This window comes from Microseira wollei NIES-4236 (assembly GCF_020521235.1).
Classification (GTDB): domain Bacteria; phylum Cyanobacteriota; class Cyanobacteriia; order Cyanobacteriales; family Aerosakkonemataceae; genus Microseira; species Microseira wollei.
Genome location: NZ_BLAY01000093.1, coordinates 1 through 41,074, shown reverse-complemented (window position 1 = coordinate 41,074; position 41,074 = coordinate 1). Strand labels below are relative to the sequence as shown.

At 45.4% G+C, this 41,074-nt stretch carries 42 protein-coding genes, 1 tRNA gene and 1 pseudogene; 30 read left to right on the top strand and 14 right to left on the bottom strand.

What is annotated here, in order from left to right:
* The 3 genes from MiSe_RS27510 to MiSe_RS51225 form a co-directional block, all read left to right on the top strand.
* A partial coding sequence (locus tag MiSe_RS27510) for a tetratricopeptide repeat protein (RefSeq protein ID WP_226586482.1) occupies positions 1 to 266 on the top strand: 266 nt, incomplete at its 5' end.
* A 290-nt stretch (positions 267 to 556) separates the two neighbouring features.
* The gene (locus MiSe_RS27505; protein WP_226586480.1) at positions 557 to 802 is read left to right on the top strand and encodes a UPF0175 family protein; all 246 of its coding nucleotides are present in this window, start codon (positions 557 to 559) and stop codon (positions 800 to 802) included.
* Positions 799 to 921 (top strand): hypothetical protein, encoded by a 123-nt coding sequence (locus tag MiSe_RS51225; protein WP_264196709.1) that lies wholly within the window; start codon positions 799 to 801, stop codon positions 919 to 921. Before MiSe_RS27505 ends, MiSe_RS51225 begins: the two co-directional genes overlap by 4 nt.
* Before the next feature lie 45 nt (positions 922 to 966).
* On the opposite strand, the gene MiSe_RS27500 is transcribed toward MiSe_RS51225, so the two are convergent.
* The 4 genes from MiSe_RS27500 to MiSe_RS27485 form a co-directional block, all read right to left on the bottom strand.
* The gene (locus tag MiSe_RS27500) at positions 967 to 1,560 is read right to left on the bottom strand and encodes a Uma2 family endonuclease (protein ID WP_226586478.1); all 594 of its coding nucleotides are present in this window, start codon (positions 1,558 to 1,560) and stop codon (positions 967 to 969) included.
* 45 nt (positions 1,561 to 1,605) lie between these two features.
* Positions 1,606 to 2,268: a Uma2 family endonuclease gene (locus tag MiSe_RS27495; protein ID WP_226586476.1), complete on the bottom strand. Its 663-nt coding sequence runs from the start codon at positions 2,266 to 2,268 to the stop codon at positions 1,606 to 1,608.
* 146 nt (positions 2,269 to 2,414) lie between these two features.
* Positions 2,415 to 2,678, bottom strand: a complete 264-nt coding sequence (locus tag MiSe_RS27490; protein ID WP_226586469.1) for a hypothetical protein — start codon at positions 2,676 to 2,678, stop codon at positions 2,415 to 2,417.
* A gap of 460 nt (positions 2,679 to 3,138) precedes the next feature.
* On the bottom strand, positions 3,139 to 3,885 hold the full coding sequence (locus MiSe_RS27485; protein ID WP_226586466.1) for a class I SAM-dependent methyltransferase: 747 nt from the start codon (positions 3,883 to 3,885) through the stop codon (positions 3,139 to 3,141).
* Positions 3,886 to 4,090: 205 nt separating this feature from the next.
* Between MiSe_RS27485 and MiSe_RS27480 the strand changes: the two genes are divergently transcribed.
* The 5 genes from MiSe_RS27480 (at position 4,091) to MiSe_RS27460 (ending at position 10,679) form a co-directional block, all read left to right on the top strand.
* The gene (locus MiSe_RS27480; RefSeq protein WP_226586465.1) at positions 4,091 to 4,954 is read left to right on the top strand and encodes an isocitrate lyase/PEP mutase family protein; all 864 of its coding nucleotides are present in this window, start codon (positions 4,091 to 4,093) and stop codon (positions 4,952 to 4,954) included.
* Between the two features lie 333 nt (positions 4,955 to 5,287).
* Positions 5,288 to 6,445 (top strand): AbrB family transcriptional regulator, encoded by a 1,158-nt coding sequence (locus MiSe_RS27475; RefSeq protein ID WP_226586463.1) that lies wholly within the window; start codon positions 5,288 to 5,290, stop codon positions 6,443 to 6,445.
* Between the two features lie 257 nt (positions 6,446 to 6,702).
* Positions 6,703 to 7,509 (top strand): DUF1838 domain-containing protein, encoded by an 807-nt coding sequence (locus tag MiSe_RS27470; RefSeq protein ID WP_226586461.1) that lies wholly within the window; start codon positions 6,703 to 6,705, stop codon positions 7,507 to 7,509.
* A 1,249-nt stretch (positions 7,510 to 8,758) separates the two neighbouring features.
* Positions 8,759 to 8,920: a hypothetical protein gene (locus tag MiSe_RS27465; RefSeq protein WP_226586458.1), complete on the top strand. Its 162-nt coding sequence runs from the start codon at positions 8,759 to 8,761 to the stop codon at positions 8,918 to 8,920.
* Positions 8,921 to 9,107: 187 nt separating this feature from the next.
* Positions 9,108 to 10,679 carry a pentapeptide repeat-containing protein gene (locus tag MiSe_RS27460; protein ID WP_226586456.1) on the top strand — a complete coding sequence of 524 codons (1,572 nt, stop codon included), beginning with the start codon at positions 9,108 to 9,110 and terminating at the stop codon, positions 10,677 to 10,679.
* A 222-nt stretch (positions 10,680 to 10,901) separates the two neighbouring features.
* On the opposite strand, the gene MiSe_RS27455 is transcribed toward MiSe_RS27460, so the two are convergent.
* Positions 10,902 to 11,948, bottom strand: coding sequence for a hypothetical protein (locus tag MiSe_RS27455; RefSeq protein WP_226586454.1), 1,047 nt, complete (start codon positions 11,946 to 11,948; stop codon positions 10,902 to 10,904).
* A gap of 373 nt (positions 11,949 to 12,321) precedes the next feature.
* Between MiSe_RS27455 and MiSe_RS27450 the strand changes: the two genes are divergently transcribed.
* The 9 genes from MiSe_RS27450 to MiSe_RS27410 all read left to right on the top strand — a co-directional run bounded on the left by MiSe_RS27450 (position 12,322) and on the right by MiSe_RS27410 (position 19,924).
* Entirely contained in the window at positions 12,322 to 12,561 is a 240-nt protein-coding gene (locus MiSe_RS27450) for a hypothetical protein (protein ID WP_226586453.1), read from the top strand.
* 93 nt (positions 12,562 to 12,654) lie between these two features.
* Complete coding sequence (locus MiSe_RS27445) at positions 12,655 to 14,139, top strand: aldehyde dehydrogenase family protein (protein ID WP_226586450.1); 1,485 nt, start codon at positions 12,655 to 12,657, stop codon at positions 14,137 to 14,139.
* A gap of 179 nt (positions 14,140 to 14,318) precedes the next feature.
* A complete protein-coding gene (locus MiSe_RS27440) occupies positions 14,319 to 14,534 on the top strand; it encodes a hypothetical protein (RefSeq protein WP_226586449.1) in 216 nt (71 codons plus the stop codon).
* 5 nt (positions 14,535 to 14,539) lie between these two features.
* The gene (locus MiSe_RS27435; protein WP_226586447.1) at positions 14,540 to 14,953 is read left to right on the top strand and encodes a hypothetical protein; all 414 of its coding nucleotides are present in this window, start codon (positions 14,540 to 14,542) and stop codon (positions 14,951 to 14,953) included.
* Positions 14,954 to 14,991: 38 nt separating this feature from the next.
* Positions 14,992 to 15,600 carry a Uma2 family endonuclease gene (locus MiSe_RS27430; RefSeq protein WP_226586442.1) on the top strand — a complete coding sequence of 203 codons (609 nt, stop codon included), beginning with the start codon at positions 14,992 to 14,994 and terminating at the stop codon, positions 15,598 to 15,600.
* A gap of 2 nt (positions 15,601 to 15,602) precedes the next feature.
* On the top strand, positions 15,603 to 16,724 hold the full coding sequence (locus MiSe_RS27425; protein ID WP_226586441.1) for a hypothetical protein: 1,122 nt from the start codon (positions 15,603 to 15,605) through the stop codon (positions 16,722 to 16,724).
* Between the two features lie 112 nt (positions 16,725 to 16,836).
* The gene (locus MiSe_RS27420) at positions 16,837 to 18,141 is read left to right on the top strand and encodes an acetyl ornithine aminotransferase family protein (RefSeq protein WP_226586440.1); all 1,305 of its coding nucleotides are present in this window, start codon (positions 16,837 to 16,839) and stop codon (positions 18,139 to 18,141) included.
* A gap of 265 nt (positions 18,142 to 18,406) precedes the next feature.
* The gene (locus MiSe_RS27415; RefSeq protein WP_226586438.1) at positions 18,407 to 19,315 is read left to right on the top strand and encodes a DUF1338 domain-containing protein; all 909 of its coding nucleotides are present in this window, start codon (positions 18,407 to 18,409) and stop codon (positions 19,313 to 19,315) included.
* 423 nt (positions 19,316 to 19,738) lie between these two features.
* On the top strand, positions 19,739 to 19,924 hold the full coding sequence (locus MiSe_RS27410) for a hypothetical protein (RefSeq protein WP_226586436.1): 186 nt from the start codon (positions 19,739 to 19,741) through the stop codon (positions 19,922 to 19,924).
* Between the two features lie 211 nt (positions 19,925 to 20,135).
* Here the strand turns inward: MiSe_RS27410 and MiSe_RS27405 are convergent, their stop codons facing one another.
* Together MiSe_RS27405 and sfsA are read right to left on the bottom strand one after the other, a co-directional pair.
* Positions 20,136 to 20,612 (bottom strand): ATP-binding protein, encoded by a 477-nt coding sequence (locus tag MiSe_RS27405; RefSeq protein ID WP_226586434.1) that lies wholly within the window; start codon positions 20,610 to 20,612, stop codon positions 20,136 to 20,138.
* 23 nt (positions 20,613 to 20,635) lie between these two features.
* Positions 20,636 to 21,376 carry a DNA/RNA nuclease SfsA gene (sfsA, locus tag MiSe_RS27400; RefSeq protein WP_226586493.1) on the bottom strand — a complete coding sequence of 247 codons (741 nt, stop codon included), beginning with the start codon at positions 21,374 to 21,376 and terminating at the stop codon, positions 20,636 to 20,638.
* Positions 21,377 to 21,421: 45 nt separating this feature from the next.
* Here sfsA and murJ point away from each other — a divergent pair, with 45 nt between their 5' ends.
* Both murJ and MiSe_RS27390 read left to right on the top strand, forming a co-directional pair.
* Positions 21,422 to 23,071 carry a murein biosynthesis integral membrane protein MurJ gene (gene murJ / locus MiSe_RS27395; RefSeq protein ID WP_226586432.1) on the top strand — a complete coding sequence of 550 codons (1,650 nt, stop codon included), beginning with the start codon at positions 21,422 to 21,424 and terminating at the stop codon, positions 23,069 to 23,071.
* A 271-nt stretch (positions 23,072 to 23,342) separates the two neighbouring features.
* On the top strand, positions 23,343 to 23,783 hold the full coding sequence (locus MiSe_RS27390) for a bis(5'-nucleosyl)-tetraphosphatase (protein WP_226586430.1): 441 nt from the start codon (positions 23,343 to 23,345) through the stop codon (positions 23,781 to 23,783).
* A gap of 215 nt (positions 23,784 to 23,998) precedes the next feature.
* On the opposite strand, the gene MiSe_RS27385 is transcribed toward MiSe_RS27390, so the two are convergent.
* The 4 genes from MiSe_RS27385 to MiSe_RS27370 all read right to left on the bottom strand — a co-directional run bounded on the left by MiSe_RS27385 (position 23,999) and on the right by MiSe_RS27370 (position 26,653).
* Positions 23,999 to 24,307 carry a DUF3181 family protein gene (locus tag MiSe_RS27385; protein ID WP_226586428.1) on the bottom strand — a complete coding sequence of 103 codons (309 nt, stop codon included), beginning with the start codon at positions 24,305 to 24,307 and terminating at the stop codon, positions 23,999 to 24,001.
* A 98-nt stretch (positions 24,308 to 24,405) separates the two neighbouring features.
* Positions 24,406 to 24,681: a 2TM domain-containing protein gene (locus tag MiSe_RS27380; RefSeq protein WP_226586426.1), complete on the bottom strand. Its 276-nt coding sequence runs from the start codon at positions 24,679 to 24,681 to the stop codon at positions 24,406 to 24,408.
* Between the two features lie 80 nt (positions 24,682 to 24,761).
* Positions 24,762 to 26,162, bottom strand: a complete 1,401-nt coding sequence (locus tag MiSe_RS27375; RefSeq protein ID WP_226586424.1) for an AAA-like domain-containing protein — start codon at positions 26,160 to 26,162, stop codon at positions 24,762 to 24,764.
* 227 nt (positions 26,163 to 26,389) lie between these two features.
* Positions 26,390 to 26,653, bottom strand: a complete 264-nt coding sequence (locus tag MiSe_RS27370; RefSeq protein WP_226586418.1) for a hypothetical protein — start codon at positions 26,651 to 26,653, stop codon at positions 26,390 to 26,392.
* A 277-nt stretch (positions 26,654 to 26,930) separates the two neighbouring features.
* Here MiSe_RS27370 and urtA point away from each other — a divergent pair, with 277 nt between their 5' ends.
* The gene (urtA, locus tag MiSe_RS27365) at positions 26,931 to 31,079 is read left to right on the top strand and encodes an urea ABC transporter substrate-binding protein (protein ID WP_226586416.1); all 4,149 of its coding nucleotides are present in this window, start codon (positions 26,931 to 26,933) and stop codon (positions 31,077 to 31,079) included.
* A 35-nt stretch (positions 31,080 to 31,114) separates the two neighbouring features.
* On the opposite strand, the gene MiSe_RS27360 is transcribed toward urtA, so the two are convergent.
* Together MiSe_RS27360 and moaC are read right to left on the bottom strand one after the other, a co-directional pair.
* Positions 31,115 to 31,450 (bottom strand): HetP family heterocyst commitment protein, encoded by a 336-nt coding sequence (locus MiSe_RS27360; RefSeq protein ID WP_226586414.1) that lies wholly within the window; start codon positions 31,448 to 31,450, stop codon positions 31,115 to 31,117.
* 675 nt (positions 31,451 to 32,125) lie between these two features.
* Positions 32,126 to 32,620, bottom strand: a complete 495-nt coding sequence (gene moaC, locus MiSe_RS27355; protein WP_226586412.1) for a cyclic pyranopterin monophosphate synthase MoaC — start codon at positions 32,618 to 32,620, stop codon at positions 32,126 to 32,128.
* 37 nt (positions 32,621 to 32,657) lie between these two features.
* Between moaC and MiSe_RS27350 the strand changes: the two genes are divergently transcribed.
* The 8 genes and pseudogenes from MiSe_RS27350 (at position 32,658) to MiSe_RS27315 (ending at position 36,799) form a co-directional block, all read left to right on the top strand.
* Positions 32,658 to 32,731, top strand: a tRNA-Arg gene (locus tag MiSe_RS27350).
* A gap of 381 nt (positions 32,732 to 33,112) precedes the next feature.
* Positions 33,113 to 33,349, top strand: a pseudogene (locus MiSe_RS27345) (type II toxin-antitoxin system PemK/MazF family toxin); the annotation flags it as partial.
* Between the two features lie 155 nt (positions 33,350 to 33,504).
* On the top strand, positions 33,505 to 33,609 hold the full coding sequence (locus tag MiSe_RS27340) for a putative type II toxin-antitoxin system PemK/MazF family toxin (RefSeq protein ID WP_226586487.1): 105 nt from the start codon (positions 33,505 to 33,507) through the stop codon (positions 33,607 to 33,609).
* Between the two features lie 155 nt (positions 33,610 to 33,764).
* Positions 33,765 to 34,361, top strand: coding sequence for a 4Fe-4S single cluster domain-containing protein (locus tag MiSe_RS27335; protein WP_226586410.1), 597 nt, complete (start codon positions 33,765 to 33,767; stop codon positions 34,359 to 34,361).
* A gap of 142 nt (positions 34,362 to 34,503) precedes the next feature.
* A complete protein-coding gene (locus MiSe_RS27330) occupies positions 34,504 to 34,731 on the top strand; it encodes a hypothetical protein (RefSeq protein ID WP_226586409.1) in 228 nt (75 codons plus the stop codon).
* A gap of 69 nt (positions 34,732 to 34,800) precedes the next feature.
* Positions 34,801 to 35,442 carry a Uma2 family endonuclease gene (locus tag MiSe_RS27325; RefSeq protein ID WP_226586408.1) on the top strand — a complete coding sequence of 214 codons (642 nt, stop codon included), beginning with the start codon at positions 34,801 to 34,803 and terminating at the stop codon, positions 35,440 to 35,442.
* A 51-nt stretch (positions 35,443 to 35,493) separates the two neighbouring features.
* Positions 35,494 to 36,420, top strand: coding sequence for a coiled-coil domain-containing protein (locus MiSe_RS27320; RefSeq protein ID WP_226586406.1), 927 nt, complete (start codon positions 35,494 to 35,496; stop codon positions 36,418 to 36,420).
* Positions 36,383 to 36,799 (top strand): hypothetical protein, encoded by a 417-nt coding sequence (locus MiSe_RS27315; protein WP_226586405.1) that lies wholly within the window; start codon positions 36,383 to 36,385, stop codon positions 36,797 to 36,799. Before MiSe_RS27320 ends, MiSe_RS27315 begins: the two co-directional genes overlap by 38 nt.
* A 248-nt stretch (positions 36,800 to 37,047) precedes the next feature.
* Here MiSe_RS27315 and MiSe_RS27310 read toward each other — a convergent pair whose 3' ends face one another.
* Positions 37,048 to 37,872, bottom strand: coding sequence for an SDR family oxidoreductase (locus MiSe_RS27310; RefSeq protein ID WP_226586403.1), 825 nt, complete (start codon positions 37,870 to 37,872; stop codon positions 37,048 to 37,050).
* Between the two features lie 415 nt (positions 37,873 to 38,287).
* On the opposite strand from MiSe_RS27310, the gene ggt reads away from it, so the two are divergent.
* Positions 38,288 to 39,844 carry a gamma-glutamyltransferase gene (ggt, locus tag MiSe_RS27305; protein ID WP_226586402.1) on the top strand — a complete coding sequence of 519 codons (1,557 nt, stop codon included), beginning with the start codon at positions 38,288 to 38,290 and terminating at the stop codon, positions 39,842 to 39,844.
* Positions 39,845 to 40,021: 177 nt separating this feature from the next.
* Positions 40,022 to 40,879, top strand: coding sequence for an Npun_R2479 family HD domain-containing metalloprotein (locus MiSe_RS27300; protein WP_226586484.1), 858 nt, complete (start codon positions 40,022 to 40,024; stop codon positions 40,877 to 40,879).
* The last annotated feature ends 195 nt before the right edge of the window (positions 40,880 to 41,074 follow it).

The following is a 41,074-nucleotide window of genomic DNA, read 5'->3' as shown; positions in this document are numbered from 1 at the left end:
ATTCTCAAGTCCGCTACAGCGAAGCGGAACCTTTGTATTTGCAAGCTTTACAATTGAGAAAAAGACTGCTGGGAGAAGACCATCCGGATGTTGCCCTCAGTTTGAATAATCTGGCAGGACTCTACAACTCTCAAGTCCGCTACAGCGAAGCGGAACCTTTGTATTTGCAAGCTTTAGAAATTGCGGAACGAGTGTTAGGTGTCAATCATCCTAATACCGTTATCTTCAGCAAAAATCTGGCAATTCTCCGAGATAACATGAGTTAGCTAGATACCCGACTTGTTGGAGAAGTCGGGTATCTGTGTGTTGCAGAAATTTTGGTGGGGAAGGAGGTGCGATTCGACAGCAACAAAGATATTTCGCTACGCCATTCATCCGACACCGAATCAATTCCCAGATCTCATAGCTTAAGTTCACTCAAGTGGACTGGCATATTGTTTTAGAGTCCATTGAAATGGACTTTCGCTATTAGCCCGGAAATTTATTTCCGGGCGGGCTGGTGGTACTCATGTTACCATCGATTCAAAAGCATTCAGCCTGACAAACAGAAAACACCATGAGCCTAGTCATTTCTGATGAAATTGTCAAAGCCAGCGGTATCTCAGAAACAGAGTTACTGTTAGAAATTATCATTATGCTTTTCCAACAAAAGAAAATCAGCATCGGCAAAGCCAGTCACCTAGCAGGAATGCACCTACTCCAATTCCAACACGAACTCGCCCGTCGTCAAATCCCGATTCATTACGATGTCGAAGATTTTGAAGCTGACATCAAAACATTGCAGGATTTGGGTCAATTGTGACTGTCGTCAGCAACACTTCACCTATTACCCATAATTACAAGCCGGGACACGGCACGATTAAAGTTATCTGTTTGTCCGAGATATCTCTGATGCCGTGTCCCTACGCAACAACTCTGTGAGGTTTTTTTATTATGGGCAATTCAACGGACGTGGTATAATTTATTTTAGGGTTGAATAGTTTCTTCCTCGCCTGATTCCAGCACGACATCTTCATATACAAGCGCGATCGCACACCGAAAATCAACGCTAATTAAATAAATTTCCTCTCCTTCTCCATAAGTATAAAGTTCCCAAATTCCTCGATCGTTTAATCGGAAAACTTCAACATTCATCTGTGACGCATCAATCAAAACGTATTCTTTAAGAGTCGAAATGCGGCGATATTGCTGAAATTTTTTACCGCGATCAAAACTTTCTGTACTCGGCGAAAGAACCTCCACAATTAGACAAGGATGATAAATTGCTTGAATAGCGTTTCTGTCCCTTTCATCGCAAGTTACCATCACATCAGGATAGTGATAGGGGCCATTTTCAGATACACCTACTTTGGCATCTGCCATAAACGCTTTACACCCTTTACCCCTGACGTGAGATTTCAGGGCTGAAGCTAAATTAAGGGCAATCGAAGTATGGGGAATAGTTCCCCCAGTCATCGCAAACACTTCGCCGTTGATATATTCGTATTTAATTGGTTGCTTTTCTTCCCATTCTAGATATTCTTGGGGAGTCATGTATTTAGATTCACGATTAGCTACCATAGTAAACCTCCTTATGTAATTGGACGAATTTAAAGATGCGATCGCTTAATTCCCTAACTGTTCCACAAAAGCTTGATGTTCTGGCGTTGCCAACCCCATCTGCAACACCGACTGCACCTCAACCAAATTCCCCGCGACTAAAGCTGGAACTGATAACCACAAACCCGGAAAAATTTCGCTTCTAATAATTCCTACATCTGTTGATAAAGCAACATATTCCCCTGATCTTAAGCGGAACCAATCTACTCTTTGGTTGTAAACTTGCCAGATTAAATACTCTTGTACACCGTTGCGGCAATAAACTCTTAATTTTTCTCGCAAGTCATAGGAAGCACTACTCGCCGCTATTTCAGCAATGAATTCCGGCGCACCTTCCACATAGCTATCTTCACTAATTGTTGATTGTCCGCCTATTTCAATTCGTAACAGTACATCGGGTTGAGGTTCGTTATCTGGAGCGAGGCGAACTGTAGTATTGTCTGCTAAGTTAACCCCTGGTGTGGCAATCCAGTATATTCCTAACCAAGCCATAATTAGCGCATGTGGTGTGCCGTGAATAACTCGGACAGGCGATCCCATGTATACAACTCCTTCAATTAATTCTGCTTTCTTCAAGTTGGGCATGGCATCGTAGCGTCTCTCAAATTCTGCCCTGGTGATGCGATCGCCATTTTCCAGTGGTAATATTTTCGGCATAATTCCTGTCATAATTCGAACCTCAACCATTTGTTCCGATTGTGCCATATCGCTTTATTGTGCATCGGTGGGTTTTGTGCGATCCACAGAATCCGGGTTTCTTAGAGAAACCCGGATTCTTCAGGTTTTTTACCGTCCCGATGCGCGTGAAGCTATCGCTATCGCGTCAGCGAATCGCCTTCTTGTCGGTTACGATAGCGCACGAGAATCGTCACCAACTCGCCTGGATAATTGACTGCGGGTTGCACTGGCGTCCACTCGTCTACCAGTGCAAAGTCTTTTTGATACAACGAGTTGATCGTTTCTCGGATTCCGGCGGCGGAACTGATAATCAGAATCCGCACAGCTTCCCGTTCTGGTTCCGCTGGTTGGGAATTAGAACTGTCCGATCCGAATGAATCCGAACGAAAATCTTCTGCCATGATATTTTCTCCTACATTTTTGGTCTGGAAAAGCCAAAAATCTAGCCACCCCGCACGGCAACGCAAAGCAGGGTGGCTCCAGAGAATGTTAAAATTCTCAATTAGCCTCCCGACTGCTTACACAGTTTGGGGGGTCAAGCTGTCCATTGCCGTTTGCAGCGGCTTTGGGCAGCGAAACTAGATTTTCGAGCCATATAGGTTGCCGTCCAGTTTAGGTCTGGCAACCTATAGTTGTTGAGCATAGCGGTATTGGTTCCAACCGTCAAGAGGTGCGGTCGGGGATGATGGGTGGAGGTGCGCTCCGGGTAAAATATGCGAGCGAGCGCTCAATAAACTCCTGCAAAAACTCTTGTGGGATAGGCGACACGAGCAGTCTTTGACTTGACTTTCAACAGAGGTATATTGTTTCCGCTGGCATCGGAATTACTCAAAGCGGTCAAGGCAATTACCAATCCCTAAATTATTGGTAAAAACACAACAATTGTGTCGTGTCGAGCGGATCGCGATAGAGACAATCCCAGCGACTAAAATTATGCTTTCTGGCAAGTTCGTAAAAAGTTGCCTGAGTTTCAGGAAAATCAGAGGAACACATATGCTCTTCAGACATTACAATTTCTTGAGGAGTAAGTAAAGACCAGTGTTGACGGATACCTTCCTGATAGCGTCTAAGATAATCCTCTCGATTCTCTGCTTCTCGGCGAACAATATCGATTAAAATAAACACCCCACCACCTTGAAGCAGACGGTAAATTTCACCTACAATCAAGTCTTTTTGAGCAAGACTCAGATGATGCAAGGTAAAAGAGGCCAGAATAGTATCGAAACTATCCTCTTTCTGTTGTACCAATTCAGGCACAACTTCAAACAGATTGCCCTGGATAAAGCTTTTTTCGTAAGCACCAAACTCCATATTATCCAGGGCAATTTTCAGAGCCGTCTCGGATAAGTCAATGCCCTTGTAGGAAACAATAGTAGTATGCAATAAAGCCTGTGCAATAAAGCTGGCGTCGCCGCAACCGAGGTCAAGCAGGGAAAAGGGTTTTTGAAAGTAGCTGGCTAAAAATTCATGCAGGATGCTGTAAAGTTCCCGGTGTCCCATGTAATTGTTGGTCATTACTTTTTGATAGAGCTTCCACTGGTTATTGAAGAACTCATAAGTTTGGGCGGATAGATCTTCATTGCCATTTAATAAGGTTTGCTCTGACATTGTACTTTTGCTCTTCTTTGCAGGTTGGGAGAGAGCGGTTGGTATTGCATTTATGTACTTGCTCTGCTTACCAGCCATTCTCCAGGACAATTACTCTATCTTGCGCTCGTTCAGGAAAATTAGCAAGATCGATCCGAGGTGAGCCAATTAGCTGTATTCTCAGAGGGAGATGTTTTTACCTTAAAGTGTCCTCCCCTTTTTGTTTATGTCCTCTAGCCAAAAATTGCGACAGTTACTCAAACGTCCTGAAATCCTAGTAATTCCAGGCATATACGATTGTCTGGGAGCCAAACTAGCCGAACAATTGGGCTTTGAAGTTCTTGCTACTAGCGGTTTTGGTATTGCCGCTTCTACCCTCGGTTTGCCGGATTACGGGTTGCTCACGGCTACCGAAATGCTCTACAGTGTAGGGCGGATCGCCCAATCGGTTAATATTCCCCTAATTGCCGATATGGACACTGGATATGGCAATGCTTTAAACGTTATTCGGACAGTAAAAGATGCCGTGCAATTAGGGATAGCTGGGATACTTTTAGAAGACCAAGAATGGCCTAAAAAATGCGGTCATTTTGAAGGCAAGCGCGTCATCCCCATGGCGGAACATGCAGGGAAAATTCGCGCCGCAGTCCAAGCGCGGGGTGACAGTGGGTTAGCAATCATTGCACGTACCGATGCCCGTGCGCCGCTAGGTTTAGAAGAAGCAATTCATCGCGGTCGCGCTTATATTGCAGCGGGGGCTGATATCCTATTTGTGGAAGCGCCCCAGTCGGTTGAGGAATTGAAAGCCATCGTCGCTGCTTTCCCAGATGTGCCGTTAGTCGCCAATATGATTGAAGGCGGTAAAACTCCCCAACTTTCTGCATCGGAGTTACAGCAACTCGGCTTCAAAATAGTCTTTTTCCCCGTTTCTACCCTGCTGGCGGTGACACAGGTAATGACTGCTTGCTTGCGTCAGTTAAAAGAACAAGGAACCACAGCTAATTTGAAAGACTTGGTTAGTTTCAAAGACTTTCAAGAACTCATCGGCGTTTCTAAATATCTCCAAATCGAGCAGCAATTTAAAGAGTAGTGGTAATTGGTAATTGGTAATTGGTAATTGGATTAAAATGCATTATATCGTTTCTGGTTGCATCAGAATTACTCCTTGTAGCGGCAATTAGCAATTAGCAATTAGCAAAAGCTGTAACGCACCCTCAAGGCTCTCGGTGCGTTACGGCTTTTGCCTAACGCACCCTACTCAATATGAGTAAAAATACTTGCAATAATTCTTTACAACTGTTATACTAGCTCATAGTAGGCAACCCGTATGCTTGGTTACCCTGGTTTTCTACTATCAATAAATTAAAACAATTATTGATATAAGTAAAACTCATTTTCGCGGAAAACGGAAGAGGATTCGCTTGTGAATAAAAGCTTATCTACAAAACATCTCATAGCAATTGTTGTTTTAGAACTGCTTCTCGCTATAACCCTTGGTATAGCAATAACAAAATTCGGCATTGGTGGTGTTGCTTGGTTATTTGGGGGCATCGCTTCTGGAGCGTTAGTCTATAAAGCTTACCAAATTTTTTACAGAATAACTCCTAAACCGAATAAAAAAGCCAGACAAATCGGACAAACCCTGGTAGGACTGAGTATTGGATTTGCGATTGCTTCCAGCAACCTAGCCGCAATTACCTCCCAATTACACGTTTTGATCCTGCTGACATTATTTAGTCTGGTAACCGGAACTTTCATCGGCTATTTCTACTCGCGCATTAGCAAAGTAAACTTGTTTAATGCGATGCTCGCTACCGCTCCGGGTGGGGTAGGAATTATGTCGAGTATCGCGGCTGATTATGGTAGAAATGTTTCCCAAGTGGCGTTAGTTCAAAGTCTCCGCGTTACCACCGTTGTTTTGACAATTCCGTTCGTAGCGAGGCTATTAGCAGGGGATAGCACGGGTGCGAGCGTAGGGATTTCTCCCAAGTTGTTTAATATCGATATTCAAGGGCTACCGTTATTAGTTTTAGCATTAGCGATCGCATTGTTAGGCGTTCGCTCTGCCACGTTGCTAAAAATTCCCGCCGCGCCCTTTTTTGGCGCGTTAATTGTGGGGATAATATTCAATCCAATGTTGAATTACCTTCCCTTCATTGCCGACTTAGATTTTACTCCCCCGAAACTGGTGAATTTAATCGGTCAAGTGTTACTGGGAGTCGCCGTCGGCGAACATTGGGGAAATCAACCTTATTTGAGCAAAAAAGCGGTAGGATATGCTTTAATCCCCGTCGGATTGATAATTGGAGCGGGATTGATAGCGGCGGCAATCGCTCATCAATTAACCTCCTGGGATTGGCTAACTTGTATTTTAGTCACCGCACCAGGAGGCGCACCAGAAATGATTTTAGTCTCCCTCGCCTTAGATCGTAACGTCGAAATCGTCACCGCCGGACACCTCGTGCGACTGATGGGACTCAACGCCTCTCTACCCGCGTGGATATTCTTAATTGACTATCTCGAACGTCGCCTCTCCGGTGCAAATACCTCCAAGAATGCAGGTAAGAGGGTGAGCAGGTGAGCAGGTGAGAAAAAGCCTTGCATCCGACACCCTTAAGGGTGTGGCTGTAAAAATAAAGCCCGCGAAGGCGGGCTGCATTTGATTTGAGCCTGCGAAGGCAGGCTTCGTTTGTGTAGCCACATGCTTTAGCATGTGGCGGTGAGCGTTGCAGACAATTGGCGAATCTATTACTAGAGAAACCCGGTTTCTTGAAGAAACCGGGTTTCTGCATCAATAAATGAAATAATAAGTACATCGGGATTGGCAAGGCTATATATATGATCAACGAAGTCAAAGAATTTGATACCAAACAATGGGTCAAAGCACGCGCTTCCCTCGATGGTAATCAAAGCTTTCTTACTTGGACTGGTTCGATTTACGCTTTTGTTCCCAACGAAAAGAAAAGGCGATTGTTCGGTATAGCTGGAATGAGCGTCAGCAGATGCATCGCCAATCCCGATGATACTTGGGAGTTTACTTCTAGGGAATTAACTTATTATCTTGACCCCAGTACGGGAGAAATTATGCACAAATGGGAAAACCCCTGGACGGGAGAAACCCTAACAGTTATGCACGTGGCTAATAATCCCGTTGAAGGGCATTTTAAAGGAACGTTTCCCGCCCAAGTTAATGGGAAAATTACAACCTTTGTATTTGATTTATTTTCCACCTACCCAAATCCCCTAGCAGAAGAGCCGAAATTTGCCGAATACAGTCCCCAAGCTACCTATCAAGCAGCTGAATTATTTAAACTCACGGTTCCTACGCAAGAATTGCTCGACCCAGAAGTTGTTTCAGTTTCTAAAATGTTGATAAGTTGGGATAGAATTGGGCCTTGGGTTCCTTGGATGAAAATGGGAAATCGCCCTGGTCATTTAATATATAGTGCCAACGGTCTTAAGGTGAAAGATATCACCGAATTACCCCAAGTGCTGCAAGATGAAATTAATACGCGGGTGCCTTTGTATAAAAATGCTCCCAAAGCACCGTTAGATAGCGATATGACTTCTTGGACATACTTTAAAAAGCATTTTGATGCTTATTTAGCAGGGGAAAGGTTTCCCTTACCAGCAGGGGAAGACTAAGATTAATTGCCAATTGAAGCATTCCAGATTGCGCCTCGTTACCAGGTAGGGAACCTGGTAAAGCTAGAGGCGCAATCGCGGCATTGTGCAATGACCAAGAAGACAAAGGAGTTGGGGAGAAGGGGTGACAAAGGAGTTGGGGTGACAAAGGAGTTGGGGTGACAAAGGAGTTGGGGTGACGCTAAGAATGCACCCTTCTTTTGATCTCTGCACCTGGTCTTGAATCTCCCGAATTTAAACGCGCTAGAAGAACATTATTCCTTGTTGGAATCCCCTGACTCCTACCATGGGGTTTCCTTGCGTCACCGTGTCGGGAGCTTCCGCTTCAAAGCTTGCACCAACTTGGGTATAGGCAGTTCTGATGTCGGCAGTGCATACTTGCTTGATGCTAGGAAAGTAGCAAAAGTCGGAAAAATCGGGTATGCCTAAAAATTCTAAGTGTGATGCTTATAAAGCATTAGACTTTACGGACATGTTCTATTACCCTATAAAGTTGTAGGCTTTGATTTTCGGTAATTAAAGTTCGTCTCACTGTCAACAAAGAAAGTACTTTTTTAGAACCTACCTCGCAAGGCAAAAGCCAACTTAGAAAAAGAAGGCAAATAATTAAGCAAGAACCAACAATATCAGGGCACCAGGACAAAATTCACGCGATAGCAAACTATTTCCTCCCCTGTTGGCAGTTGTTGATTCAGGCTAATTGGCAGTAAATCTCTCCTCTAAATACCTAGATAACCAAGCAGGTGAAAAAATGAGCAACAAAAACTATCAAAACAATGGTTTAGGCAAATTACAACTGAGCAATCTCTGCCATAAATACGGCTTGGGCTATAGGAAATAAAATTTATAGCAAAATCTTGGCTGGTGCATAATCTAATAGATCATACCCAAAAAAAATACTCGCTCACCAGGAAAATAGGAATAAATAGTTATGAAATTATAAAAATTTTTCTGGCACAAAACATGGCTTTTCTGATCTCGATTCCCCCAGAAAGCAATTTAAGAAAACTGCTTTCCTTTTGTTTGGCAACAAAGCCTAGAGAACATACTTCAGGACCAGATCTCTTGAAGATGACCTGTGATATCATGTCCGCGAGAGATCGGTAGTGTATGGATGGCTAATTGCTCGCTTGCTAATTGCTCGCTTGCTAATTGCAAGCTTGTCAATTGCCTCCAGAGCAGCCATTAGCGATTAGCTATTAGCTATTAGCAGTTACACAACCGTTGCTACCGGACATGATATGAGCTAATGGAAAACCCATCTAATTTGCCTTATTGGACGCAAGAAGTGATGGGTCTTGATTTAGATTACAGTACTGAGGAGTGGAAAGCCCTGGGAGAGATGGGCATAAAGGATGCACGGCAGTTTATGGCTGCCCTGTTTTACGAATTGGAAAATTTAGATTTGTAATAACTCAAGTTGCTAGTTATCTCACGAAGAGCGGCTAATGGCTAATGGCTAATGGCGAGATTGGTAAAAATCCTATATTAGCAAGCTTGCAATTAGCAATTAGCAAGCTGGCAACGCCCTTGTTTATAACTAGCAACTTGCGTTATGTCAGGCATGAGTGAGTTAGCTTTCAATTCAGGGAAAAAATATGGAAATCAATCCTCGCTCTGGTAAATTTTCATTTAACTTATTGGGAAAAGCTCTTCCAAATCAGTCACCACAAGTTGAATTCCCGAACCAGGAAATTCCAAAGGAACAGGCGGAGGCGACACCAGCCACACCAGATGGGAACACACTGGAGGAAGTCGCTCTAACAGAGCCAGAAAAATTACCCGTAGAGTTAATACAAAGCAGCTTTGAAAAAATTAAACCACGTGGCGATGAATTTGCCGCCAGCTTCTACGAAAACCTGTTTACAGCGCACCCAGAGGTGAAACCGCTGTTTGCTAGTACCGACATGGAAAAGCAGCAGAAAAAGCTACTTAATTCTCTGGTATTGGTGGTAGAAGGTTTACGGAATCCAGAAGCTTTAGGGGAAGTACTCAAAGCTCTGGGAGCTAGACAGGTTGGCTATGGAGTAATTCCCAAATCTTACGGACCAGTTGGAGCAGCACTGCTTTCTACTTTGGAGCAGTACCTCGAGCAAGATTGGACCAGTGAAGTTAAGCAAGCGTGGGTAGCTGCTTACAGAGCAATTACCACGGAGATGTTAAAAGGTGCTGGTGTAGATAATCAACCAAAAGTTGTCCGAAATGAAACAGCAGCAACGATTAAGCAGCCTTCAGAATCCAAGGCAGAACTACTAAACGAATCCCAGCAACTTCAGCCGCAAGTAGAGCAACAGAAAAAGCCTTTAGTATCACAGTGGGATGGTGAATTCCTCAAAGCAATTCTAGGGAAAATCAGCGACAGTTATCGGCAACTTCTGCCCCAATTATCAATACAGAAGTGGCTAGCCATCCTCAAAGAAATTCCGGGGAAAGCTATCGACGCTTTTTGGACACAACCATCATGGTTAATTGCTATTGTTTCAGCCGTCATAGTCACAATACTTTTTGTGATAGCCGATGACAATTCTCTGCTGGCAGACGCTCTGGAGTCCGCTGATGTTGTCAGTCTCATAATTGCCTTAGTTCTATTCGTTAAGGAAGCTCCCGATCGCAAAAAACAATTTCACTACCAAGCTTGGAGTGTAGTTGATGGATCCCACGGCATCAGAAAAAGTTATGCAAGAATCTTAGCACTCCAAGATTTGAATCAGGATGGTGTTTCTCTTAGAGAATTGGATGCTCCTGGTGCAGAGTTAGATGATATTTATATCCCTAACGCCAATCTCAGTGAAGCCAATTTGAGTGAAGCCGATCTTAGTAATGGTAATCTGAGCCACGCCAACCTCGATAATGCTAACCTCAGTAAGGCTAAACTTATTGCTACTAATCTCGAGGGTGCCAACCTGAGTTTTGCTCGCTTGAATCAGGCAAACCTCAGTAGTGCCAACCTCAGTAGCGCTAACTTAATTTGTGCTGACTTTAGCAATGCTAACCTGAGCGGTGCCAAATTGAAGAAGGCTAATTTGAGTGGTGCTAACCTCAAGGATGCCTACCTAATGGGTGCAAATCTAAAAGGTGCAAAAGTGAGCATTTCTGACTTGAGAGGTGCTATCCTTGATGGTGCGATTATGCCTGATGGATCAAAATATAAACCGGAGTCAGGACTTTAGTCCGTTATCTTTTTAGGGCTGCTAATGGCTAATAGCTAATGGCTAATGGTAGAACCGAAAAATATTCCCATCAGCAATTAGCAATTAGCGATTAGCTTCTGCTGTGCAACCCACGATAGTTATAACTAGCAACTTGGGTTATTATAGCGGATTGCAGGCGCATGAGGTACACCTTGGCAGCAGTGTGCGCGCACCCTTAAGGGTGCCACTACACAAAAGGCGTCACTCGCTTGCAATCTGCTGTAACGTCCAAAAATAACCATCGGGTGCGACAAAAGAAAAGCTTTCTTCCCCAAATTCGTTTAAGGAAATTTCTGTAAATTTTTGCACTCGACTCGCTTTGATGCGGTTTAAATACTGTTTAATTCCCCGCACCCGATAAGTATATAGCGACATTCCCAAACATCCCGGTTGCGCTGCTTCAAAGTTATTTTCTAATTCGATTGATTCGGGAAATCTAATAATATAAAGCCTTCCCGAACGCGCTGCTTGAACGTTTGTTTTTGACGAACGCGGATCGTCAAAAGCTGTAACTAAAAATTTTTCATTTGGTTGCAATTCAAAAATTTCTCTTCCAGCTTTGGAATCGTAATTAGTTTCTACATCATCGCGAACTCGCAGCAATCCCAGGGTTTCTTCATAAAATTTTAGCGTTTCTTTGCTGTCATCTTGAACCACCATTCCCATGTGGGTAATTTGGCTGGTTTTAAAAGGAGCGCTGTTATTGATAGTGCCGTAAGAAAACATTGTATAACCAAACCGTTGAAATAAAACTTGTCTGGTTAAAGGTTGCAGCACCATCATTTCTCGCACGCCAATCGCGGGATCGATAAAAGGACGCGCTTTTCTTTCTTTGTTGTAGATGATCTCCCAACTCGGATAGGTGTATTTGATGGGTAAACCGGCGGCGACGGCTGCTTCTACCTGATTTAAAATGTTGAACAAATCAGCAGTTAACGTTGTTGTCCAGCGGTTTCCCTTTGCTTTCATCGAGGACATTTTTAACCCTGAGTTTGTCGGGTTTTCCCAAACCATCAGGCGAATTAAGCCGTGGTCGGCCTCTCCGTGGTAAAGTCTGATCGAGCGTAAAGCGGACTCAACTCCATACAATTGGTAGGCGGCTGCTTTAGATAATTCTCCCTCCTGTCCGATGCGATAGCCGAATTGCTCCCAATATTGAATTTGAGGGATGGGATCTTGGACTCCTATACATGCTTCGTAAATGCCTTCTATTGCTGTAGATTCATTCCCTGCGTTGCGATCGCTCATTTTTACCCTCAATTTTATCCGGCTATTTCAGTGTTTTTACTATTATTTTATCAGGTAATCCACCAATATGCGTAATTTCCCTTACGTAAAAACACTGAAGCAAATTGAGCAAAAAAAAAACGCCCGACGTTTCAGCCGGGGCGGTAATCATCAGGGTGCATCTACTAATAGTATAGTACCCCTATGAGGGGTCTGACCCCTCACCCCCACCCAAAAATTATAAATATTTATTAAATTTTTATCTATCGAAAAGAAAATAAAATTGATAGAGAGAGGGAATTGGAGGACAAGGGGGTGCAGTCATGCGCCAGTTCATGGTGGTGAAAAGTTCACAGCGTCGCCGCGTCGCCGCGTCAGTCTCAACCAACTATAATTGACCACACCCAGGACAAGGGAAGACTTGCGGGGTGGATGTATGGTGGGAAAGCATCCGGTGATGGTACACCGCACAGCTGTGTGCAGGCACCATGCGCGGGTGCCGCTACACAAACCAAGCGCCAAAACGCTTTCCAACACTTCGCTGGCAATCCGCTATCAGCAGCAGATGCGAGAGTCAGCGACAATTGAGACAGGACTTACCCACGACGATCCTAGAAACCGGGTTTCTACGTAGAGTTTCTTGGCGTAAGTCCCGTGAGATCAACTCGCCCCCCGTCTAATCCCCAATCTAAAATCTAAAATCAGAAATCTGAAATCTGAAATTCCCATGACTTGCCTGAATTACATCAACGGAGAATGGATACCCGCCCAATCGGGAGCAACTTTAGAAAGTCGGAACCCTGCCGACTGGCGGGAATTAATCGCCACGTTTCCCCGATCTGAAGCTGGCGATGTGGATGCAGCTGTCGCATCTGCGCGTCAAGCATATCGCACTTGGCGGCTTGTACCCGCGCCCGCCAGGGGAGAATTTATTCATAAAGTCGGAGAGTTGTTAATTCAGCACAAAGAAACCCTTGCCCAACTGATGAGTCGGGAAATGGGCAAACCGATTGCCGAGGCGCGGGGAGATGTGCAAGAAGGAATTGATTGCGCGTTTTATTACGCGGGAGAAGGGCGTCGTTTGTTTGGGCAAACCACACCTTCGGAAATGCCCAATAAGTTTGCTATGAGTGTAAGGACGCCGCTCGGGGTTTGTGCTTTAATTACTCCTTGGAATTTTCCCGTGGCGATTCCTTGTTGGAAAATGATGCCCGCGTTAGTTTGCGGCAATACGGTAATTCTGAAACCGGCAAAAGATACTTCTACTTGTGCTAATTTTCTGGTTTGGTTATTCCAAGAAGCTGGGTTGCCGCCTGGGGTGGTTAATTTAGTGCATGGTGCAGGAGAAACAGTCGGAAAAGCTTTATTGGAACATCCAGGCGTTGATTTAGTATCGTTTACGGGTTCGTCTAAAACTGGGGCAGAAATTGGGGCGACTTGCGGACGCACTCACAAGCGAGTTTGTCTGGAATTAGGCGGGAAAAATGCCCAAGTTGTGATGGAAGATGCCGATTTAGAACTTGCTTTAGAAGGTGCGATCTGGGGTGCATTTGGTACGTCCGGACAACGTTGCACCGCAACGAGTCGGTTGATTTTGCACCGCGATATTAAGGATAAATTTACCGCTATGCTGCTAGAGCATACCAGCAAGTTGCGGCTCGGACATGGTAACGATCCTAATACCGATGTGGGGCCATTGGTGAATCAGGGACAGTTGCAACGAGTGAGTCATTATTTGGAAGTTGCCCGCAGCGAAGGGGCAAAGGTTTTAATCGGTGGGGAAATATTAAAAGATGGGGAATTGCACCACGGTTTCTTTTTTGCACCGACTATTCTTGACAAAGTTACCCCCGATATGCGCGTCGCCCGCGAGGAGATTTTTGGCCCCGTGGTGGCATTGATTGAGGTAAGCGAGTTTGAGGAAGCGATCGCGATCTTAAACGATACGAGTTACGGTCTTTCTTCTTCAGTTTATACCCGCGATGTCAACCGGGCATTTCAAGCAATGCGCGACATCGAAGCAGGCATTACTTATATTAATGGTCCGACTATCGGTGCCGAAGTACATTTACCCTTTGGCGGCGTCAAACAAACTGGAAACGGACACCGGGAAGCGGGGAGTGCCGCATTGGATGTATTTACCGAATGGAAGACGGTTTATGTCGATTTTTCCGGTAAATTGCAACGCGCTCAAATTGATAATCGGGAATAGGTAATGGGTAATGGGTAATTGGTAATTGGTAATTGGTAATGGATAATAGGAAAGCAAGGTGAAAGGTCAATGGTAAAGGCTTTACTACAACTAGAAAGTGCCAGAACTATCCTACGCCTTGCCGATTTGGATGACGTTACAGCTATAATTCATTACTACGAGGGGATAAAAAGCCAAAAATGACATTAACAGAGTTGCTTCCCGCTATTCGAAAATTATCTGCGCCAGAGAAACTCAAGCTGATTCGCATCTTGGCGGAAGAACTGGATGCTGGCGCGTCTATTTTTCCTCTGGAGCCACATAAAACCTACGACTTGCCAACACCCTACAATGCTTTTGGTGCTGGAGAAGCTCTAATGCAAGCGTTAAAAATGGCTGACAGCGATGGTAACTAAGTGTAATGCGATTCACATATTCGACCACAGATCCATCTCAAAATGAGTTTGATAGTCTGCCGCGTCTTCCATTGATTCTTCGCCGCAATACTCAGGTTGTTGAAGTTGTTGGGTTAGTGGATAGTGGTGCTACAGTTAACGTTTTGCCTTATGAAATTGGCATCCAGTTAGGTGCTGTTTGGAACGAGCGCGAAGCCATTATTCGCTTGTCAGGTAATCTCGGCAATCAGCCAGCTATGCCACTATCTGTCATGGCAGAGATTGGAGAGTTTGCGCCTGTAAGGTTGGTATTTGCTTGGGTCAAAAGTGCCAACGCGCCATTAATTCTGGGACAGACAAACTTTTTCTTAGAATTCGATGTTTGTTTCTACCGTTCTAGGTTTGAATTTGAAATTAAGCCTAAGTCGGAGGAGCTATAGCTATAGTTGCTTGATAACCTAGCTGATAAAAAATAACCATGACTACATTCCAAGCAAAACAACAGCTTACCTTCGAGCAATTCTTAGAACTCGAAGTTGAGTCAGAAGGTTTTTATGAACTGGTGAATGGAGAGGTTGTGAGGAAATTAGCGACAAGACAACATGATAATATCGCAGATTTCATTTCAAACTCTTTGCAAGATGAGGTCAAACGTCTTAATCTAAACTACAGAGTGTCAGGCAGAATTGTAGTGAGAACACTTACCCCAGAAGGACAAGAACAAGGTCGCCAACCTGATGTAAGCGTAGTATATCAAGCACTTTGGGATTCTAATCTTTCTGCATATACGGCTTTCGTCGAACCACTTCAGTTAGCAGTTGAAGTAGTATCGACCAATTGGGAAGATGATTATATCGATAAACTGGATGAATATCAACGTTTGGGTATTCCAGAATATTGGATTGTAGATTACTTGGCTTTAGGAAGTCGAAATTACTTGGGGAATCCTAAAGTGCCAACAGTGTTTGTTTTCTTACTCGATGAAAGTGGCGTTTACCAATGCAATCCTTATCGAGGTGCTGAAGGAATAATTTCGCGCACTTTCCCAGAATTGGCGCTGACGGCTGAACAGATTATCCAAGCGTAGATATGACCGTGGATTGGGAGCAATTAGAAACTGAATTAGGCGCGGATATGGTATCTGCTATCCGTCATTTATCCTCGGATGAAAAAGATGTGCGATCGCTAGCTTTAAACGACTTATTTGACTTAAGTTGGCATCAAGGATCGTTGTTGTGGCGAGCAGCTTTTGCTGTACCCTTTCTGATCGAACACCTGCAACGTGAATCTGAAGAAGATTTGTTATACAGGATTCTGATCGATTTGGCACACATAGGCACGGGAACCTCATTCTGCGACCTGCGAAAAGATTCATCGCTATATGCCTCTACACGGAATACGCCCGAATTCCAAGAACAAATGGAAGAGGAATTATACTGGATGGAAAAAACTTATGAAGCCGTTTATAAAGGCGTTGATGTCTATCTTAATTTACTAGAACACGATGCACCTAAAGCCAGAATTGGAGCAGCTTACACTCTTTCCTGCTGTAAAGCAGATGCGGCGCGGATTTGCGACAGAATGCGCGATCGCTTTCATAAAGAATCAGAGGAAATGGTCAAAGCAACGCTCCCGTTATCTCTGGCAATTCTGAGTAACAATACACCTTTAGAACCTGCATTCTTTGAGGAAGTTTTAGATGCAAATTCTTCCAGGGATATCGTCAAACTTTCTGCTGCGATCGCTCTCGCCTATATCCCTGGTACAAATATGTCTGAAAATGCTCGGCAAACCCTAGTTCACCTAATCGAAAAGCCAGATTTATTTGTGAGACTATGCAACCATTACGAAAACCATATGGCAACTGCTCACAACTTAATAGTTAGCGACTTTTTGTGGCGTTTGAACGACGAGCAAATGGCACATATCATTCCAGTACTGGCGCAAAAAGTAGAGGAACTCCCTTACGGCTATAAGACACTAATTGAATTAGCTTTTCAAGACAATAAGCTGCAAGAAGGGATAACTATTCACGAATTAACAGAAAGCCAGCAATTTGTTTTAAGAGCGATCGCAAACGACGATCGTCTCTGGAAACTGAGCAACTATTTTATCAGTTCCATATTGAAAGATTTGGGAATCAAGGGGTCGCCTCTAAGAGAAAAGTTGATCCGGTTTCTCAATGGTGACACCCTCCACTATGACCCTTAAAAATGGGATCTGTGGATTTTGGATTTTACCCAATACCATAGAAGTAGTTACTACTGAACAAAATTGCATAATTTTTTAATCTAAAATCCCCGCAGCCACAATCCAAAATCATATGCTGAGTATTCCTACCAAACGTCCCCTGCCTCGCGCGCCTCGGATTGTCACGTCTCTACCTGGGCCTCGCGCTCATGCTATGGTAGAACGCGATCGCGCAGTCTCTTCCCCCTCCTACACCCGTGGTTATCCCCTCGTTATCGCCCGTGGTGAAGGCTGTATGGTCGAAGATGTAGATGGCAATGTATTCTTAGACTTAACCGCAGGTATCGCCGTCACCAATACAGGTCACTCCCATCCCGAAGTCGTCCAGGCAATTCAAAACCAGGCGGCGCAATTTTTACACATGTCGGGTACGGATTTTTACTACGAAACAATGGTGGAGTTGGCAGAAAAATTAGCAGCTCGCGCGCCTTTTCCCAACGGGGCGAAAGTGTTTTTTACTAACTCTGGTGCCGAATCGAACGAGGGGGCGATTAAATTAGCCCGGTATTATACGGGGCGATCGCTGATCGTCGCCTTTCTCGGTGCATTCCACGGACGCACCTACGGCGCGATGTCCCTAACTGGTTCCAAAGCAGTGCAGCGCAAGCAATTTGGGCCATTAGTCCCCGGCGTGACGCACATTCCCTATGGAACTCATGAAAGTTTAGATTATCTAGAAGAAAAGCTATTTCCGGCGGTATTACCCCCCCAAGAAGTTGCGGCGATTGTGGTAGAACCAATTCAAGGGGAAGGGGGGTATATTGTCCCCGAAGATGGGTTTTTGCAGAGAGTGAGAAACCTGTGCGATCGCTACAACATCCTCATGGTAGTCGATGAAGTACAATCCGGCATGGGTCGCACCGGCAAGCTATTTGCCATCGAACATTGGGACGTGAAACCGGATATCATTACCCTAGCCAAAGGCATCGCCAGCGGACTACCTTTAGGTGCAATTTTATCCCGACCGGAATTAATGACCTGGCCTCCCGGTGCCCACGCTACCACTTTTGGCGGTAACCCCGTTGCCTGTGCAGCTGCAAATGTAACCTTGCGGCTTTTGGAAACAGGCATGATGGAAAATGCTCTAAATATGGGAGAGTTATTGCAAGCAGGTTTAACCAGGTTAGCGAAAACCTTTCAGCAAGTTTCCCTACCGAGAGGCAAGGGTTTAATGGTGGCAATTGACTTATTAGATGCAGCGGGAAAACCTGATGGGAAATTGCGAGATAAAATTGTAGATGAAGCCTTCTACAAAGGTTTGTTACTCTTAGGTTGCGGTAAAGCAGCGATTCGGTTTTGTCCGCCTTTGGTTATCGACAGCGACCAAATTCAAATGGCGCTGGAAATTATCGAAGAATTGCTAATTGCTAATTGCTAATTGCTAATTGCTAATTGCTCATGGAGATTCGGTTGATTCCTATCTACGATTAGCGATTAGTCAATCATACCAAATTCGGAGCGACAACCCCTCTTATCTTCTTCCTCTTCTCTTTGTGTCCTACCCAACGGGTGCGCCGAAGAAAGCGTCTATCGCGTCTTCGCGGTTTATTTAAAAGGAGGGTGATGAAAGCGGATTTGATATCACCAATTACCAATTACCAATTACCAATTACCCATTACCCATTACCCATTACCCATTACCTATGACCAATTACCAAATCGCTCAAAAACTCTGGCATAAACTCTGGGAAAATTACATTTCCAGAGTCAATTACGCCCAAGTTTACCAAAAAATGATAACCGCAGCGGGTGGTACCGTCGCCAACGACCACATCGCCTTCCGTTCTTTGCGCTTAACAGTCGAACAAAAGAATCTGGGAATTGAACATCTCGCGCAAATTGTCGCAGCATTAGGTTACGCACCAGCAGGGGAATATCACTTTCCTTCATCTCATCTGTATGCGCGTCACTATCGCCATCCAAAACAAGACGAATTCGACTTGCCAAAATTGTTTATTAGCGAGTTAATTGTTGATGAATTACCTGATGAAATTGCCAAACTGATTTCTCAAACAGTCGTGTCAGGTTTATCCATCCATTCGCCAACATTTCCCAGCAATATCGAGTCCTTATCTGAATCAGAAATAGAACAATTTGTCAATCAACTTTCAACAATATTTACTCGCCCTTGGCAACCTCCCCGGAAATCCACTGTGGAAACAGTAAATAACGTAACTCAGTATGGAGCCTGGGTACTGCTGCACGGATACGCCGTCAATCACTTTACCGGCTACATCAACCGCCAGAATACTCCCGAGTATCCAGAGATCGAAAGTACTGCTAGCGGCTTATCCCAGCGAGGCGTGCCGATGAAAGCCCAGATTGAAGGCAGTCCTTGCAGCGGTTTAAGGCAGACGGCAACCCATGCTGTGCAAGAAATGGTTACGGTGCTAGATGATACTAGCGGTGAGTTGATAAATATCCCTTGGACTTATGCTTATTATGAGATTGCCGAACGCAATTTGATAGAAATCGATGGGGGTGAAAAGGTGCTTTTTGAAGGGTTTCTTGATGCTCAAGCGAAGAATTTGTTTGAAATGACGCGGAAATAATGTAGGGAACATCAACAATTATTTTGCCGCAGCCAAGATAGTACTGTTGCCGTGCCCCTACTGATGCGATCGCCACCATAATTCGAGGAATATAAGATGTCCTATAGGGATTTCAAGAGCCTCAACTTAGCGCTAGCATCGTTTAAGCTCACCTTGGTCAATACTGCCAATTTGTTTGCCGCAATTCCTGGGGGTAAACCTTCTAATTTATTATCATAATTTCTCAACCGATATGAAATACTGGCAACTAATATTGGCACTGAAAAAGCCAAATATGAGCTAATTATCTCTGCGATACTATTATATCGTGTCCGGTTGCATCGGTTGCGTTTGGAGAGCAAAGGGGATGGGGGAGCAAAGGGGATGGGGGAGAAAAAACGCTTTTTCGCACAATCAACTATACACAACTGATCTCTCGCGGACATGATATTAGATATTTACTCGCGCTATGGCGGAAAAGTTAGCTATTTTTCCGGCAACACCCTGACCGTTGATGTGGAACAAGGACTGAACGGTGAATGGGATTTTATCCTCTCGGCTTCACCCAACCAAATTGAAATATCAACCCCAATTGTGACCGTTGTTGAAGCGTTGCATCTAAATGATTAATATCATGTCCAAGTGTAACTGCTAATATCTAATCGCTAATGGCTAAATAAAAAAGAAACAGTCAATAATTACTGAGCAGCTCTCGAGGCAATTGACAATTGACAATTAGCAATTAGCAATTAGCTATTGGGATCTTGTGGAGTGGGCGTCTCGCCCGCCCATTCTATCAGCCCAAATGCGACCCCGCTCGATTGTCAGCTGGAAATTTTGATTAGTTGCGTTTGTGCTTGACGATGAGTAGGCAGTTTCTGTCATCCGGACATCGAAAGTAAACCACATCATCCGCGATGCTTCGGATCAGAAACCAACCATAGCCACCGATGGAAAGTTTACCTGGATCGGGCGCTTTGAGTGGCGGCGGATCGAACGGTGCCCCTCGATCCCAGATGCGAATTTCCAGTCGGTCGGCCCATAGAGTTAACTCAAGGTCGATAGGCGTTTCCGGTGGTAAATCCTTATGGGCGTGGCGAACGGCGTTGGTAAAGCCTTCGTCGAGGGCTAATTTCAGCATATCGACGGCTAAGTTGAGGTTCTTGCTTTCATCTGCCAACCAGGAAAGCCGAGACAGATTCTGATGGCAGAATCGATCAAACCATTCCACAACGTCAATCAGCCGATTTATATCAGTTTTAACACTAAGATGCTCTTGCTGTAGCATTCCTGGCTGCGCCACTACTTTATTCAGCATAAGTTAGATGCACCATTTATAAATTATGCTGACATAGATGGGATCAACTCTGCCAAGCCCTTGTAGCAAATACCACCTGGCGTTACCTCAAACCGCATCGGTAAAACTTCTAAGCCAGATGCGTAAGCTTCCCTCAACAACTCCCCATAAACCGGATCGGCACTATCTCCTGGGGCAAAGTGGGTACAGTCGCCGCGATTAATCAGATACAGCATCACCGCCCTAGCAGATGGCAGTAAAGCGATCAATTCCCGCAGGTGCTTTTGTCCCCGCGTCGTTACCGTATCCGGAAATAGCGCCACCGGAGTTTTTGCCCAAGTAGTATTCTTTACTTCCAAGTAGATCGGTTTATCCGCCTCGCTGCCCGTCAAAACAAAGTCCACGCGGCTGCCTTTATCCACACCGTAGCCGACTTCCCCCCGAATTTGGCTGTAGTTCCCCAACTGGGGAAACAATCGTTTCTCCAATGCCAGTTTTATGATCTGATTTGGCAAAGCTGTATTAATGCCTACCCAGGTTGGTTCGGTGTCGGTCACCTGAATCATTTCCCAAGTGTAGGCGAGTTTGCGCTTGGGATTGTCGCTCTGGGATACTTGTACTAAACTACCAGGAGTAGAAACCCCCGTCATTGGCCCAGTATTCGGGCAGTGGGCGGTAATGACTTCTCCCGTCGCCAGTTCGATATCGGCGAAAAATCGCTTATAGCGTTTAACCAATATGCCGGGATAAAGAGTTGGGTATCGATAGATAAAATCAGCCGTCATCAGGTTTAAATAATTGAGAGGCACTAATCGAGTTTGTAACTGTACGTGACTGAAATCAAGAAATCCTCTCGTTCGCTGGCTGTAATTGCTGGGATTGTAGCATTTGGCACATTGATCAGCAAAATCTTTGGTTTGGTGCGCCAGCAAGCGATCGCTGCCGCGTTTGGCGTAGGTGCAGCTGCCAACGCCTATAGCTACGCCTATATTCTCCCCGGTTTTTTACTGGTCTTGCTGGGAGGCATTAACGGACCATTCCACAGCGCCATTGTCAGCGTTTTGGCAAAGCGGGATAAAAAAGAAGCCGCACCGATCGTGGAAACGATGACCACTTTTATCACCTGCGTCCTGCTGTTGGTGACGATCGGTTTGATTATTTTTGCAGAACCGCTGACCAATATCGTCGCGCCTGGGCTAAATCATACTCAAGGACTTAGCGCGCCAGAAGTGCAGACGCTGATGCAGACGAAAGAGATAGCGATCGCTCAACTCCGCATTATGGCACCCATTGCCGTCCTTGCCGGACTGATCGGTATCGGGTTCGCCACCCTCAACGCCGCCGATATGTATTGGCTACCCTCGATTAGTCCTTTATTTTCCAGCATTTTAGTCATCGGTGGACTCGGCGTTTTAGCCTTACAATTGGGCAACAAAATTATCGCCCCCGAATACGCCATGCTGGGGGGAATTGTCCTAGCAGTGGGAACGCTTGCCGGTGCAATTTTACAGTGGATCGTGCAGTTAATTGCCCAGTGGCGATCCGGTTTGGGAACCCTGCGCCTGCGGTTTGACTTTCAAAATCCAGGCGTCCAAGAAGTGATTAAAATTATGGCACCGGCAACCTTTTCTTCCGGGATGCTGCACATTAACGTCTACACCGATTTATTTTTCGCTTCTTACATCCAAGGAGCAGCCGCTGCGTTAAATTATGCCAGCCTTTTAGTCCAAACTCCGTTAGGAATTATTTCCAATGTCCTTTTAGTACCCCTTTTACCCGTATTTTCCCGCCTCGCCGCCCCAGAAAATTGGCCCGAACTCAAGGCGCGAATTCGTCAAGGATTAATGTTAACCGCGCTGACCATGTTACCCTTGGGAGCGATTATGATATCCCTATCGATGCCAATTGTAAGAGTCGTTTACGAACGGGGGGCATTTAATCGCCAAGCATCCGGGTTAGTCGCATCTTTATTAGTAGCTTACGGCATCGGGATGTTTTTCTATTTGGGGCGCGATGTTTTGGTAAGAGTATTTTATGCCTTGGGGGATGGAGAAACGCCATTTCGCATCAGCATCATGAATATTTTTCTTAATGGCTTGCTCGACTGGATCTTAATTCAACCTTTCGGCGCACCCGGCTTAGTTTTAGCCACAATGGGCGTCAATATTGTTTCAATGGTGTTGCTGTTGTGGAAGTTAAACCAAAAACTCAATGGTTTACCGATGCATCAGTGGTTATTACCCTTCGGCGGTTTAGTCGGCGCTAGCATTTTCACGGGTTTCGCTAGTTGGGGTACAAGTCAGGGTTTGCAACAAATTTTAGGTAGCGAAGGCTTGTTAATTCAACTGCTGGATCTCAGCATTTCTGGATTAGTTGGCTTATGCTTGTTTGGTTTCCTTGCAATTAAAATGGAGTTACCAGAAATGGATATTTTTGTCTCGCGGATACGTCAGCGCTTTGTTAAAAAGAAGGTGGGGTAATATAATTATTGTGCTAATCGCTAATGGCTAATTGCTAATCCCGTAGCCAACAACAGGGTCTAGTTATGGCAAATAGCCATCTAAAGAGAAACCTTTGAGATCGTGTACGGTTACATTGGTTGTGTATATTTTCAGATTGTGTAGGGGCGGGTTTTACCAATAATTTCTGACTCTAACAGACGGGCTATATAAACCCCCCCCCGGTTTATACAATACCGAAGCTAACGGACATCTGATACAACGCCCTTCTTCCCCTAGTCCCTTAAATAAGATGGTTGAATCCAATTTTCTGAAAGATGAATCGTTTGGCATTATCCCGATATTTTGTCAAGGGGATACTTACTTATTTTTGCTGATTCAGCACCAGGCGGGACATTGGGGCTTTCCCAAAGGACACGCGCTCGCAGGCGAGTCCCCCCTACAAGCTGCCTGTCGCGAATTGGTAGAAGAAACGGGAATTTCCGATTACACGCTGTTAGAAGGCGTTGAGTTTGTAGAACATTACACCTTTACTAAGAAAGACAAAACATTTGAGAAAACCGTGACTTATTTTCCCGCATTGGTAAAGTCAGACATGGTAAAATGTCAAGTGGAAGAAATTCAGAGCTATACCTGGGCCGCTCGAGAAACAGCGCTCGCTCTCATCACCTACGAACCCAGCAAGCAAATTTTGCTGGAAGTTGATCGATATTTAACAACAAGTAATTGCTAATTGCTAATTGCTAATTGCTAATTGCGCTTGGGGTCTGGAAACGATTCTGAACCTAACTACAAGAAACCCGGTTTTTGAGAAAAACCGGGTTTATGGGCAAATTCACCTACATAACTCAAGTTGCTAGTTATCTAAAAAGAGCGGCTAATGGCTAATGCCAGGAAAAATTCTATATTAGCAATTAGCAATTAGCAATTACCAATTAGCAACTTACGTTACATCTTGCGTTGAAATTCTTCCAAAACATCGATCAAATGTACCCGACTTTGCATCGGCAACATATCTGCTAACGGGACTTCCCGGTGTCCGCCGCCTAGCCGCACCGGCATGTCTTGCAGGATCTGCATCACCTTATCTTCGGAGAGGGAATTATCCAGCAACATGGGATACATCCGTTCGGCGAGGAGGGTGTGCAAGTGGGCTTCTCTTAAGTAGAGATGCCACTTGGCAATGTCCATATAAACGTTTTCGCCAATTTCGGCGGCGAGTGCTTCGATCGTTTCGGTGGTGTTTGTCTTAGCCATAGGACTTATTTTGATACCCTCAATAGGAAATCTACATCGATCCTATTCAATCAAAGCGGGTGCGATCGCGCCCTCCACAATCGGCAAGAATCTTCAATCTACCCAGAGGAAGACGTATCCCCGGATGTAGTTGCAGCTGCGGAATAGTCCGCGATCGCAAAAATATACACAGCATGGGCTACCAATACGATTAACCACCCGCCCGTGACCCAAATTGCCCAAGGCCAAGAAGCTTTTTGCAAGTTGTCGAAAAACCACAACCCGGAATTAGACGCTGCAAAAATTGCTACATGGGTGGCAAAGTTCATCCGGTCGTCAAGTTTGCGGAAAGCGGGGTCGTTACGGTCGGGTTTGCGAGGCCAACGAGGAGGCATGAAATCTCTCTTGTGAATGTGAGCGTCTTAGGTACTTAGCTTATTTTACCGAGCCTGTTACATTTGCTCTAATTTCAAACTTAGTGAGAACAAGGTTGGTATAGGGGAAGATCGATTTTATTTTCCTTTTCTATCTGTTGGCGGAAATAAAGACGATACAACTCGCAGCTAACGCGAGCCAGATTTCCTTCTAGTCGGACTAACCCCATGCTTTCTAACTTATAGGCAGCGATCGCATCTAATTGTACGCTCCCATTGGCAGCGATTGCCCGTTGCAGCGAATCTGCCAATTCCCGATCTTCTCGCAGTATCGCCCAATGACCCCGCAAATGGTGACTGTAAATCCCTGCTTGGGTGGGTGCCGTTCGCAATAACTCTTCTAAAGTTACTTTTTCTCTCCTCAAGTGATAAAACGCGAGATTGACTAAATAAGGATGTCCCCCCACCATAGCCATCAGTTGTTCTGTTTCTTCCTCTGTCCAATCTAGTCCATAGCGGTCTGCCAAATCCTGCACCTGGAAGGTGGTAAACTGGGGCAGTCTCAGGGATAATCCCACATTAAAAGGAGATTGGGTCAATTTTAGCTGAATATAGACTTCCGTCGAGTGAACGAGTACCAATCGCAGTCTTTGCCAAGTTTCAGCTTGCTGAGCCAATTCGTGCCAAAATCGCAACATCGGCAGAAAGTCTTGGGCAATCTTGGGATGCTCGAAAACTCGATTGACTTCATTCAATGATAAAACTAGGGTACCTGCGACAGACTCTAACAAATACGCCTCGAAGTAAATTTTGCAGCTGACCTTGCTGCCCATATCCTCGTCCCAATAATCATCCAATCGGGGGGAAAGCTGCAATTGTCTGCTGACATTGACGCAGAACCAGCGCAAAAATCTATCGAGGGTTGAAAAAACCGCTGCGTCTGCTTCTTGAAAATCTATCGAGACAACTTTGTAAGATTTATTCGTGGCGTCAGCCAGAATTCTACTCAGGAGCGAGCTTTTTCCCATCTTGCTGGGTGCTTTGATGCGGATGACGCATCCAGGTTTGGTAATTTCCTTGTAGGCGAGTTCTTCAATCGGCGGGCGATTGATATAAAGTGGGGAATTTAGCGGTACAGGACTACTGGGATATTCCATCTCTATCTGATTGGCTAACTCTGGAGAATTACTCTCTCCCACCCAGTCTTCTAAGTATAACCGTCCTTCATCATTGTATGAATTTAATCCGGTTTTTTCTGAATACTGACTTAATACTAAATGTAAATTTTTTTTCGTCACTCTTGCCCCAAGAGCCGTTGAAAGATCGTTCCATAGCTGGGAACCAATTTCTTTGATGTAGGTACTTCCATACCCGGACTCTTCTGACATCTCAGTGTAAGTTCTTCCCACCCAAGACTGGCGCAGAATTAATCGTTCAATCGGGCTGAGTTCGCGCGATAGAATAACTTGTTCCACAGTTTCCAAAGCTTTATCAATGTTCATTTTGTAACTAAGGGAGGTTTACACAGGCAATCTTCTTCTTCTATATGGCCTATTTTATCGTTACAGCAGTTTTATGTGACATACTTTTCCTACCTTTCCTACTTTTGCTACTTTTCCTACCTTTCCTACTTTTCCTGCTTTTTCTGTTCTCATCGATGGTAGTACGAGCATATTCCGTAGAAGAACCCCCCAAAGGAGAATTTGGGCGTGAGCGAGTGCGTCTGGTGTCAGAACAAGGCTAATGTATGGGCGATCGCAAAAGCTGTCTCAGATCTTGCACCAATGCACTGGGCGGGCGGGACGCCCACCCCACAAGAGATATATTTTTCTTGTGGCATGGGCGTCCCGCCCGTCGCCCACCCCACAAAAGATATATTTTTCTTGTGGCATGGGCGTCTCTTGTGCCATGGGCGTCCCGCCCGTCGCCCACCCCACAAAAGATATATTTTTCTTGTGGCATGGGCGTCGGGTCCCACCTGTTTTAGGTGCAATATCTCAGCTTGGCAAAAACCCTGGATTTAACCGATAAATCAACAGCGCTTTGGCGATCTTCCCTTACTAACTAATCAAAAAAACCTACTTTTCCTACTTTTTTATCGAAAGGAATGTCACAGCCTGTCGGGTTTCTGTCGCGTTATCGCGAAATTTTGAGAGGGATAAATAAATTTAAAGTTTGTTAACATAGATGGGCAGCGATTAAAATATTTGGGAAAAACATCTCGGCAGAAATTTGAGTTATCAATATAAGCATAAGCTTGGGTTCTAATTATGTCGTGTTTGAACCAACCTTCTGGGTCGAGAGTACGAGTTGGGATAATGCATTCCACTAGCGGCACAATGGCGCTGAGCGAGAAGCCGTTGATCGATGCAGCACTGATGGCTTGCGCTCAAATCAATCAAGCAGGCGGCGTTCTCGGTCAACCAATCGAACCCGTTGTCGTAGATGGGAGATCCAACCCGGCAGAATTTGAACGCCAAGCGCGCTGGCTGCTGCAAGTCGAACGAGTCGCCACCGCCTTCGGCTGTTGGACTTCCGCTAGCCGCAAAGCTGTCAAACCCATATTTGAAGAATGCAACGCGCTGCTGTGGTATCCCGTACAGTATGAAGGACTGGAAACCTCGCCCAACATCTTTTATACCGGGTCTTGTCCCAATCAACAAGTCGAACCGGCGGTGACTTGGCTAGTAGAAAACAAAGGTAAGAGATTTTATCTGATTGGTTCCGACTACGTATTTCCCCGCACCGCGAACAAACTGATCGCCGCGCAACTGAAACAACTTGGGGGTCAAGTAGTAGGGGAAGAATACGTCAAGTTAGGGGAAACTGATTTTAGCGATATAATTGCCCGCATTCGCCACCTACGCCCCGATGTTGTGTTTAATACCCTCAATGGCGATAGCAACCAATCTTTTTATCGCCAGTACCGAGATGCAGGTATTACTCCTAGTGAAATTCCCATCCTAGCTGTCAGCGTAGCAGAAGCCGAATTACAGGAAATAGGAGATGCAGCAGTTGGTCACTACGCGAGTTGGAGTTACTTTCAAAGTATCGATACACCGGAAAATAACAGATTTGTCCAGAATTTTCGCGCTTGTTACGGCGATCTTCGCGTCACCTCCGACCCGATTGAGGCAGCTTATAGCCAAGTTTACCTGTGGAAACAAGCCGTAGAAGCCGCCGAATCGTTTGACACGGATCGGGTGCGGCAAGCAGCCTATGGTCAAAGTTTCGCGGCTCCGGGGGGATTAATTAAAATAGAAGCAAATCACCACATTCAAAAGCACTGCCGCATCGGAAAGATTTTACCAAACAAACAATTTGAGATTGTTTATAGCAGCGAAAAAGCAATTAAACCCCTGCCTTGGATGGGGGTAGAAGAATTGAATTTTGATAAATCAGAATTGATTATTAGCCTGCTGGCTGAGGTGAGCCAAGGAATTCAGCAAAATTGGCTGATCGAGCAACAGTCGCGGGAATTGCAGCAGGTAGAGGCAGCGTTGCGGGAAAGCGCCACAAAGTTACGCAACCATAACTTAGTTTTGACCCGATTGGCCAAAAGTCCAGCCGTACATCAAGGGGATTTAAAAGCAGCTTTAACAGAAATTACAGAAGCCAGCGCTGATAACATTGGGGTAGAAAGAGCCAGCGTGTGGTTGTTGGATGAAACGAAGACTAAAATTAAGTGCCTTGATTTATTTGAGAAAGGTCGCAACCAACACAGCGAAGGTGCAGAACTAGCAGCAGTAGACTATCCGGCTTATTTTCAAGCATTGCAGCAAGACGAAGCGATCGCCGCAGACAATGCTAGCACCGATCCCAGAACGGTTGAATTTGCCCCATCTTACTTGATTCCCTTGGGCATAGTCTCGATGTTGGATATACCCATCAGGTTAAGGGGACAAACCGCCGGCGTTATCTGTTTGGAACATATAGGAGATGCGCGTCATTGGACGGCGGAAGACCAAAATTTTGCCCGCAGTCTCGCGGATTTGGTATCTTTAGCAGTTGAAGCCAGCGAACGCAAACAAACAGAAGCCGCATTGCGTCAAAGTCAAGAACGCTGGCAACTCATTGTACGCGCTACGGGGGAAGGCATCTATGACTGGAATAATATCACCGGGGAAGCATTTACTTCGCCTCGTTTAACCGAAATATTGGGTTACGCAGAAGGGGAAATTGTCACAGATTACAACAGCTGGTACAAGTCGCTGCATCCAGAAGATCTCGCTCCGACTGTCGCCAAGCTGCAAGCACACCTAGAGGGAAAAACGCCGCAATACATCGCCGAGTATCGCCAACGCTGCAAAGATGGCAGTTACAAGTGGATTTTGGCGCGGGGACAAGCGCAATGGGACGAAACTGGCAAACCCGTGCGGATGGTGGGGTCACATCAGGATATCAGCGATCGCAAGCAAACCGAAGCGCAAAACCAACTGGTCTTAAATCTAACTCAGGCAATTAACGCTGTTCCTGATTTTGATAGCGCACTGCAAGTAACTTTGCAGCGGATATGCGAAACCACAGGTTGGAAATATGGCGAAGCTTGGGAACCCACCGCCGATGGGTCAGCACTGCAAAGCAGCCATTGTTGGTATTATCAATCCAAAGGGATTGACCCGACAGTTGAGGATGCGATCGCCCGTTTTCGAGACTACAGCGCCGTTCTCACTATCCTCCCAGGGGAAGGCATACCCGGGCAAGTTTGGTTAAACCAACAATCCCAATGGTTGGCAGATTTAACCGCAGTGGAAGATACTTTTTCCCGATTGGAACTAGCGGAAGAAGCCAGCTTAAAAGCAGGATTTGGCGTACCCATCTTGGCAACAGGCGACTGGGGATTAGAAACTCCAAACTGGACCAGAGCAGCTTCAGAGCAATTACCCATTACCAATTACCCATTACCAATTACCCAATCTCCAGTATTAGCCGTGCTGGTATTTTTTACCCTAGAAGCTAGTGCAGAAGATAAGCAATTGAGCGAGTTAGTCAGCGCCGTCATTGCCAAGTTGGGAACGGTGTTGCAACAGAAGAAAGTGCAAGCAGAAATGAAAGCACTGTTTGCTGCTATGACAGATTTGGTAACAGTTCGGGACTTTTCCGGACGGTGTCTCAATGTCATCCCAACCAATACGACGAATTTATATAAACCGCCAGCAGCGATGATTGGCAGAAGACTGCACGACGACCTGCCGCGCCAACAAGCCGATCTGATTCTTAAGAGTATCAAAAAGGCATTGCTGAGTCAAAAAACCGTCGCGATTGAATATTGCTTGCCAATTGGAGGAAAGGAGGTTTGGCTAGCAGAAACGATTTCTCCCCTTTCCGAGCAAACCGCGATTTTAGTGGCGCGGGATATCAGCGAACAGCAAGCTGCGCTGCGCGAACGCATCTCCGCCGAGTCAGCACTGCGCCAAAAAAATGAAGAATTAACCAACGCCCTCCAACAACTCAAAACCGCCCAAGAAGAACTAATTCAAGCGGAAAAAATGGCTGCCTTGGGACAACTCGTTGCCGGAATAGCCCATGAAATTAATACTCCCCTGGGAGCCATTCGTTCTTCTGTGAGAAATATTGACCAATTCTTAGGAAAAACTTTAGAAACCTTACCCCAAATCTCCCCAGAGCGTCAGTCAGATATTTTGGCTTTAATCCAAAATTCAAATCAAGAAAAAAACTTGTCAACTAAAGAGAAGCGCCAATTTAAACGGCGCTTGCGACAGCAACTGGAAGCCGAGGAAATTGCCAATGCCGACTTGATTGCCGATACCTTAGCCGAGCTGGGCATTTTCGATAATCTGGAACAATTTTTACCTTTATTGAAAGATCCAGAAGGCGAAAATATTTTACAAACCGCGTATAAACTAGCCAGCGTCAAAGCCAGTACGCAAATCATCAACACCGCAATAGAACGTGCTTCTAGAGTCGTGTTTGCCTTGAAAACCTATGCCCGTTACGACCATTCTGGTGCAATGGTTCAGACTCAGGTAACCGAAGGAATTGAAACAGTTTTAACTCTGTATCATAACCAACTTAAACAGGGGGTTGAAGTGATTCGCAACTACAGGGAAATTCCCGCGATATTCTGCTATCGGGACGAACTCAATCAAGTCTGGACAAATCTGATTCATAATGCCATCCAAGCAATGGACAATCGAGGCACTTTAACGATTGATGTCATTCAGGAAAACCAACAGGTAAAGATTGGCATCACCGATAGCGGCAAGGGAATTACAAGCGAGGTGATGCCGAAAATATTTGAGCCATTCTTTACAACTAAACCCCCAGGAGAAGGCAGCGGCATGGGGCTAAATATCGTTAAAAAGATTGTTGAAAAACATCAGGGGAAAATTACGGTAGAAAGCCAACCAGGACACACTAAATTTACCGTTTATCTGCCGAGCGTCACCGAACAATAACTGGACAAACAACCTGGGGTTATCCACAAAACCAATTAAAATTCGTATGGCAAAAATGAATGGTCAAAATCTAAGTATCTAAAGCCACCTTTGGCGGAAGCACATAACCTGTCGCCTTCCTCTAGATAGTCCAGATCCTCAATTTTGGTGCGATGTTTGCTGGGTTGACAACCAGTGCGGTTTTCTTTAATCAACCGATTGCAAGTACGGTAGGGGAGGTAGTTTAGGGGATCGTGCCCAACAAAGCGTAACATTAAAAAACAAGCCCAAGAATACTTACCTGCCAGGATCGCTTCCATCACCTGCTCTAATTGGTCGTTGGTGAGCATACTTCCGAGTTGTTTTTGAGAACCAAGAGTGCGATCGCTCATTGTCTTCCTCCACAAATCTTATCTTCTAATTTTTGTTAATTTCTCCAGTCTGGCTAGTCAGTATATCTAGCCATTCTCTTGCCAACTTGTGCATCCACCCTGGTTGTCTCTGACTCGACAACCATGTTTTTGCTCTGGCTCTTTCATGATTCTTACTTAAATTCCCTATATATTTTATAAAATTTCTGCAAAGTTATCCATAGTATTCTGTAAAGTTTGGATGAAGATTTCGCTGTTTTTTCTGCATATAGTATTTTTTCTATCTTTCCTAATTTTTTACAAAAACTTAATCTTTTCCCCAGCTACTTTTCCTACTTTTCCTACTTTTCCTACCCTGGTCGGATCATAAACAATTAAACCAATATACTAAGATTTGTTAAAGGGACAGGGAAAGCGAAAGAGAGGGAGAGCAGGCTCAATTTGAAACCAGGGAAATTACTGAAGCTGGCGAATATACCAAAGTCCGAAAATATACTGAAGTCCGGGCAGATTCCCGGTTTCTCGGAAAAATAATGGGTTTGGGAGGGAAAAATCCAGCAGGACTGACGCACCACGATCCTAGAAACAAAGGTGAGACCGTCGATCTCTGGTTGCCTTTCCCAAGGATTTTTCGGATCGCCCTTTGTTTCTTTACGTAAGTCCTGACAGTGAAAAATCCCCGCTCTCCCTCTCGATTCAAATGGCGCTATAATCCCCTGATTTCCCCCCCGTTTTGCTCACCAAGCGAATTGCTTCAATCTGCATCGACTTTTCCAAGGCTTTCGCCATATCGTAAAGCGTCAGCGCCGCTACCGAAACCGCCGTCAGAGCTTCCATTTCCACCCCCGTTTCGGCCTTGGTTTTAACTTCTGCCTGAATTTGATATCCCGGCAGTTGGGGATCTGGGACGATCTGAACTTCAACCTTTTGCAAAGGCAAGGGATGGCACAGGGGAATTAACTGGGATGTCTGCTTGGCTGCCATAATCCCAGCTAACCTTGCCGTTCCCAGCACATCGCCCTTGGGGGCATTGCCTGCTTCAATTGCAGCCAAGGTTTCCGGTAACATCCGCACCTGACCTGCCGCCACAGCAATCCGCAACGTGGGCTGTTTGGCTGAAACGTCCACCATGCGGGCTTCCCCGCTTGAGTCTAGGTGGGTTAAGGAAGAATTTTCGGAAAAATTTTGCATGATTCGGAAAAGGTGTGTTATGATAAGTTTCTGGCAAGGGCTTGTAGCTTAGTGGATTAGAGCGTGTGGCTACGGACCACAAGGTCGGGGGTTCGAGTCCCTCCAAGCCCGTCCAAATAATATTAGATATGAACTACCCGCCCCTACTAACGTTGAGGGCGGGTTTCTGTCGTCTCAACGAGGAAATTTGCTTCCAACCTCCCGGATGTTGAGCGCCAGAAGTAGGGATAGGTAGGGACGAATGGCACCGTTCTGTTAAATCGGATCGATTGCTTTTTTGCTTTTACCACAATTATACGTGTAAATACGGTTGATTGCGTAAAAATGCGTAATTAACTTAACCATCATAGATATCTCGGACAAACAGATAACGTTAATAATGTTCCCTACTCCTAATTATGGGTAATCGACCGGACATGATATTAATGGCAGAGCGGATGATATCCTGCTCGACAATGAAACTGCTACGGAGTGGGATCGGATGGAGTGGGAATGGTAGTTCAACGCTTTGATGTTTTTTTAGTTAACCTTGACCCGACCATTGGTAGCAAGATTCAGAAGACAAGACCTTGTGTGGTAATCTCACCTGATGAGATGAACAAATACATCGCTACAGTCATCGTTGCTACCATGACTACGAAGGGTCAATCCTATCCCACCCGCTTACCTTGCCAATTTCAAGGTAAGGATCGACAAATAGTACTAACGCAAGTTGCTAGTTACATCAAGCGGTACTGGTAATGGCTAATGGCTAATGGCTAATGGGTAGTTGTCAAGAAGGCAAAAGCCTGTTAACCCAATTAGCAATTAGCCATTAGCAAGCTTGCAAGCGAGCAATTACCGCTGTCACAAGTTATAACTAGCAACTTGGGTTACTAGATCAAATTCGCACTGTTGATAAAACTCGATTAGTCAAGCGGCTAAGTCAGATTAGTTCTGATGAGCAAAAGGCTGTTTTAGAGACGTTGGCTGAGATGTTTGCTGAGTAACAAGAGCGATCGCATTTCTTCGGGTATATTGAGCTAGCGATTGCTCTTGATATAATTAACGCTGTGACTTAGGTGCGACCGCAGCAATTAAGCAAGGATTTATACCAAAAAAACAATAATTACGTATTTTCCGCTAGGAGTCCCGTGTAAAGGTATTGGGGCCTGACAAATGGTCCGTAATTTGGGTACAGGGGTGCGAGTTTGCTTGTCCTGGCTGTATAGTTCCGGAATCGTGGGATGCAGCAGGTAGAGAAGCGATTGCCCTCACCGAATTGGCAAGTTGGATTCTCGCACAATCAGATATTGAAGGCATTACCCTCTCTGGCGGCGAACCGATGTTGCAAGCAGCCGCTTTGGCAAGTTTAATTGATACCATTCGTCAGTCAAAAGACTTGGGTGTAATGTGCTACACCGGATATGGATATGAGCAATTGCAACAACAGGGAACAGCAGATCAAAAGTTATTGTGCGATCGCATCGATTTGCTCGTTGATGGAACTTATATCGCATCTCTGCACGAGGACTTACTCTGGCGGGGTTCTAGCAATCAAAGGTTGTTGCTGCTGACGGATCGGTATCGGCAGGTATTAATGCAACAATTGGAAATGGGCGATCGCTCAGCCGGGATGGAATTCGGAATTGATGTCTCTGGTGCGTTCTATTTTACTGGTGTGCCTGCCCGAAAAGGCTTTCGCGCCGAGTTTGAAGCCTGGATGCAGCGCCGAGGGATTAGGCTGGAAAAAGAAAGTTAGACCTATTGCAAAAATAGCACTGGACGGGCAAGATGCCCATGCCACAAGAGTCATTGTTGCTTGTGGGGTGGGGGGATGAGCAAGATGCCCATGCCACAAGAGTCATTGTTGCTTGTGGGGTGGGGGGATGAGCAAGATGCCCATGCCACAAGAGTCATTGTTGCTTGTGGGGTGGGCGACGGGCAAGATGCCCATGCCACAAGAGTCATTGTTGCTTGTGGGGTGGGCGACGGGCAAGATGCCCATGCCACAAGAGTCATTGTTGCTTGTGGGGTGGGGGGACGGGCAAGATGCCCATCCCACAAGAGTCATTGTTGCTTGTGGGGTGGGCGTCCCGCCTGCCCAAGAATTAATTGTAACAATCTGTTGATTAGCCAAACTAAATGCTTGTATCGCGCGATCGCAACTAGGATCGAATCAAGTGTTGTTGGATTGACTTATGGTAATACTCGACGATTTACCCAAACGATTGCAAGCCGACGATCCGGAAGAACGACGGATCGTTACAGGTGTAGCTTGGGAACAATATGAAGCCTTGTTAGCTGATTTAGGAGACAGCTTAGCTTATCGGGTTGCTTATTTAGATGGAGTACTAGAAATTGTGTCACCGAGTCGTCGTCATGAAAACGCCAAAACTCGTACCGGAGATTTACTACTGATTTATTTCCTAGAAACCGATACGGAATACTTTCCAATGGGTTCTACTACCCTTCGCAAACCAGAAAAAAAGGCTGGAGGAGAACCAGATGAGAGCTACTGTATCGGCACAGATAAAGAATTTCCCGATTTGGTAATCGAGGTTGTAGTGACCAGCGGTGGGATTAATCGACTAGATATGTTTAGGCGGTTAGGTGCGCGAGAGGTTTGGTTTTGGCAGAACAACGAGTTTAAACTCTATCACCTGCGCGAAGAAACACCCACCCAATTTACCGCAACCTTCGGTTATGAACTGATTTCTCGCAGTGAATTGCTACCCAACCTGGATATCGATCTCCTCACTGAATGCGTTCGCAATCCCAATCCTCTAGCGGCTGCTAAGGAATTTCGCCAACGCCTGCTCCAACAGCTTAACCTTGGTTAAAATCGAAAAGGCTAATTGCAAGCTTGCTAATTGCTAATTGCTAATTGGTAATTGCTTAGATTCTTTCCTATTACCGATTACCAGTTTAATTTTATCAGCGGCAGTCCCAAATTTTCAGAAGCTGAAATTGCCGAATGGAAGCCAAAAATTATTGCAGCCGAACGTCAGCGACGGGCAGAAATAGAAGCCGAAAGACGGCGAGTAGCTGAAGAAATTGAGCGAGTTCGTCAACTGGAAGAGTCGCGCGATCAAATCCAAATGTGGGTAAAGTCGCTCCTCTGGGATATGCATTGGCAATCGGCAAATCTCTATATTCAAGAAGCGGTAGCATTGCCAAATCGCGCTGCCAATCAACAGGTGCTAATTGCTCAAGCAGAGTCGGAAACCCAACTGCTAGAAATATCAGAAGCACTGGTGAAAATTGAGTTGGCATTCCCAGAAGCATGGCAACGCAAGCGACGGGATGATGAAGAAAAAAGAATCAGGGCAGATATCGAGCGACAACAGTTTGAATTGGCAGAATTAGAAGGAAAAGTGGCTCAAATTCCAGATGCAGAAGCGATGAAGTTTGATGCGGCGCGCAGACAACAGGTGCGGCGCGTGTTTCAAACTCTGGGAGATGCGATCGCTTCCCACGATCCAGCAGCAGTCCGCCGTCCTCTCACCGAAGCAACTGCCCTGGTTCAAAAGCATCTGCGTCAGATTTTACAAGGACAAAGAGGCTCCCGACACCTACAAGCACAGGCTTTTCGACAATTGGCAGACCTCCACGTGATTTTAGCGGGTTTGAAGGCCGATCCGGTAGTGATGCGCTGGCAAGCAGCACCTGTGGCAGAATTAGCAGCGCAGATTGATGCCGCACAACAGGCGATTGCACAGGGTTGGGTGCAACAGGAAATTGCCCAATTAAGCGACTATCGCCAGGGTTCTCAAACCATTCTTGAAACTGCCAACGAAGCGGGATTATATTGCCGATAGCATTGCACAGACTTTGGCGGAAATGGGTTTTAACATTACCTTTGATCAAAAAGAACATCCAGATCATCCCGCCAGTGCGATAATTTTGGCAGCCGCTACCAATACGGGCAAAGGAATTAGCGTCAGCGTCCCCATTGCGGGACAGGTGTTTTATGACGTAGATGGTTATCTTAAGCACAGCGTTACCACAGTTGATGGTAATACTGCTGCTGTGTGGGATGAAGCCGAACAGGTGCTAACAGAAATGCACGAGGCTTTAGAGGACAAATTTGGTGTGAAAATGGGTGAAGTGTTATGGGAAGGAAAAGCTCCCAAGCGCATTCTCCGCCAAGCAAATCAATTGCCCAAAGGTTACAGATTGCGCGAGCGCAGTCTGTAACCTAGTCTGGTAAAGGAGTCAATCACCCGCCCGGAAATTGATTTCTGGGCTAATAGCTAAAGTCCGTTAAAATGAGAATCCCGGTTTCTTTAAGAAACCGGGATTCTGGAGTTTTTGCCTGCTAATAACTCAAGTTGCTAGTTATCTCAAACCAGGAGCTAATGGCTAATGGCTAATGGCTAGTGTTAGGAAAAATGCTGGAGCAATTAGCCATTAGCAATTAGCAAGTTTATCACTAGCAACTTGCGTTAATATTCCACAATTTCAGGATAGATAAATTTATAACCCGCCGCCTTAATTTTATGATTAGAAACCCGCGCATTATAAGGTAACGCGCTCTTAACCGATGCATCCCAAACAACTTTAGAAAGACCGTGATGTTCCAAGATGCGGTCAATCAACTCGCCTCTAGGTAGTGGGTTACTATTGACTAAATTGTAGATTCCTTGCAATGGATTTTCCAGGGCAAATGTTAACGCCCCGACGATATCTTCCAGGTGAATCCAATTGGAGAATTCTTCACCCGTCCCCGCACGAGTCATACCCGCCGAACGACCGAATATTTTAATTAATTCTCGCCCTGGGCCGTAAATTCCTCCCAAGCGGAAAATGCAGACTTTGAGGGTGGGACTAGACATTGCCAATAATACCTGTTCCGTTTGGGCAATAATCTCGCCATTTTGGTTTGCCGGTGCAATCGGTGTGTCTTCATCTACCCACTCGCCTTTTTGATCTCCGTATAAAGCATAACTTCCCGTGTAGATGAGCTGCTTTACAGTAGGAGCTTGTGGCAATACTGTTGCCATCGCTTTGGCAGTTCCCAGGTAGGTGTCCTCGTACACATCGGCATTGGCAGCACCCACACTCAAGATTACCGCATCTTGGTTTTGTATCACCCCAGTTAGAGCTTCGGTATCATTCCCTTTCAGCACCGCTACCCGGTGGGCAACAGTTTCTAATTCTGCCACTCGTCCCGGTGTGGTCGTGGTAGCAGTGATAACATAATCCGACGTAGGCAAATGCTGAGCTAAAGCTTTACCGACATAACCACAGCCAATAATAGCGACTTTCACCCATTTCCTCCGTTGTGATAGAACCGCAGTTTAGCATTATTGCCGATTTTAGGGGCAGTAGCGCTCTCTGACGCAAAGAAACCCGGTTTCTAGTAGGTTTCTTTTCTCGTCGTGGGTAAGTCCTGTGTCTCTGTCAACCGTAAATTTTCGCTGAAGGTGATATGAAACTCCAAAATTATGGGTAAGCTGTCGATATGAATACGGTGATTGAAATTTAAGCAAATACACAGAGAAAGAATGGTTGGTAGGGGAATTGAAAGATTTTTTAAGTAAACCATGACTGACGCAAACACCAAAGTTTCTGTGAAAAATCGTTGCGCAAGGAAACTAGAGATCCAGGTCGAAACAAAGGTGATGGCAAGGTCGTGCGTCAGTCCTGTAAACTAAACTAAATCAACTACCAATTACCCTATCGATGAGTCAAAAAATTCGCGGTGCAGTAGCAGCTGGACACCACAAAACCGCCGCAGCTGGCATCGAAATGTTTCGCAATGGCGGCAATGCCTTCGATGCCGCCGTTGCCGCTATTTTAGCTTCTTTTGTCGCCGAACCGATGTTAACTTCTGTCGCTGGCGGCGGTTTTCTTTTAGCACATACCGGGGAGAATCGCAATATTTTGTTTGATTTCTTTACTCAAACAACCCGCCAGAAAAAATCTATTGGCGATATTAATTTTTATCCAGTTGATGTTAACTTTGGCGACGCCATCCAAAGCTTTCATATTGGGTTAGGTTCGATGGCAGTACCGGGAAATATTTTGGGAGTATTCCACGTCCACCAAAAACTGGGCAGATTACCTTTTCATGTAGTAGCTGAACCAGCGATACATTATGCTAAGAACGGCATCCAAATTAGCGAGTTTCAAGCTTATTGCTTAAATCTGCTTAAACCGATTATCATGGCTTCACCTGAATCCCGGAAAGTATATGCACCGAATGGTAAATTGCTCCAGCCTGGAGATATTGTAGTTATGCAAGATTTGGCGGCATCATTAACCGAGTTAGTTGAAAATGGTGCGCGGGAGTTTTATTCAGGAGAGATAGCACATCGACTTGTAAAAGATTGTCAGGAGAACGGAGGATATTTAACCTTAGAAGACTTGGAAAACTATCGGGTAATTGAAAGAGAACCATTAGGGATAAATTATCGCGATCGCATCCTACTCACCAACCCACCTCCCAGTTCCGGCGGCACTCTCATGGCGTTCGCTTTCCAGCTGATATCTACCATTGATTTAAACAAAATTGAATTTGGTTCTGAGTATCACTTGCAACTTATGGCTCAAGTTATGCGTTTAACTAATCAAGCTAGAACTGACGGATACGACGCTTATATTTATCAACAAGATATCGCCAGAAAGTTTTTATCGAACGAGCATTTTCAACCTGACGAACGAGAATTAACAGAACTCGTGAATAAATGGGGAAGTACAACTCACATTAGCGTCATCGATAGCGAAGGCAATGCAGCTTCTGTGACAACTTCTAATGGGGAAGGATCGGGATATGTAATTCCGGGGACGGGGATTATGGTAAATAATATGTTGGGCGAGGAGGATTTAAATCCCTCTGGATTCCATAACTGGCCTCTTAATCGGCGGATTTCTTCGATGATGTCTCCCACAATAGTATTAAAAGATGGTCAGCCAGAAATTGTTTTGGGTTCTGGAGGGTCTAAGCGAATTCGCACCGCAATCCTGCAAGTAATTTCCAACTTGATAGACTTTGAAATGCCCGTCGATCGGGCTGTAGAAAGTCCTAGAGTCCACTTGGAAAACGGAAGATTTCATTTAGAACCTGGATTTGAACCGGAAAAAGTAACAAATGCTACGCTTCCCAATGGATCTGAGATGGTTTTATGGAACCAAAAAAATATGTTTTTTGGGGGGGTGAATACGGTGATAACAAATTTAAATGGGTTGATGACAGGTGCTGGCGATCCTCGACGCCAAGGTGTGGTAGCGATCGCTTGATACTTCTCCAGTATCCCTGTAATGCGACTGAGGTCACAACCCACAAAGCCTCCTATCACCCAGCCAAATCCAAAAATTGCACATTATGGAGTTAACCTATTTCTAGCGTGACGCTACAACCTCGCTGTAGCCTCATAGGAGAAAATACCCTGTTGATTGAAAAGAGAAGTCGCCATGTTGTTTAATCCTACACAACTACTGATCGACCACTTCGTCAGCCAGCTGCGGGAAGGCTATACCCGCACCTACGGTGGCTGGAAACCGGACTATGCGGACATTCTCAGCTGGGCTGGGAACATGGCTTTGGAAAACATTGCCAACAGCGACGCCCTTTATCACAATGTGGAACACACTATCCTAGTCACCTTAGTCGGACAGGAAATTCTCAGGGGCAAACATATCCGCGAAGGTGGGGTGTCCTGCGAAGATTGGTTGCACTATATTATCTCCCTGTTGTGCCACGACATCGGATACATTAAAGGCGTTTGTCGGCAAGACCGAGAAGCAGAAGGCTTGTACGCCACCGGCATCAACGGCACGATGGCAAAGCTGCCTCCTGGCGCATCCGATGCTAGTCTGACACCTTACCATGTAGACCGGGGCAAACTGTTTATATCCGAACGCTTTGGCGGTCACAAATTAATCGACGCCGAAGTAATCAAAGCCAATATCGAACTCACCCGTTTCCCCGTCCCCAAAGATGAAGATCATCAAGATACAGCACATTATCCCGGTTTAGTTCGCGCCGCCGATCTCATCGGTCAATTAAGCGACCCTCGCTATCTGAAAAAAGTCGGTGCTTTATACTACGAATTTGAAGAAACCGGCGTTAACAAAGGCTTGGGATACCGCCACCCCGGAGACTTGCGTCAGAATTACGCTAAGTTTTTCTGGAATGTTGTTTATGTCTACATCAAAGATGCGCTGCACTATTTAGAACTGACGCAGCAAGGGAAACAAATCATCGCTAACCTTTATTCAAACGTGTTTGTCATCGAACACGAACAGCCAAAGCCCGTGGAGTTAGCGGCATGAACGGGAATTGCCAATTTAAAATTGCAAATTGCAGATTGAATTTAAAATCTGCAATCTGCAATCTTAAATTTTAACTAATTCTGCGGAATTCCCCACCGTCTTTTACGGTGGGGATGGATAGCCTGCTAAAGTTGGGGGTTCGATGCCCCCAACTTTAGCAAATACTCTCTAACGGCTTCTCGCACCAACTCATTA

Bases quoted from the DNA above. Each gene is read 5' to 3' on its own strand.
- MiSe_RS27410 (WP_226586436.1), top strand. From the start codon at position 19,739: ATGATATTAGATATTTACTCGCGCTATGGCGGAAAAGTTAGCTATTTT.
- MiSe_RS27375 (WP_226586424.1), bottom strand. From the start codon at position 26,162: ATGAACATTGATAAAGCTTTGGAAACTGTGGAACAAGTTATTCTATCG.
- MiSe_RS27390 (WP_226586430.1), top strand. From the start codon at position 23,343: ATGGTTGAATCCAATTTTCTGAAAGATGAATCGTTTGGCATTATCCCG.
- MiSe_RS27435 (WP_226586447.1), top strand. From the start codon at position 14,540: ATGCGATTCACATATTCGACCACAGATCCATCTCAAAATGAGTTTGAT.
- ggt (WP_226586402.1), top strand. From the start codon at position 38,288: ATGAGTCAAAAAATTCGCGGTGCAGTAGCAGCTGGACACCACAAAACC.
- MiSe_RS27465 (WP_226586458.1), top strand. From the start codon at position 8,759: ATGGAAAACCCATCTAATTTGCCTTATTGGACGCAAGAAGTGATGGGT.
- MiSe_RS27415 (WP_226586438.1), top strand. From the start codon at position 18,407: ATGACCAATTACCAAATCGCTCAAAAACTCTGGCATAAACTCTGGGAA.
- MiSe_RS27360 (WP_226586414.1), bottom strand. From the start codon at position 31,450: ATGAGCGATCGCACTCTTGGTTCTCAAAAACAACTCGGAAGTATGCTC.
- MiSe_RS27445 (WP_226586450.1), top strand. From the start codon at position 12,655: ATGACTTGCCTGAATTACATCAACGGAGAATGGATACCCGCCCAATCG.
- MiSe_RS27455 (WP_226586454.1), bottom strand. From the start codon at position 11,948: ATGAGCGATCGCAACGCAGGGAATGAATCTACAGCAATAGAAGGCATT.
- MiSe_RS27470 (WP_226586461.1), top strand. From the start codon at position 6,703: ATGATCAACGAAGTCAAAGAATTTGATACCAAACAATGGGTCAAAGCA.
- MiSe_RS27460 (WP_226586456.1), top strand. From the start codon at position 9,108: ATGGAAATCAATCCTCGCTCTGGTAAATTTTCATTTAACTTATTGGGA.
- MiSe_RS27380 (WP_226586426.1), bottom strand. From the start codon at position 24,681: ATGCCTCCTCGTTGGCCTCGCAAACCCGACCGTAACGACCCCGCTTTC.
- MiSe_RS27405 (WP_226586434.1), bottom strand. From the start codon at position 20,612: ATGCTGAATAAAGTAGTGGCGCAGCCAGGAATGCTACAGCAAGAGCAT.
- MiSe_RS27495 (WP_226586476.1), bottom strand. From the start codon at position 2,268: ATGACAGGAATTATGCCGAAAATATTACCACTGGAAAATGGCGATCGC.
- sfsA (WP_226586493.1), bottom strand. From the start codon at position 21,376: ATGACGGCTGATTTTATCTATCGATACCCAACTCTTTATCCCGGCATA.
- MiSe_RS27480 (WP_226586465.1), top strand. From the start codon at position 4,091: ATGTCCTCTAGCCAAAAATTGCGACAGTTACTCAAACGTCCTGAAATC.
- MiSe_RS27385 (WP_226586428.1), bottom strand. From the start codon at position 24,307: ATGGCTAAGACAAACACCACCGAAACGATCGAAGCACTCGCCGCCGAA.
- urtA (WP_226586416.1), top strand. From the start codon at position 26,931: ATGTCGTGTTTGAACCAACCTTCTGGGTCGAGAGTACGAGTTGGGATA.
- MiSe_RS27485 (WP_226586466.1), bottom strand. From the start codon at position 3,885: ATGTCAGAGCAAACCTTATTAAATGGCAATGAAGATCTATCCGCCCAA.
- MiSe_RS27505 (WP_226586480.1), top strand. From the start codon at position 557: ATGAGCCTAGTCATTTCTGATGAAATTGTCAAAGCCAGCGGTATCTCA.
- moaC (WP_226586412.1), bottom strand. From the start codon at position 32,620: ATGCAAAATTTTTCCGAAAATTCTTCCTTAACCCACCTAGACTCAAGC.
- MiSe_RS27490 (WP_226586469.1), bottom strand. From the start codon at position 2,678: ATGGCAGAAGATTTTCGTTCGGATTCATTCGGATCGGACAGTTCTAAT.
- MiSe_RS27325 (WP_226586408.1), top strand. From the start codon at position 34,801: ATGGTAATACTCGACGATTTACCCAAACGATTGCAAGCCGACGATCCG.
- MiSe_RS27500 (WP_226586478.1), bottom strand. From the start codon at position 1,560: ATGGTAGCTAATCGTGAATCTAAATACATGACTCCCCAAGAATATCTA.
- MiSe_RS27330 (WP_226586409.1), top strand. From the start codon at position 34,504: ATGCCACAAGAGTCATTGTTGCTTGTGGGGTGGGCGACGGGCAAGATG.
- MiSe_RS27425 (WP_226586441.1), top strand. From the start codon at position 15,603: ATGACCGTGGATTGGGAGCAATTAGAAACTGAATTAGGCGCGGATATG.
- MiSe_RS27440 (WP_226586449.1), top strand. From the start codon at position 14,319: ATGACATTAACAGAGTTGCTTCCCGCTATTCGAAAATTATCTGCGCCA.
- MiSe_RS27430 (WP_226586442.1), top strand. From the start codon at position 14,992: ATGACTACATTCCAAGCAAAACAACAGCTTACCTTCGAGCAATTCTTA.
- MiSe_RS27420 (WP_226586440.1), top strand. From the start codon at position 16,837: ATGCTGAGTATTCCTACCAAACGTCCCCTGCCTCGCGCGCCTCGGATT.